This is a genomic window from Neobacillus niacini (assembly GCF_023715785.1).
Lineage (GTDB): Bacteria > Bacillota > Bacilli > Bacillales > Cytobacillaceae > Neobacillus > Neobacillus niacini_E.
In genome coordinates this window covers 115,344-173,014 of the sequence record NZ_JAMBOX010000010.1, presented here as the reverse complement: position 1 = coordinate 173,014, position 57,671 = coordinate 115,344, and the positions used below count along the sequence as shown (strand labels likewise).

56 protein-coding genes and 1 pseudogene (2 of these 57 cut by a window edge) are annotated in these 57,671 nt (G+C 42.7%); 42 read left to right on the top strand and 15 right to left on the bottom strand.

Translation table 11 applies throughout. The features are described from left to right. From nirB to fosM, 10 genes are all read left to right on the top strand, one after another. Positions 1–1,386 carry the 3' portion of a nitrite reductase large subunit NirB gene (gene nirB, locus M3234_RS18160; protein ID WP_262306062.1) on the top strand. Its footprint begins 1,038 nt before the window's first position, so only the last 1,386 of its 2,424 coding nucleotides appear in the window; its start codon lies beyond the left edge, outside the window; its stop codon occupies positions 1,384–1,386. Positions 1,387–1,392: 6 nt separating this feature from the next. Next, entirely contained in the window at positions 1,393–1,713 is a 321-nt protein-coding gene (gene nirD, locus M3234_RS18155; protein WP_262306061.1) for a nitrite reductase small subunit NirD, read from the top strand. Positions 1,714–1,740: 27 nt separating this feature from the next. Then, positions 1,741–3,201, top strand: coding sequence for a uroporphyrinogen-III C-methyltransferase (gene cobA, locus M3234_RS18150; RefSeq protein ID WP_262306060.1), 1,461 nt, complete (start codon positions 1,741–1,743; stop codon positions 3,199–3,201). Next, a complete protein-coding gene (locus tag M3234_RS18145) occupies positions 3,194–3,820 on the top strand; it encodes a precorrin-2 dehydrogenase/sirohydrochlorin ferrochelatase family protein (protein WP_262306059.1) in 627 nt (208 codons plus the stop codon). Before cobA ends, M3234_RS18145 begins: the two co-directional genes overlap by 8 nt. A 187-nt stretch (positions 3,821–4,007) precedes the next feature. Beyond that, positions 4,008–5,600 (top strand): malate synthase A, encoded by a 1,593-nt coding sequence (aceB, locus tag M3234_RS18140; protein ID WP_262306058.1) that lies wholly within the window; start codon positions 4,008–4,010, stop codon positions 5,598–5,600. Between the two features lie 53 nt (positions 5,601–5,653). Further along, positions 5,654–6,937 (top strand): isocitrate lyase, encoded by a 1,284-nt coding sequence (gene aceA / locus M3234_RS18135; RefSeq protein ID WP_262306057.1) that lies wholly within the window; start codon positions 5,654–5,656, stop codon positions 6,935–6,937. Positions 6,938–7,055: 118 nt separating this feature from the next. Beyond that, on the top strand, positions 7,056–7,487 hold the full coding sequence (locus M3234_RS18130) for a YueI family protein (protein WP_262306056.1): 432 nt from the start codon (positions 7,056–7,058) through the stop codon (positions 7,485–7,487). A 105-nt stretch (positions 7,488–7,592) separates the two neighbouring features. After that, the gene (locus tag M3234_RS18125; protein WP_262306055.1) at positions 7,593–8,585 is read left to right on the top strand and encodes a Gfo/Idh/MocA family protein; all 993 of its coding nucleotides are present in this window, start codon (positions 7,593–7,595) and stop codon (positions 8,583–8,585) included. Between the two features lie 41 nt (positions 8,586–8,626). Then, positions 8,627–9,544, top strand: coding sequence for a DUF7916 family protein (locus tag M3234_RS18120; protein WP_262306054.1), 918 nt, complete (start codon positions 8,627–8,629; stop codon positions 9,542–9,544). A gap of 27 nt (positions 9,545–9,571) precedes the next feature. After that, positions 9,572–9,994 (top strand): FosM family fosfomycin resistance protein, encoded by a 423-nt coding sequence (gene fosM / locus M3234_RS18115; RefSeq protein WP_262306053.1) that lies wholly within the window; start codon positions 9,572–9,574, stop codon positions 9,992–9,994. 23 nt (positions 9,995–10,017) lie between these two features. Here fosM and M3234_RS18110 read toward each other — a convergent pair whose 3' ends face one another. After that, positions 10,018–10,467, bottom strand: a complete 450-nt coding sequence (locus M3234_RS18110) for an OsmC family protein (protein ID WP_262306052.1) — start codon at positions 10,465–10,467, stop codon at positions 10,018–10,020. 90 nt (positions 10,468–10,557) lie between these two features. Between M3234_RS18110 and M3234_RS18105 the strand changes: the two genes are divergently transcribed. The 4 genes from M3234_RS18105 to gatB all read left to right on the top strand — a co-directional run bounded on the left by M3234_RS18105 (position 10,558) and on the right by gatB (position 14,414). Next, a complete protein-coding gene (locus tag M3234_RS18105) occupies positions 10,558–11,058 on the top strand; it encodes a VanZ family protein (RefSeq protein ID WP_262306051.1) in 501 nt (166 codons plus the stop codon). Positions 11,059–11,216: 158 nt separating this feature from the next. Then, positions 11,217–11,510, top strand: a complete 294-nt coding sequence (gene gatC, locus M3234_RS18100; protein WP_066319524.1) for an Asp-tRNA(Asn)/Glu-tRNA(Gln) amidotransferase subunit GatC — start codon at positions 11,217–11,219, stop codon at positions 11,508–11,510. A 12-nt stretch (positions 11,511–11,522) separates the two neighbouring features. Next, positions 11,523–12,974, top strand: coding sequence for an Asp-tRNA(Asn)/Glu-tRNA(Gln) amidotransferase subunit GatA (gene gatA, locus M3234_RS18095; protein ID WP_262306050.1), 1,452 nt, complete (start codon positions 11,523–11,525; stop codon positions 12,972–12,974). 12 nt (positions 12,975–12,986) lie between these two features. Continuing rightward, entirely contained in the window at positions 12,987–14,414 is a 1,428-nt protein-coding gene (gene gatB, locus M3234_RS18090) for an Asp-tRNA(Asn)/Glu-tRNA(Gln) amidotransferase subunit GatB (RefSeq protein WP_262306049.1), read from the top strand. Between the two features lie 234 nt (positions 14,415–14,648). Here gatB and M3234_RS18085 read toward each other — a convergent pair whose 3' ends face one another. Next, the gene (locus tag M3234_RS18085) at positions 14,649–15,080 is read right to left on the bottom strand and encodes a VOC family protein (RefSeq protein ID WP_262306048.1); all 432 of its coding nucleotides are present in this window, start codon (positions 15,078–15,080) and stop codon (positions 14,649–14,651) included. A 178-nt stretch (positions 15,081–15,258) separates the two neighbouring features. Between M3234_RS18085 and M3234_RS18080 the strand changes: the two genes are divergently transcribed. Next, positions 15,259–15,783 carry a thioredoxin family protein gene (locus M3234_RS18080; RefSeq protein ID WP_262306095.1) on the top strand — a complete coding sequence of 175 codons (525 nt, stop codon included), beginning with the start codon at positions 15,259–15,261 and terminating at the stop codon, positions 15,781–15,783. On the opposite strand, the gene M3234_RS18075 is transcribed toward M3234_RS18080, so the two are convergent. Together M3234_RS18075 and plsY are read right to left on the bottom strand one after the other, a co-directional pair. Continuing rightward, positions 15,775–16,440 (bottom strand): hypothetical protein, encoded by a 666-nt coding sequence (locus M3234_RS18075; protein ID WP_262306047.1) that lies wholly within the window; start codon positions 16,438–16,440, stop codon positions 15,775–15,777. The two genes, M3234_RS18080 and M3234_RS18075, sit on opposite strands and share 9 nt — an antisense overlap. A gap of 116 nt (positions 16,441–16,556) precedes the next feature. Continuing rightward, on the bottom strand, positions 16,557–17,177 hold the full coding sequence (plsY, locus tag M3234_RS18070; RefSeq protein ID WP_262306046.1) for a glycerol-3-phosphate 1-O-acyltransferase PlsY: 621 nt from the start codon (positions 17,175–17,177) through the stop codon (positions 16,557–16,559). Between the two features lie 98 nt (positions 17,178–17,275). Here plsY and M3234_RS18065 point away from each other — a divergent pair, with 98 nt between their 5' ends. After that, a complete protein-coding gene (locus M3234_RS18065) occupies positions 17,276–18,055 on the top strand; it encodes a class I SAM-dependent methyltransferase (protein ID WP_262306045.1) in 780 nt (259 codons plus the stop codon). A 78-nt stretch (positions 18,056–18,133) separates the two neighbouring features. Here the strand turns inward: M3234_RS18065 and ehuA are convergent, their stop codons facing one another. The 4 genes from ehuA to ehuB form a co-directional block, all read right to left on the bottom strand. After that, positions 18,134–18,961 carry an ectoine/hydroxyectoine ABC transporter ATP-binding protein EhuA gene (gene ehuA / locus M3234_RS18060; protein WP_285858523.1) on the bottom strand — a complete coding sequence of 276 codons (828 nt, stop codon included), beginning with the start codon at positions 18,959–18,961 and terminating at the stop codon, positions 18,134–18,136. 35 nt (positions 18,962–18,996) lie between these two features. After that, a complete protein-coding gene (ehuD, locus tag M3234_RS18055; protein ID WP_262306044.1) occupies positions 18,997–19,707 on the bottom strand; it encodes an ectoine/hydroxyectoine ABC transporter permease subunit EhuD in 711 nt (236 codons plus the stop codon). Continuing rightward, positions 19,704–20,360, bottom strand: a complete 657-nt coding sequence (gene ehuC / locus M3234_RS18050; RefSeq protein ID WP_262306093.1) for an ectoine/hydroxyectoine ABC transporter permease subunit EhuC — start codon at positions 20,358–20,360, stop codon at positions 19,704–19,706. The genes ehuD and ehuC overlap by 4 nt, the downstream gene beginning before the upstream one ends. Positions 20,361–20,449: 89 nt before the next feature. Beyond that, positions 20,450–21,319 carry an ectoine/hydroxyectoine ABC transporter substrate-binding protein EhuB gene (gene ehuB, locus M3234_RS18045; protein ID WP_262306043.1) on the bottom strand — a complete coding sequence of 290 codons (870 nt, stop codon included), beginning with the start codon at positions 21,317–21,319 and terminating at the stop codon, positions 20,450–20,452. Positions 21,320–21,807: 488 nt separating this feature from the next. Between ehuB and M3234_RS18040 the strand changes: the two genes are divergently transcribed. From M3234_RS18040 to M3234_RS18030, 3 genes are all read left to right on the top strand, one after another. After that, positions 21,808–22,749, top strand: a complete 942-nt coding sequence (locus M3234_RS18040) for a diacylglycerol kinase (RefSeq protein WP_262306042.1) — start codon at positions 21,808–21,810, stop codon at positions 22,747–22,749. A gap of 137 nt (positions 22,750–22,886) precedes the next feature. Further along, positions 22,887–23,438 carry a cysteine hydrolase family protein gene (locus M3234_RS18035; RefSeq protein WP_262306041.1) on the top strand — a complete coding sequence of 184 codons (552 nt, stop codon included), beginning with the start codon at positions 22,887–22,889 and terminating at the stop codon, positions 23,436–23,438. Between the two features lie 67 nt (positions 23,439–23,505). Further along, positions 23,506–24,969: a nicotinate phosphoribosyltransferase gene (locus tag M3234_RS18030; RefSeq protein WP_262306040.1), complete on the top strand. Its 1,464-nt coding sequence runs from the start codon at positions 23,506–23,508 to the stop codon at positions 24,967–24,969. A 189-nt stretch (positions 24,970–25,158) separates the two neighbouring features. On the opposite strand, the gene M3234_RS18025 is transcribed toward M3234_RS18030, so the two are convergent. After that, the gene (locus tag M3234_RS18025) at positions 25,159–25,479 is read right to left on the bottom strand and encodes a hypothetical protein (protein ID WP_262306039.1); all 321 of its coding nucleotides are present in this window, start codon (positions 25,477–25,479) and stop codon (positions 25,159–25,161) included. A 172-nt stretch (positions 25,480–25,651) separates the two neighbouring features. On the opposite strand from M3234_RS18025, the gene rlmD reads away from it, so the two are divergent. Further along, positions 25,652–27,019 carry a 23S rRNA (uracil(1939)-C(5))-methyltransferase RlmD gene (gene rlmD, locus M3234_RS18020; RefSeq protein ID WP_262306038.1) on the top strand — a complete coding sequence of 456 codons (1,368 nt, stop codon included), beginning with the start codon at positions 25,652–25,654 and terminating at the stop codon, positions 27,017–27,019. Between the two features lie 281 nt (positions 27,020–27,300). On the opposite strand, the gene M3234_RS18015 is transcribed toward rlmD, so the two are convergent. From M3234_RS18015 to M3234_RS18005, 3 genes are all read right to left on the bottom strand, one after another. Next, positions 27,301–28,206, bottom strand: coding sequence for a TIGR03943 family putative permease subunit (locus M3234_RS18015; RefSeq protein ID WP_262306037.1), 906 nt, complete (start codon positions 28,204–28,206; stop codon positions 27,301–27,303). Between the two features lie 12 nt (positions 28,207–28,218). Further along, positions 28,219–29,217 (bottom strand): permease, encoded by a 999-nt coding sequence (locus M3234_RS18010; RefSeq protein WP_262306036.1) that lies wholly within the window; start codon positions 29,215–29,217, stop codon positions 28,219–28,221. A 112-nt stretch (positions 29,218–29,329) separates the two neighbouring features. Continuing rightward, positions 29,330–30,418, bottom strand: coding sequence for a metal ABC transporter solute-binding protein, Zn/Mn family (locus M3234_RS18005; RefSeq protein ID WP_262306035.1), 1,089 nt, complete (start codon positions 30,416–30,418; stop codon positions 29,330–29,332). 279 nt (positions 30,419–30,697) lie between these two features. Here M3234_RS18005 and M3234_RS18000 point away from each other — a divergent pair, with 279 nt between their 5' ends. From M3234_RS18000 to M3234_RS17985, 5 genes are all read left to right on the top strand, one after another. After that, the gene (locus tag M3234_RS18000; RefSeq protein ID WP_262306034.1) at positions 30,698–31,885 is read left to right on the top strand and encodes a GTP-binding protein; all 1,188 of its coding nucleotides are present in this window, start codon (positions 30,698–30,700) and stop codon (positions 31,883–31,885) included. A gap of 30 nt (positions 31,886–31,915) precedes the next feature. Further along, a complete protein-coding gene (gene rpmG, locus M3234_RS17995) occupies positions 31,916–32,065 on the top strand; it encodes a 50S ribosomal protein L33 (protein WP_088090954.1) in 150 nt (49 codons plus the stop codon). Positions 32,066–32,765: 700 nt separating this feature from the next. Further along, the gene (cysK, locus tag M3234_RS17990) at positions 32,766–33,689 is read left to right on the top strand and encodes a cysteine synthase A (protein ID WP_262306033.1); all 924 of its coding nucleotides are present in this window, start codon (positions 32,766–32,768) and stop codon (positions 33,687–33,689) included. A 182-nt stretch (positions 33,690–33,871) separates the two neighbouring features. Then, complete coding sequence (locus M3234_RS29340) at positions 33,872–34,000, top strand: hypothetical protein (protein ID WP_285858522.1); 129 nt, start codon at positions 33,872–33,874, stop codon at positions 33,998–34,000. A gap of 89 nt (positions 34,001–34,089) precedes the next feature. Next, positions 34,090–36,165 (top strand): sigma-70 family RNA polymerase sigma factor, encoded by a 2,076-nt coding sequence (locus tag M3234_RS17985; RefSeq protein WP_262306032.1) that lies wholly within the window; start codon positions 34,090–34,092, stop codon positions 36,163–36,165. A gap of 195 nt (positions 36,166–36,360) precedes the next feature. On the opposite strand, the gene brnQ is transcribed toward M3234_RS17985, so the two are convergent. Further along, positions 36,361–37,719, bottom strand: a complete 1,359-nt coding sequence (gene brnQ, locus M3234_RS17980; protein WP_262306031.1) for a branched-chain amino acid transport system II carrier protein — start codon at positions 37,717–37,719, stop codon at positions 36,361–36,363. 475 nt (positions 37,720–38,194) lie between these two features. On the opposite strand from brnQ, the gene M3234_RS17975 reads away from it, so the two are divergent. The 11 genes from M3234_RS17975 (at position 38,195) to M3234_RS17925 (ending at position 50,155) form a co-directional block, all read left to right on the top strand. Then, positions 38,195–39,277: an ABC transporter ATP-binding protein gene (locus tag M3234_RS17975; RefSeq protein ID WP_262306030.1), complete on the top strand. Its 1,083-nt coding sequence runs from the start codon at positions 38,195–38,197 to the stop codon at positions 39,275–39,277. 18 nt (positions 39,278–39,295) lie between these two features. Continuing rightward, on the top strand, positions 39,296–40,183 hold the full coding sequence (locus tag M3234_RS17970; protein ID WP_262306029.1) for a carbohydrate ABC transporter permease: 888 nt from the start codon (positions 39,296–39,298) through the stop codon (positions 40,181–40,183). A gap of 15 nt (positions 40,184–40,198) precedes the next feature. Continuing rightward, positions 40,199–41,023, top strand: coding sequence for a carbohydrate ABC transporter permease (locus M3234_RS17965; protein WP_262306028.1), 825 nt, complete (start codon positions 40,199–40,201; stop codon positions 41,021–41,023). Positions 41,024–41,117: 94 nt separating this feature from the next. Next, the gene (locus M3234_RS17960; RefSeq protein ID WP_262306027.1) at positions 41,118–42,434 is read left to right on the top strand and encodes an ABC transporter substrate-binding protein; all 1,317 of its coding nucleotides are present in this window, start codon (positions 41,118–41,120) and stop codon (positions 42,432–42,434) included. 88 nt (positions 42,435–42,522) lie between these two features. Then, complete coding sequence (locus M3234_RS17955; RefSeq protein ID WP_262306026.1) at positions 42,523–43,935, top strand: MBL fold metallo-hydrolase; 1,413 nt, start codon at positions 42,523–42,525, stop codon at positions 43,933–43,935. An 85-nt stretch (positions 43,936–44,020) separates the two neighbouring features. Then, entirely contained in the window at positions 44,021–45,592 is a 1,572-nt protein-coding gene (locus M3234_RS17950; protein WP_262306025.1) for a bifunctional metallophosphatase/5'-nucleotidase, read from the top strand. Between the two features lie 289 nt (positions 45,593–45,881). Then, positions 45,882–46,679 carry a polysaccharide deacetylase family protein gene (locus M3234_RS17945; RefSeq protein ID WP_262306024.1) on the top strand — a complete coding sequence of 266 codons (798 nt, stop codon included), beginning with the start codon at positions 45,882–45,884 and terminating at the stop codon, positions 46,677–46,679. A gap of 166 nt (positions 46,680–46,845) precedes the next feature. Then, complete coding sequence (gene cyoE, locus M3234_RS17940; protein WP_285858521.1) at positions 46,846–47,781, top strand: heme o synthase; 936 nt, start codon at positions 46,846–46,848, stop codon at positions 47,779–47,781. A 270-nt stretch (positions 47,782–48,051) separates the two neighbouring features. After that, positions 48,052–48,561, top strand: a complete 510-nt coding sequence (locus tag M3234_RS17935) for a methylated-DNA--[protein]-cysteine S-methyltransferase (protein WP_262306023.1) — start codon at positions 48,052–48,054, stop codon at positions 48,559–48,561. 62 nt (positions 48,562–48,623) lie between these two features. Beyond that, entirely contained in the window at positions 48,624–49,412 is a 789-nt protein-coding gene (locus tag M3234_RS17930) for an MBL fold metallo-hydrolase (RefSeq protein WP_262306022.1), read from the top strand. Positions 49,413–49,432: 20 nt separating this feature from the next. Continuing rightward, on the top strand, positions 49,433–50,155 hold the full coding sequence (locus tag M3234_RS17925) for a DUF3784 domain-containing protein (protein ID WP_262306021.1): 723 nt from the start codon (positions 49,433–49,435) through the stop codon (positions 50,153–50,155). 29 nt (positions 50,156–50,184) lie between these two features. Here M3234_RS17925 and M3234_RS17920 read toward each other — a convergent pair whose 3' ends face one another. Next, a complete protein-coding gene (locus M3234_RS17920; RefSeq protein ID WP_262306020.1) occupies positions 50,185–51,405 on the bottom strand; it encodes a helix-turn-helix domain-containing protein in 1,221 nt (406 codons plus the stop codon). 165 nt (positions 51,406–51,570) lie between these two features. Here M3234_RS17920 and M3234_RS17915 point away from each other — a divergent pair, with 165 nt between their 5' ends. The 6 genes and pseudogenes from M3234_RS17915 to nagE all read left to right on the top strand — a co-directional run bounded on the left by M3234_RS17915 (position 51,571) and on the right by nagE (position 56,964). Next, positions 51,571–52,872 carry an MFS transporter gene (locus tag M3234_RS17915; protein WP_262306019.1) on the top strand — a complete coding sequence of 434 codons (1,302 nt, stop codon included), beginning with the start codon at positions 51,571–51,573 and terminating at the stop codon, positions 52,870–52,872. A 156-nt stretch (positions 52,873–53,028) separates the two neighbouring features. Then, a complete protein-coding gene (locus M3234_RS17910; RefSeq protein WP_262306018.1) occupies positions 53,029–53,388 on the top strand; it encodes an avidin-fold protein in 360 nt (119 codons plus the stop codon). A 68-nt stretch (positions 53,389–53,456) separates the two neighbouring features. Next, complete coding sequence (locus M3234_RS17905; RefSeq protein ID WP_262306017.1) at positions 53,457–54,419, top strand: LacI family DNA-binding transcriptional regulator; 963 nt, start codon at positions 53,457–53,459, stop codon at positions 54,417–54,419. A gap of 93 nt (positions 54,420–54,512) precedes the next feature. Then, a pseudogene (locus tag M3234_RS17900) lies at positions 54,513–54,656 on the top strand (methyltransferase RsmF C-terminal domain-like protein); the annotation flags it as partial. A gap of 238 nt (positions 54,657–54,894) precedes the next feature. Continuing rightward, on the top strand, positions 54,895–55,377 hold the full coding sequence (locus M3234_RS17895) for a PTS sugar transporter subunit IIA (protein WP_262306016.1): 483 nt from the start codon (positions 54,895–54,897) through the stop codon (positions 55,375–55,377). A gap of 141 nt (positions 55,378–55,518) precedes the next feature. Further along, positions 55,519–56,964 (top strand): N-acetylglucosamine-specific PTS transporter subunit IIBC, encoded by a 1,446-nt coding sequence (gene nagE / locus M3234_RS17890; protein ID WP_262306015.1) that lies wholly within the window; start codon positions 55,519–55,521, stop codon positions 56,962–56,964. A 54-nt stretch (positions 56,965–57,018) separates the two neighbouring features. Here the strand turns inward: nagE and M3234_RS17885 are convergent, their stop codons facing one another. Continuing rightward, a protein-coding gene (locus M3234_RS17885) for a PRD domain-containing protein (protein ID WP_262306014.1) crosses the window boundary here: on the bottom strand, positions 57,019–57,671 show its 3' portion. The gene runs 163 nt beyond the window's last position; the window shows 653 of its 816 coding nt (coding positions 164–816); the start codon falls outside the window, past its right edge; its stop codon occupies positions 57,019–57,021.

Here is a 57,671-nt window from a genome sequence, read left to right as displayed (position 1 = left end):
GACCGTGTTTATAAACGTGTATTAATTAGAAATAACCGGATTGTCGGAATTGTCATGTATGGCGATACAAAGGACAGCACCAAGTTGTTCCGCATGCTGACGAAACAAGAGGATATCAGCGGCATGACCAACGTCTCGATTTTTCAATCGGAATGCACGGGAGAAGCAGGCAGCAGTGATATTGCCTCAATGCCAAATGATGAACTTGTGTGCGGCTGTAACGGCGTAACCAAAGGCGCGATTGTTGACTCCATCAAAGCACAAGGCCTGACAACGCTTGACCAGGTTAGCCATTGTACCAATGCGGGCCGGTCCTGCGGACGCTGTAAACCGATGGTCGCCAGCATCCTTGCCCATACACTGGGCGACGAATTTGACGAAAAAGCAGCTCAAAAAACAAGCATCTGCGGCTGTACAAACCTAAGCCGTGAAGAACTAATCGAAGAAATCAAAACAAAAGGCTTAACGAACGTCAAGGAAGTCATGAACGTTCTGGGCTGGAATATTGAGGAAGGCTGTTCCAAGTGCCGCCCGGCCATCAATTACTACCTAGGCATGATTCACAGGGATGCATATAAGGATGATCGCGATTCCCGCCTTGTGAATGAAAAAATGCATGCCAACATCCAGAAAGACGGAACCTATTCTGTTGTGCCAAGAATGTACGGCGGGGTAACCACGCCGCAGGATTTAATCAAAATTGCCAAAGTGGCTGAGAAATACGATGTTCCATTAGTAAAATTAACAGGCGGTCAGCGAATTGGCTTGTTTGGAATTAAAAAAGAAGACCTCCCAGCTATCTGGGAAGAGCTGGATATGCCATCTGGGTATGCGTACGGAAAAACGCTTCGCACTGTAAAGACGTGTGTCGGCGCTCAATTCTGCCGCTATGGCACTCAGGACTCGATGGCCCTTGGAATCCAGCTGGAAAAGAAATTCGAACGTCTCGATACCCCGCATAAAGTAAAAATGGGTGTTTCCGGATGTCCAAGAAACTGCTCTGAATCAGGCATAAAGGACATCGGCTTTGTCGGCATTGATGGCGGTTGGGAAATTTACGTCGGCGGCAATGGCGGAGTCGATCTCCGCGCCGGTGACCTGCTATGTACCGTCAAGACCGAGGAAGAAGTCATGGAGATGACTGGTGCTTACCTCCAGTACTATCGAGAAACAGCCCATTACTTGGAGCGTACCTCCAAATGGCTGGAACGGGTGGGCCTTGCACATGTACAGGAAGTGCTTGCGAACGAGGAAACGCGTAAAGCATTGAACGAACGCCTAGAACAAACGTTGAAAAAATACATGGAGCCATGGAATGAAGCGATTCAGAACGAGGAAATCCAAGAAAAATATTATAAAAAGCAAATCATTAAGGTCGGGGAGTGAGCCCAGATGCTGCAAACAATAACCAGAATTCCAGTTGCCAATTACTCAAACTTAAAGGAACGGACCGGCTATTCCATCCAAATTGATGACAAGGAAATCGCCTTGTTCAAAACATCCAAGGGCACTGTTTATGCCTTGGAAAACCGCAGTCCGCATCCGAAGGGCGGTGTCCTTTCGGAAGGACTGGTCAGCGGGGATTATGTTTTTTGTCCAGTGTATGACTGGAAAATCTCGCTTGTGGACGGCGAAGTACAGGCCCCCGACTCAGGGCAGGTCAAAATATACAAAATTGAAATAGAAAAGGGTATTGTTTTTGTAGTATTATAGGTTGAAAACAGGGAAGGATGCTGCACGATGGGAACAGGAAAAGTTTTTTTAGTAGGAGCGGGACCAGGGGATGTCGGTTTAATGACGATAAAAGGGCTTGAAGCGATCAAGCGGGCCGAGGTGATTTTATATGACCGGCTTGCCAACCCTAAGCTGCTGGAGTTTGCCCCAAGTGATTGCGAACTGATTTACTGCGGCAAATTGCCTGATCGCCATATTTTACGACAGGAGCATATTAATGACCTGTTGGTGGAAAAAGCCCTGGAGGGAAAAATCGTCGTCCGTCTCAAAGGCGGAGATCCGGGTGTGTTCGGCCGTGTCGGTGAAGAAGCGGCCGCCATCGCCCAGCATGAAATCCCATTTGAAATTGTCCCTGGTGTAACCTCCGGTATTGCGGCTCCGCTTTATGCCGGAATCCCTGTTACCCATCGTGAGCATGCGGAATCATTTGCGGTTGTTACGGCTCATGATAAATCACTGGACGGCAAACCGAAACTTGACTGGGAAGGTCTTGCACGCGGCGTCGATACGATTGCCTTTTACATGGGAGTCGGCAATTTGCCGTTTATTTGCGAAAACCTAATAAAGTTTGGAAAACCGGCATCGACTCCTGCCATTCTCATCCAATGGGGCACATTCGGCCGGCAAAAAACATTGCAGGGTACTCTTGAGGATATTTCAGTTAAAGTGATCGAGGCCAAGTTCAGCAATCCGGCGATTATTTTAGTTGGTGATGTGGTGTCGCTAAGGGGAAAAATCAGCTGGTTTGAGAAAAAGCCGTTATATGGCCGCCAAATCCTGCTTGCCCGAACCGGTGAGTGCGCCAGCGAGTTGGCGAAGGAGTTGGGTGACCAGGGTGCTGATGTCATAGAATTTCCAAAATGGAAGCGGGTCCCTATGCCTGTTAACCAAGAGGTGCTGGCGAAAATTTCCGGCTATCAAAAAATCTTGTTCTCTTCTCCTGAAAATGTGGATGAATTTTTTAAATCCTTGCAGGAAAACGCTGTTGATATTCGGAAAATTACTGCCGACTTATTCGGTGTATCTATCAAAACGATTCGCGCATTGGAAGTACGCGGGTTTGTTCCAAAGCTGATGGATGAGATGTCCGGTACTGGGGACTTCCTGGTTGTCGGAGACAACACCAGCTTGAAGAATAACTATGATAAGGCTGACATTTGGGTGACAAGTGAAAAAATGCTCGATCGGCAATACTTGCCGATTTTTAAAAGGATGCTGGGTGAAGCTGCCGTGAATACAGTGATTTTCCCGTGCCGTGCTTCTGTTGAGCCATTTGTTGAGGCATTGATAGAATGCGGGCTTGCTGCAGATACGTTTTTACAGGGCAAGCAGGTCGTCAGTATGGGCAAACAAACCTTAAGCGCCGTTTTAGACTTGGGACTGCCTTCAACGGGTATGCCGAAAAAAGCCACAAAGGAAGCCCTGGTAGACTATTTGTCTAGGCAGAAAGTGATCGAGAATGAGTAAATTATATCCGATCATGTTGCGGCTTGATGGGAAAAAGGCAGTTGTAGTGGGCGGAGGCCGGGTAGCGGAGCGAAAAGTGACCGGCTTGCTCGGAACCGGTGCTCAAATTAGCGTGATTAGCCCGGAAGTCACCGATGTACTTAGGACACTGGCCATCCATGGAAAAATAAATTGGCACTCTCGTCAATTTGACAAAGCGGACCTTAATGGGGCATATATGATTTTTGCAGCCACAAATGATTCGCAGTTAAACCAACTTGTAAAACAAGCTGCCGCCCCGCATCAGCTTATTGTCATAGCGGATGATCCTGAAGGGTCCGATTTTCATGTTCCAGCCCATGTGCATCGAGGCCGGTTAAGTATCGCTGTTTCAACAGGCGGCGCTAGTCCGATTCTGGCGAAAAAAATACGATGTCAGCTTGAGGAGCAGTTTGACTCCAACTATGAGGAATATCTGGAGTTTCTTTTTTCCAAGCGGCAGTGGATATTGCAGGAAATTAAGGATATATCCTTGAAAAATAAGCTACTAACCGAGCTTGCGGGCCCTCAATTTTTAACAAGCAGGAACAGAGAAGAAGATTTTAAAAAAATATATGAAGAAGCAGCGGATTCCAACTAGATTGGGATCCGTTTTTTATTTTGGTGCGAAATGTCCAGTTTTAGAAACCTTAAGTTCATTACCTTTATAGGATAATTTTCCCTATTTTTAAAAAAATTTCAGAAAAGTAGTTCCATTTTTATGAAGTGTGTTATATAATACAAAACGAGGCAAGTTACTGTATTATAACAAAGGGGTGATCAAGTTCATGTCGACGCAGACGAGGGGTATTGAAGTGGTTGGGGCTGCCAAAGCCCAGTATGATGAGATTTTAACCCCTGAGGCATTGAAATTTATTGAGGAGCTGGAGCAAAATTTCGGTTCGCGAAGGGTGGAACTGTTACAGTCCAGGAAAACACGGCAAAAAGACATTGATAACGGAAAATTGCCGGATTTTCTTCCAGAGACAAAGCACATCCGTAATGGCGACTGGACGATTGCGCCGCTGCCGCAGGATCTTTTGGACCGCCGGGTGGAAATTACCGGACCGACAGACCGGAAGATGGTCATTAATGCCTTGAATTCAGGGGCTAAATTGTTCATGGCTGATTTTGAAGATGCCACTTCACCGACATGGGAAAATATCGTCGCGGGACAAATCAACCTAAGAGATGCAGTAAAACGGACGATTTCCTTTGAAAATCACAATGAAAAAAGATATGAGCTAAACGAGAAAACGGCAGTACTAATGGTGAGACCGCGTGGGCTCCATTTGGAGGAAAAACACATCTTATTGGAGGGAAAGCCGGTTTCCGGAAGTTTTGTAGATTTCGGACTCTACTTTTTCCATAACGCAAAAGAATTGCTGGCCCGCGGCTCAGGTCCCTATTTTTATCTGCCGAAGCTTGAGAGTCATTTGGAAGCCCGCCTGTGGAATGATGTGTTTGTGTTTGCACAAGAGAAGCTTGGGGTCAAGCAGGGGACCATCAAAGCAACGGTGTTAATTGAAACCATTATGGCAGCGTTTGAAATGAATGAAATTCTATACGAACTCAAGGAACACTCCGCCGGCTTGAACTGTGGCCGCTGGGATTATATTTTCAGCTTTTTGAAAAAGCTGCGCAATCAGCCGGATGTGATTCTGCCGGATCGCTCGCAGGTAACGATGACGGTACCGTTTATGCGCTCTTATTCGCTTCTGACGATTCAGACCTGCCACCGCCGAAAGGCACCGGCAATGGGCGGGATGGCCGCGCAGATTCCGATTAAACATAACCCGCAAGCCAATGAAGAGGCGTTTGCCAAGGTTCGTGCTGACAAGGAGCGCGAGGCTCGTGACGGCCATGACGGGACATGGGTTGCCCACCCGGGACTGGTTCCGGTAGTGATGGAAGTGTTCGACCGCGAAATGCCGACACCAAACCAAATCCATACAGCCAAACAGCAGAAAATTACCATAACAGCAAAGGACCTACTTGAGGTACCAAGCGGCACAATTACAGAAGAAGGTGTTCGCACCAACATAAATGTTGGGATTCAATATGTCGCTTCCTGGTTATCTGGACGTGGAGCCGCGCCGATTCACAACCTGATGGAGGACGCCGCAACGGCAGAAATTTCACGGGCCCAGCTCTGGCAATGGATTCGTCATGAGAAAGGGATACTGAAAGACGGCCGAAAGGTGACTGCGGAATTGTACCAACAATTAAAGGCAGAAGAGTTAGACAAGATTAAGCGGGAAATTGGGGAACAAGCCTATGCAAATGGCCGGTTTGATGAAGCGGTTAAACTATTTGATGACCTGATTTTAAATCATGAGTTTAAAGACTTCTTGACTCTGCCTGGTTATGAACTTTTGTAGTAAGTAATTATTTAAATAAAAATTTTAATAGAATAATAGGGAGGATTTTTAAAATGACTGATGCAAGAGTAGCTCAATTACACGAAAACTGGGAAATGGATGCGCGCTGGAAGGGGATTACCCGACCTTATACCGCCGAAGATGTGATTAAACTTCGCGGTTCAATCGATATTGAACATACATTAGCAAAGAAAGGCTCCGAAAAGCTTTGGAAGCTATTGAACGAAGAAGATTATATCAACGCCCTTGGTGCCTTGACTGGTAACCAGGCGGTCCAGCAGGTGAAAGCTGGTTTAAAAGCCATTTACTTAAGCGGCTGGCAGGTAGCCGCAGACGCCAACCTCTCGGGCCATATGTACCCGGACCAAAGCTTGTATCCTGCTAACAGCGTTCCGGCTGTTGTTAAAAGAATTAACCAGGCATTACAGCGTGCTGACCAAATCACTCATTCCGAAGGCGACAACTCGATTGACTGGTTTGCGCCAATCGTTGCTGACGCCGAAGCAGGATTTGGCGGCCAGTTAAACTGCTTTGAATTAATGAAGGGCATGATTGAAGCAGGTGCTTCAGGCGTTCACTTTGAAGACCAGCTATCTTCCGAGAAAAAATGCGGCCACCTGGGCGGTAAAGTGTTGCTCCCAACGCAAACCGCGGTCCGCAACCTGATTGCCGCACGCTTAGCAGCGGATGTCATGGGCGTTCCTACTGTGCTAGTTGCCCGTACTGATGCTAATGCTGCTGATTTAATCACCAGCGATATCGATGAGAACGATGCACCATTTATTACCGGTGAACGCACAACAGAAGGATTCTTCCGCACAAAAGCCGGGATTGACCAGGCAATTGCCCGCGGTTTGGCCTATGCTCCATATGCCGATCTAATCTGGTGCGAAACTTCCGAGCCAAACATTGAGGAAGCCCGCCTTTTTGCGGAAGCGATTCATGAGAAGTTCCCTGGTAAGCTGCTTGCCTATAACTGCTCGCCATCGTTCAACTGGAAGAAGAAGCTTGATGATGAAACCATCGCGAAGTTCCAGCAAGAGCTTGGCAAAATGGGCTACAAGTTCCAATTTGTCACACTTGCCGGCTTCCATGCATTAAACCACAGCATGTTCGAGCTTGCCCGCGGCTACAAGGAGCGCGGTATGGCTGCATACTCCGAGCTTCAGCAAGCTGAGTTTGACAGTGAGCAATATGGCTACACGGCCACCCGTCACCAGCGTGAAGTTGGTACAGGTTACTTTGACCAAGTATCAATGGTCATCTCTGGCGGAACATCTTCGACTACAGCATTGAAAGGCTCGACAGAAGAAGAGCAATTCACTGGTGCAAAATAATAAATGGTTGGCTCGAAATCCTTCTCTCCCCCCGGAGAGGGGGATTTTTTTTGCCTGTAACCCTTTTTATGATATTGTCATACTTAATAATGAGCCTTTTTGGATGGAGTTGATTTTTTTGAAAAAGCCTAACGTTGACGAGGTCTTGCAGCAGGGTATCTACGGACCTTTGGTGACAAAGCCCGAGGAGCGGAGAAAATACTTAGGGACCTTAAGGGAACGAATTATCGTGGCGCTAACAAAAAGTCAGGTGGCTGAAGCAAAGCCTTACCCGCAACTGGGCCAATTTATGAAGCAGCACCCACAGTCCCATCTTTTTCTAAACGGAAACATGAACTACGAAGACTTATCCAAATATGTAAAAATGGCGACAAAAAACAAAATCGGCCATACGATTGTCACCAACAAGGAGCACGACACCGACATCGGCCTGGTACTGGCAATGGACCATGCCATTGATAAAGAAGAAATTTTTATAACTAAAAAGGCTGCATACACCAGCGAGGTTAAAAAGGGAAAAGGCTTTTTTGCGAAGTTATTCAACAGGTAAATCAAAGGAGGAGCTTTAAAGAGCTCCTTTTGCGTTTGTGGACTTTTCTGAGTAAATGTTATCATTATGATTAGAAAAAGACGATAAATGGAGGGGGAAAGCAAAATGAAATTTGACAAAGTGCGCTGGGGCATTATTGGCTGTGGCGATGTTACGGAAGTAAAAAGCGGCCCGGCATTTCAAAAGGTGGAAAACTCGGAGCTTGTTGCCGTTATGCGAAGAACGGGGGAACTCGCCAAGGATTACGCCGAGCGGCATGGGGTGCCCAAATGGTACGATAACGGCGACGCACTCATAAACGATCCTGAAGTCGATGTTGTCTATATTGCCACCCCACCTGGATCCCATAAAGAATATACGATTAAAGCGGCGAAAGCGGGAAAGCCTGTTTATGTAGAGAAGCCAATGGCACTAAACGCCGAAGAATGCCAGGAAATGATTACCGCCTGCAAGGCTGCCGGGGTTCCCTTATTCGTTGCCTATTATCGCAGGGCCCAGCCAAAATTTTTAAAAATAAAGGAACTGTTGGAAAGTAACGTGATCGGTGATGTGCGCTTCGCTTCCACTACACAGTACCAAAAACCCTCTGAAGATGTGAAGGATCCGAGTCATCTCCCTTGGCGGGTACAGCCGGATTTAGCAGGCGGCGGACTATTTTTTGATTTAGCCAGCCATACGCTTGATATGCTGGACTACTTGCTTGGACCCGTCAAAGAGGTGCAGGGCTTTGCAACTAACCAGGGGGACTATTATCACGCAGAAGATATCGTGACTGGTACATATTTGTTTGAATCCGGTGTGCATGGGGTTGGCAATTGGTGTTTTACTGCTTTTGAAAACGTCGATCTCAATGAAATCGTCGGAACGAAAGGTAAAATTTCATTTTCAACCTTTGGCAACGACCCGGTGAGTTTGAAAACAGCAAACGGAACGGAACAATGGAGCTTTGAACCGCCAAAGCACGTCCATCAGCCGCTTGTCGAAAGAATCGTTTCCGAATTGACCGGAATTGGCGGCGAATGCCCAAGCACCGGCATCACCGGGGCAAGGACAAATTGGGTGATGGGGGAAATGGTAAAGAATTATTATAAAGTATAAAATCCAGGAACAATCTTAACGATGAAAGGGATGAATACCTGTTGAAAAGAATTTTAGATTGCACCGCATCAGATTTTCAAAAAATGAATGGTCAGGACTTAAAACAATCCATTAAAGCATCCGAAGGAAGAACGATTTTATCGGAGACAATGACTGCAGTAGCCCCATTATATCCGAGTGTTACCAATGCGGAGCTCGCCGCTGCCTTCGGTGCCGATTTATTATTACTAAACCTATTTGATGTCTTTAACCCATCGATTGAAGGATATAAATGCAAGGAAAATGAATTAGTCGTTGAAAAAATAAAGGAATTAACCGGACGCCCTGTAGGTGTAAATTTGGAGCCGGTTGACCTTAATGCCGATAAAATTGAAAAGCTCGACACGCTTTCAAAAGGCAGAATTGCTTCAGAAGAAACATTAAGAGAGGCAAAAAAATTAGGCTTCGACTTTGTCTGTTTAACTGGGAATCCAAAGACTGGCGTAACCAACGATGAAACGATTGGGGCGATTAAGAAGGCACGTGAGGTTTTTGGTGATGAGGGGTTAATCATTGCAGGAAAAATGCATGGTGCAGGGGTCGCAAATGAAACAGGCAGCGGCATTGTTTCAGAAGAGTCAATTACAAACTTTATTGAAGCGGGTGCAGATATCATTCTGATGCCAGCCCCAGGCACCGTACCAGGAATTACGTTGGCGACCAGTGAGAAGTTTGTTCGATTGGTTCATTCTAAAGGGGCATTGGCGATGCTTACGATCGGCACAAGTCAAGAGGGGGCAGATGAGGCGACAATCCGTCAAATTGCCCTAAATAGCAAAATGGCCGGAGCCGATATCTATCATATTGGTGACACTGGTTTCTACGGAATTGCAGTGCCTGAAAACATCATGACCTATTCCATTGCCGTTAGAGGGAGACGTCATACTTATGTAAGAATGGCATCCTCAGTAAAACGCTAAGAGAGTTTAAAAAATAGGAGTAAGAACATGCCAATAAAGGGGATCAACCATCTATTATTTTCGGTTTCAAATTTGGAGCAATCGATAGAATTCTATCAGAAGGTCTTTGATGCAAAGCTGCTGGTGAAGGGGCGCACTACTGCCTACTTTGATGTAGATGGATTATGGCTTGCGTTGAACGAGGAAAAGGGTATTCCTAGAAATGAAATCCGCGAATCGTATACGCATATTGCTTTTTCTATAGACGTGGCAGATTTTCAAAAAATACACGATAAACTGGAACAATTGCAGGTAAATATCCTACCAGGACGTGAGAGAGATGAGCGGGATAAAAAATCAATCTACTTCACGGACCCGGATGGACATAAGTTTGAGTTCCATACCGGTACATTGCAGGACAGACTGGATTACTATAAACAAGAAAAAGCGCATATGGAGTTTTTTAATTGAAATAGGGGCCTCATGAGCCCCTTTTAATTTGCCAATTCCACTGTTGCCTCCAGAGCAATTTCCACATTTCCATGCACTGCCCTGCTGATCATGCAGGAGGTTTCCGCCTTTTTGGCCAGTTTATGAGCCATTTCGATGTCTTTTTCGGATGCACTAGCGGTTAAGACAATTTGCGGACGATGAATGATTTTCTTATAAGTGATAACTCCTTTCGTCACATCAACAAATCCCTCAGATTCCATCGTTAAACTTACCTTTTTAAGCCCGCGGCGTTCCATCATTGCTGCGAGTGTAATGATATAACAGGTTGCTGCTGCACCAAGCAGCATTTCATCGGGATTTGTGCCGACACCCGGGCCATCCATTTCCGGCGGGATGGATACCTTCGTTTTCAGATTCCCAGCCTCAATTTCCCCTACATCATTGCGCAGCCCCGGCCAGTTTGCTTTTAAATAAAATCGATGTTCTGCCATTGGTAGTTCCTCCAGTAACTTTTTAGTTTTTTACCCGTATTTTTGGAAAATATGGTATGGTAGGTTTATAATTTTTTTGGAGTAAAATACATGAAAATAATAAAAAAAATATTGTTACTTATCATTCTTTGTTTTTATTTGGCAATCCTTACGAAGCTTATTCTTTTTAAATATATTCCTCTATCAGAAATTGTACATCATTTTAATTTCAGCAATCAGCCATATTTTTGGCGTTCCAATAATTTTGTTCCGTTTAAAACGATTAATTTTTATCTGTTTTTGGCCGATATCAATTTTGATATTCGTGTGAAGAACCTAGCGGGCAATGTAATCGGCTTTATCCCGTTTGGCTTTATTTTACCAATGCTGGCAAAACGGTTTCAAAAATTGGGCACCGTAGTCCTTTCGACATTTTGTTTAAGCCTGACCTATGAAGTCCTTCAGCTGGCGTTTGAATTTGGCAGCTTTGATGTCGATGATTTGATTTTGAACACGGTTGGCGGCTTCTTGGGCTATATTCCTTTTAAAATCCTGCAGCTGATGACAGGACCGAAAAAGAAACCGCGAAGAAAAAGAAAATTGGTCAGTTGATTAAAGGGGCCGCTGACAATTGATCATATGTGGTCTTTCTTTTTAAAAATTTAAACCATCCCTTTCTTGTCCATACTGTTAAGGGAAATCATTGCTCTAAAGCGTGAAAGTTTGATATTATCAATATTAAAATGAGATTGGAAACGGAGGGAAACGAGATGTCACGGATTTCAACGGATCAGGTCAAGCATGTGGCCAATTTGGCAAGGCTTGCCCTTACGGAAGAAGAGGCGGAAAAGATGACAAAGCAGCTTGATGCGATTATCACATTCGCCGAGCAGTTAAATGAGCTGGATACGGAAAATGTGGAACCTACATACCATGTACTGGATATGAAAAACGTGTTGCGCGAGGATACGCCACAGCCGGGATTACCGCGTGAAGAAGTTTTGAAAAATGCGCCAGAGCATCAGGACGGGCAATTTAAAGTGCCTTCAATCTTGGGGGAATAGGAGGATAGAATAGTGAGTTTATTTGATCATAAAGTTTCAGAACTTCATGAGCTTTTACATAAAAAAGAACTAAAAGTCTCTGACTTAGTCGAGGAATCGTATAAAAGAATCTCCGAGGTTGATGACAAGGTCCAGGCTTTTTTGACATTGGATGAAGACCGGGCACGTGGGGCCGCAAAGTCGCTTGATGAAAACCAGGATTCCACCAAAGGCTTACTGTATGGGATGCCAATCGGGATAAAGGACAATATCGTCACAAAGGGCCTTAGGACAACCTGTGCCAGCAAGATTCTCGAAAACTTTGACCCAATTTATGATGCCACTGTCGTACAGAAGCTGCAGCAGGCCGAAACCGTGACAATCGGAAAACTAAACATGGACGAGTTTGCGATGGGTTCTTCCAACGAAAACTCCCGCTTCCAGAAAACGCGTAACCCTTGGAACCTGGAGAGAGTGCCAGGAGGTTCGTCAGGCGGCTCGGCTGCATCGGTTGCAGCTGGCGAAGTGCTGTTTTCCCTCGGTTCTGACACAGGAGGATCAATTCGCCAACCGGCTGCGTTTTGCGGTGTCGTGGGAATGAAACCAACCTATGGACGTGTTTCCCGTTTCGGTCTTGTGGCATTTGCTTCGTCGCTCGATCAAATCGGACCGATTACCAGAACAGTTGAGGACAACGCGTACCTGCTGCAGGCTATATCTGGCATAGATGCAATGGATTCAACTTCCGCTAATGTTGAGGTGCCGAACTTTGCCGCAGCTTTGACAGGTGATGTGAAGGGTTTAAAAATAGCGGTTCCAAAAGAGTATCTAGGTGAAGGGGTACAAGAATCGGTTCGTGAGTCTGTCCTGAATGCCCTAAAAGTCCTTGAAGCACAAGGCGCCGTTTGGGAAGAGGTATCCCTGCCGCACTCTAAGTATGCTCTGGCGGCTTATTATTTGATTTCTTCGTCTGAAGCATCAGCCAACCTGGCCCGCTTTGACGGAGTCCGCTATGGCTATCGGACCCCGAATGCGGAAAACTTGTTAGATTTATATAAAAAGACCCGTGCGGAAGGCTTCGGTGATGAAGTCAAGCGCCGGATTATGCTTGGAACGTTTGCATTAAGCTCTGGTTATTATGATGCCTACTATAAAAAGGCGCAAAAGGTCCGGACGCTAATCAAGCAAGACTTTGAGCAGGTTTTTGAAAAATATGATGTGATCATTGGGCCGACCACGCCGACACCGGCCTTTAAAATCGGTGAAAACATCGCTGACCCGTTAACCATGTATGTCAACGATATTTTAACGATACCAGTAAACCTTGCCGGAGTCCCGGGAATTTCTGTTCCATGCGGGTTTGACAACGGATTGCCGCTTGGGCTGCAAATCATCGGCAAGCATTTTGATGAAGCGACCGTTTACCGGGTGGCGCACGCATTTGAGCAAGCAACTGACTACCATAAACAGAAGCCGGAACTGTAGGGGGTGAAGAGAATGGATTTTGAAACAGTGATTGGACTTGAAGTCCACGTAGAATTAAAAACAGATTCAAAAATTTTCTCGGCAAGCCCAAACCATTTTGGCGCTGAGCCGAATACAAATACGTCAGTCATTGACCTTGGCTATCCTGGGGTACTGCCTGTGTTAAATAAGAAAGCCGTTGAATTCGGAATGAAGGCGGCAATGGCGTTAAATTGCCAGGTTGCTACTCATACGAAATTTGACCGGAAGAACTATTTTTATCCGGACAACCCGAAGGCCTACCAAATCTCGCAGTTCGACCAGCCAATCGGCGAGCATGGCTGGATTGACATCGAAGTGGATGGCTACACAAAAAGGATTGGGATTACAAGGATTCATTTGGAAGAGGATGCCGGCAAGCTGAACCATGAAAAGGGCTATTCATTAGTAGACATTAACCGGCAGGGAACACCGCTTGTGGAAATCGTTTCCGAACCGGACATCCGCACACCTAATGAAGCTTACGCATATTTGGAAAAATTAAAATCCATCATTCAATATACTGGTGTTTCCGATTGTAAAATGGAAGAAGGCTCGCTACGCTGCGACGCTAATATCTCGATTCGCCCTGTTGGACAAGAGGAATTCGGAACAAAGACCGAATTGAAGAACCTAAATTCATTCAACTTTGTTCGTAAAGGCCTCGAGTTTGAGGAAAAGCGCCAGCGTGAGGTTGTCTCTGCCGGCGGAAAAATTGAGCAGGAAACACGCCGATTTGATGAAGCAACCGGAACGACGATTCTGATGCGTGTGAAAGAGGGTTCCGATGATTACCGTTACTTCCCGGAACCGGACTTGGTTGAACTCTACATTGATGAAGACTGGAAAGCGCGGATTCGTGCGGAAATCCCTGAGCTCCCGGATGAGCGACAAAAACGGTATATCGAGGAACTGGGACTCCCTGTTTACGATGCCAAGGTACTGACAGTAACAAAAGAAATGGCTGACTTCTTTGAAGCCACTGTTAATAATGGGGCTGACGCTAAATTGGCCTCCAACTGGATCATGGTCGAGGTGTCGGGCTACTTGAATGCAGAAGGAAAAGAGCTGCATCAGGTTCCATTAACACCGGAAAGCCTTGCGGGAATGATTAAACTCATCCAAAATGGCACGATTTCTTCAAAAATTGCCAAGACGGTGTTTAAAGAGTTAATCGAAAACGGCGGAGACCCTGAACAAATCGTTAAGGAAAAAGGACTTGTGCAAATCTCTGATGAAGGCGCGCTTCTGAAGATTATTTCTGAAGTGTTGGACAACAACCCGAAATCCATCGAGGACTACAAGGGTGGTAAGGCGAAAGCAACCGGATTCCTTGTCGGCCAAATCATGAAGGCTACAAAGGGACAGGCAAACCCTCAGTTGGTCAATCAGCTATTGCAACAGGAACTACAAAAACGTTAAACAAAAGCCGGCAGACTCTCTCCTGCCGGCTTTTTTTGCGAAAAAAATGTCGATGCAAACTTCGACAACAACAACGAAATTTCCCGGGAAAATTTCCTTTATTGAAAAGGGTTAGAGGCTGATTCATCCAAACGTTTGGTTGATAAGGGAATTTCCGAATTTCTGTCGAAGTATGGAAAAACGGGCAAGATAACCTTAGATTCGGGAAATTATTTCAATTTCAAGTAACTGATTTTAAAAAGAAATCATTGCCCCGCGCTCATCAAAGACGGAGCTTGGATTCCAGGCAACTTCCCAAAGGTTGTGTTCGGGGTCGGCAAAATAGGCTGTGCGACCGCCCCAAAAAGCATCACTTGGCTCACGTAAAATTTTCCCGCCAGCCTCCCGGATTTTTTCAATTGTATCGTCAACTTGTTCGGGTTTGTCTACATTGATGGCGAAAGTAACAGGCCGATATCTTTCAGGTGATGGGGAGAATTCTATACCGGCATCCTTTGCCAGCTCAGCGACAGGAAATAAGGATAGCAGGACACCTGCCGTTTTAAAAACAGCGTAATTGTCTGAACTGAATTCTGTTTGTTCCCAGCCAAGTGATTGATAAAAGGCCCGGAGTGCAGGCAGATTGTATGCGCCAATGGTAAGAAGACTAACTCTTTGTTGAACCATTATATATCCCTCCAAAAATTAGTTGTGTAACCTTTTCTACAAATAAATATAAATCTCCTTCTTTGCGGTAGCCTAGGAAGGCAGTTCATTTGTATCACCTAAGCAAATTGTCTATGATAAAAAGTAAATGAAAGGGGTGCTTAGGGTGAAGGATTTAAATGGATGGTTTGAAAAAGGTATGACGGCCGATGACTACATTAATGCCATGACGAGAAATAAAGATGGAATGGTATCGATTTATGAGAAGTTCTCATTATCCGAGGAGGACCGCACCAAGCTGGAGGCCTTAAAATCTAAGAATTTGCGAGCCATTGTCCTGACTGAGGACTGGTGCGGTGATGCTATGCTGAACAATCCGATTCTGATGACGATTGCTGAAGTGGCAGGCATCGAGATACGGATGCTGCTCCGTGACCAAAATCTTGAACTGATGGATGGATACTTGACGAACGGAACATCGAGGGCGATCCCAATTTATATTTTTATCGATCAGGAAGGAAACGAAGTGGCCGTATGGGGCCCGCGCGCACCGGAAGTCCAGGCGCGGGTTGACAAAGGGCGTGCCACCTTGCCTGATAAGGACGCCCCGGATTTCCAGGAGAAGCAGCTTGCCCTGTACAAGAGCTTTAACGAAACGTACCAAACCGATTCCGCGATTTGGCAAGCAGTTGCAAACAGCATTATTTCAGCACTTTTAAAATAAGGACCGATAAACGACCGAAGCCATGGGGAATCCGATGTCCCGGTCGATAAGAAAGTTGGCAAAACGACCGAAGCCAAGGAAAATAGGATGTCCCGGTCGATAAGAGCGGTCCAAAACGACCGAAGCCAAGGAAAATCCGACGTCTCGGTCGATAAGAGAGTTCCAAAACGACCGAAGCCAAGGAAAATTGGACGTCCCGGTCGATAAGAGCGGTCCAAAACGACCCAAGCCAAGAAAAATTGGACGTCCCGGTCGATAAGAGAGGTCCAAAACGACCGAAGCCAAGGAAAATCCGACGTCCCGGTCGATAAGAGCGTTCCAAAACGACCGAAGCCAAGAAAAATTGGACGTCCCGGTCGATAAGAGAGTTCCAAAACGACCGAAGCCAAGGAAAATTGGACGTCCCGGTCGATAAGAGAGGTCCAAAACGACCGAAGCCAAGGAAAATCCGATGTCCCGGTCGATAAGAGCGTTCCAAAACGACCGAAGCCAAGGAAAATTGGACGTCCCGGTCGATAAGAGAGGTCCAAAACGACCGAAGCCAAGGAAAATCCGATGTCCCGGTCGATAAGAGCGGTCCAAAACGACCGAAAACAAGGAAAATCCGACGTCCCGGTCAATAAGAGAGGTCCAAAACGCCAAAACGACCGAAGCCATGGAAAGCCCAACGTTCCGGTTGATAAGAGGGCCTGCCAGTTAACTTCAGCTACTTAAAATGACATAATAAAAAGGGGCACCAGGCTGAAAAAAGTCTCAGCTAGGTGCCCCTTGTTTTACATTTTAATATTTTTCGGTGGAATCCGGTCATTGATTAAGTTTTTGTCATTGATTTTAGGCTCAATTCCAAGGATGAAGTTTCTGATATTTGAGCGGTGCAGAAAGATTAATAACAAAAGGAATAATAAAAAGATAAGTTCAAAATGAAGCTTTTCAATAAAGTAATCATATACCAGCAGGCTCAGACCAACAGAAATGGATCCGAAGAATACATATTTAGTTAAAAAAATGACTAAGAAGAATGAGGCATAGGCAATAACAAGCAACGGGAAGTTGGAAACCAGCAGTGCCCCGGCAGTAGTCGCAATCGCTTTGCCGCCTCGGAATCCGGCGAAAATCGGAAAACAATGGCCGATTACGGCAACAAGACCGAAGTATAATGGTTCGGCATCAAGCTGAAAAAGCAGAGGCAGTGACGCTGCCAGCGCCCCTTTTGCAAGGTCAAACAGCAGGACGATGATGGCCGACTTTTTTCCTAACACTCGGAGCGTGTTGGTGGCTCCGGGGTTTTTGCTGCCGTGGTCACGAATATCTACCCCGAAGAATACCCTGCCCACAATCAAAGCTGTCGGGAAACTTCCAATAAGATAGGAAGCAAGGAGCAGCAACCAAAACATAAGAATCATTCCCTTGAAAAATATTTTTCTTTTATTCTACCATATTTAAATGGTATTATTTTGTTAAAATTTACAATGAATCGGAAAGAGGCGCCAATATGAAAAAAGTAGACTTTGGCCAAGTTTCTAATAGTTATGCCCGGGCAAGGGAAGATATTCCCACCTCATTAATGGATAGCCTGCTTATCAGAAATATAAATTTTGAAGGAAAAAAGGTTGCCGATATTGGGGCGGGTACAGGTGCATTGACTCGAAAAATCGCCATGCGAAAAGGCGATGTCATCGGGATTGAACCTTCTCATGAATTGCTAGAACAGGCGAAAGCATTGAATGTAACCAAAAACTATACGATCCCATACCGGCTAGGAACGGCAGAAACCACCGGTTTGGAAGATTCCCAGTATGATCTAGTCACGGTCATGCGGGCCTGGCACTGGTTTGACCGCGAGCAGGCTATCACTGAAATTAAAAGAATCCTAAAACCTAAGGGGATGCTGCTCGTAATCGACTCGGGTTTTTTAACCGGGCCAACGGTTGTTCAAAAAACTTTTGGCGTGCTATCCAAATTTGCAGCCGGCGGGTTGAAACCGGCAGGGTCTAAGGCAGATGCCAAGCAACGGATAAATGGCTTCCCTGTCGAGTGGTTTGAGGAATGGCAGAGCTGCGGACTCGAACTTCGGGATTTTTATAAGCTTGATTATACCGTCAGTTTTACCAAGCAGTCTTGGGTAGACCGGATCGAATCGGTGTCGTGGCTTGCAGGACTCGAGGAGCTGGTACGGAAACAGGCGCTTAAGGACCTGTACGATTCCCTGCCGGATGAAGAACCCTTTGTGATCCCGCATGATTGCAATGTATGCATTTTAAGATTACCATAAAAAAATGACGATAAAGGGCTCAAGCCTTTTATCGTCCATTTTGGTTATGATGCCGCTTAGGCGCTGCTTTTTTATAGATTAAGATTTTAAGAATCTCCTTAAAAACGACTTTAATCGAGGACTCTTGGGATTTTCAAAAATATCCTTTGGTTTTCCTTCTTCTTCTATTTGTCCATCGTGAAGGAAAACAACCCGGTCAGCCACATCACGTGCAAAGTCCATTTCGTGGGTAACTAATATCATCGCCATATCCGTTTCCTTTGCCAAATCCTTAATGACCTGGAGGACCTCGTCAACTAGTTCAGGGTCAAGGGCGGAAGTAACCTCATCAAAAAGCATGATCCTTGGCTGCATAACAACAGCTCTGGCAATGGCAACCCGCTGCTTTTGCCCGCCGGAAAGCTGGGCAGGGTAGGCATCCAATTTGTCACCCAAGCCGACTTTTTGAAGCATATCAACAGCTCTTTGATGTGCTTCTTCCTTTGAAAGCCCTAATACGTGTATAGGGGCTTCTGTAACATTACGCAATATTGTCATGTGGGGAAAGAGGTTGAAGTGCTGGAACACCATTCCGATATTCTGGCGCATCTCTCGTAAATGTTTTTCATTGGCTGGAATTAATCCACCACTCACCTCTTTGTGCCATAAATATTTTCCTTCTACTTTTATATGTCCTGAAGAAGGTTTTTCCAACGTCATTAGCATTCGGATCATTGTCGTTTTCCCCGATCCGCTGGGCCCGATTAACGCTAACTTTTCACCGGGGGAGATGTTCAGGTCTACTCCCTTTAGCACTTGGACATCATCATAATTTTTTTTGACATTCTCAAAGGCCGCGATTGGATTTTTCTTTTGTTTTAATGGGAACAATCTGGTCCCCTCTAGTTTTTTTTCAGGTATACTCATCATCTCTTCCTTTCTATGTGATAAATACAGCGGAGTTACGCCCCGGACTTTAAGTGAAATTGATTGGTTAAACGGCGATTTTTCTTGCCGGTAAATGCCTGGTTGGATTTTTGCTCAAGTCTATTGATCAATAGTGCTGAGGGGTAACTCAGCAATAAGAATAAAAGGCCAACAATTGTAATTGGTTCAAGATATTTAAAGTGGGTCGAACCGATTAACTGTGCCTTTTGTAAAAACTCCCCGACACCAATTGCCATCAGAATCGGAGTTTCTTTAAATAATACAATCAAGTAATTCCCCAGCATGGGGATAACAGGAGGAATGGCCTGCGGTAAGATGATACGGAACCACGTTTGTGTTTTACTGAAGTTCATCGCTTTGGCAGCTTCCCATTGGCCTTTTGGTATGGCTTCGATTCCTGAACGATAGACTTCAGATACGTAGGTACTATAGTGAATTCCCAGTGTAACAATACCTGCTGTATATTTATTGATGGAAATGCCAATTGCAGGAAGGGCAAAGTAAACAAAAAATAACTGAACCAATGGGGGAGTGCTTCTTACAAATTCAATAAATGCGTAAACGAGCAGCGATAATGGTTTAAAACTTGATCTTCTTGCAAAAGTCAGAACAAGTCCAAGAATTAAAGCAACGATAAAAGAGCCGAATGTAATCGCAATGACCAGCCATATGGCACCCAGTATTTCAGGGAACACTTCAATGGCAAAATTCCAATCCCAACTCATGCGTTCGCCACTCCCTTCGCAGAACGTTTTTCCAGTTTTCTAGCCAGGATAATCAGCGGTAGCGCCACAAGGAAATAAGCGAATAATAAGGTGACAAAAACAGGCATTGTATAGCTAATGTTAGAATTCTGAATGATTAATCCCTTATAGGTCATGTCGGTCAATGTGATTAAGGAAACAAGCGAGGTTCCTTTTAACAATTCAATCGAAATATTCCCGAATCCCGGGAGCATCATCCGAAAAGCCTGCGGAAGAATAACCAGTCTCATCCGCTGAAAGTTGGTCATATTTAGCGCAATCGAGGCTTCAGTCTGTCCCTTTGGAATCGCGATAATCGCCCCGCGGACAATTTCAGACCCGTAGGCGCCATAATTCAGCCCCAATGCAACGACGCTGGCTAGAAAAGCGGAAAATTGGATGCCGAAGGCCGGCAGGGCAAAGAAAATCCAAAATAATTGCACCAGTAATGATGTCCCTCTGAAAAGCTCTACATAAACCGCTGTAACCCTGCGGATAACAGCGAATCTCGAAACACGCCCCAGGCCTGCGATAAACGCAACGGCAAACGCCAGAACAGCGGATGCGAGCAATATTTCAATCGTCACGAGTGCACCTGGCAGTATTTTTAAAAAGATATCGATATATTTACTAATATTTCATCACTCCGTTATGCTAGTAGTTAAGTTTTACAGACAGAAGGCGCTAAGTGAAGCGCCCCCCTTACAGCTGGAAAAGGCTTTGGCTATTTGCAAAGTTCTGCTGCTGTTGTGTCTCCAGGCAGTTCTGTCTCCGTAAATCCAAACTCACCCAGGATTTCCAAGAGTTCCCCTGATTCCTTCATTTTCGCCAGTTCCTCGTTATAGGCTTTTAATATTTCATCATCGCCAGGTTTAAAGGCGGCGGCACCGTAGCCGCGGACGCTTTTCCCTTCGACAACAGGTTGAGTGAAGTCTTCCACGACCTCAATATTTTTTGCATTGGCTGTTTCAAGTGCGGCGTTTAGTGTCGGTCCTGTCATCGTGATGGCATCTACGCGATTGGACTCCAATGAGGTAATATTTGATGGGATATCGGTGACGAATTCCATCTGGCTTTCCTTTACTCCGGCTGCTTTAAGGTAATCAATTTCAATTGCACCATTCATGACCGCAACCTTGATCTCGGGATTAGCCGCAATGTCTTCATAACTGTGAATATTTTGGGGATTCCCTTTTCTAACCGCAAGTGCTTCTCCTATAGAATAATCAGGTTCGGCGAATGCAACCTGTTCACAGCGTGTTGGTGTTATGTACATGCCTGCCGTAATAACATCAAATTTCCCAGCTTTTAGCCCTGGGATCAGTGAGCTAAATTTCGTTAATTTCCCTTCCATTTCTTCAATACCCATCTTCTTGAAGATGGCGCGGGCAACCTCTACAGCTTCCCCAGTCAATTTCCCGTTTTCATCTTCGTAGGCATATGGTTTTTCGCCGGCGAAACCCACCACGATTTTGCCATCCTTTTTGACTTTTTCAAGGGTAGAAATTTTTTCATTACCCGAAGTGGTTACTGAGCAGGCAGCCAATAATAACATCAACAAGCTAAGCAAAAAGATCGTTTTTATTTTTCTCATCATCATCCTCCTTGAATTTTTTTATTAATAGCCTTTTAGAATCAAGATATGGAAGGGAACTGGATAGAAAGGGTTTGGTTCCCATTTTACGGGGTAATTATTTATCGGACAAATCTGATATTTTGGAATTATTTTGGCTGAGAAGGTCTCCCAGTGGACCTAGGTTAATGAGCCTTGGGATCCTTAAAAATCCACTCATATGCTCCTAATTGCTCCAGATTCCTCAGAGAAGACCGATAAATGTCGTCTCGGATAGGAGCAGCAAAACCATATCTGCAGGAGATTCCCATCCATTAGACGTCCGCTTCCTTCATCGCGTATTTTTCTTCCCATATTTTTTGCAAAATAATAAAACAGAGGTATTATAGAAGATGGACGTTTATATAAGAAGATCGTCCATTTAACATAATTGTAAGCTGTTAGGATAATTGGTAGAATATAGAAGTGGTATCGTGTAAATTGATGATTTTGATAATAGGATGATGTGAATGAAAAGAGCAAGACTGATTTATAATCCTACCTCGGGCCGCGAGTTAATTAAGCGTCACCTGCCAGATATTTTGGGAAAATTGGAGTTGGCTGGATATGAGGCATCCTGCCATGCAACCACAGGTGCAGGAGATGCCACCAAAGCCGCACGGATAGCGGTTGAACGCCAATATGATGTGGTAATTGCTGCCGGAGGAGACGGGACGATCAATGAAGTGGTCAATGGCCTTGCTGAGCAGGAGTTTCGTCCGAAGTTGGGGATCATTCCTGCGGGCACAACCAATGACTTTGCCCGCGCCTTGCATATACCAAGAGATATTGGGGCAGCTGTTGACATCATTACAAAAGGCGAACTCATTCCTGTTGATATTGGGCGCATCAATGATAAATATTTTATTAATATTGCTGGCGGCGGCAGAATAACCGAATTGACTTATGAGGTTCCGAGCAAGTTGAAGACGATGCTCGGGCAGTTGGCGTATTATTTAAAAGGTGTGGAAATGCTTCCTTCCTTTAAGGCTTCTGAGCTTAGGATTGAGTATGACGGGAAGCTGTTTGAAGGCGAGGCGATGATGTTCCTTGTCGGACTGACCAATTCCATTGGCGGTTTCGAAAAATTGGCACCGGATTCTTCGATAAACGATGGACTGTTTTCTTTGTTAATTTTGAAAAAAGTAAATCTTGCTGAATTTATCCGGGTTGCCACATTGGCTGTTCGTGGGGAGCATATCAATGACCCTAACGTGATTTACACGAAAGCAAATCGAATTAAGGTTCATTCCGAAGAGAAGGTTCAGTTGAACCTGGACGGGGAATTTGGCGGCCTGCTGCCAGCCGAGTTTGCCAATCTTTATCGTCACTTGGAAGTGTTCGTACGGCTCGATGATATCCGGGAAAACGACCGGCCGACTGACTGGGTGTCAGGACAGAGATACAGCTAAGAATGGGTTCGCTCCTGCTAGAGGGGCGGGCCTTTTTGTGGTTTTTAAAATGTGGAAAATGTTTCGGCTGGTTGGAAAACTGTGTATAATGAATTAAAGACAGCAGTAAAGACACTTAAAAAGGAGCGATGGGGGCAATGAGTAAAAAAGCGTTGATTAATGTGGATTACACGCATGATTTCGTGCATGATGCTGGGGCGTTAACTTGCGGAAAGCCGGGCCAGGAAATTGAAGGAAAAATAACCTCGCTAACAAAGGAATTTATTGATAACGGCCATTATGTCGTATTTGCTATCGATGTCCATGATAAAGGGGACGAATACCATCCTGAAACGAAGCTGTTCCCGCCACACAACCTCCGCGGTACAGCCGGCCGGGACTTATACGGTTCGCTTCAAGAGGTTTACGAAACCAATAAACTTAAAGAAAATGTCCACTATATGGATAAAACAAGATACTCAGCGTTTGCAGGTACTGACCTTGAAATCAAGCTGCGCGAGCGCGGAATCACCGAGGTTCACCTAGTCGGCGTTTGTACCGATATTTGCGTCCTCCACACCGCAGTGGATGCCTATAACAAAGGCTTCAAGATTGTTGTTTACAAAGATGGTGTTGCCTCTTTCAATCCCGCTGGACACGAATGGGCACTTGGACACTTTGAACAATCTCTTGGGGCTACAGTGGTTTAAAAGTCTTTTTAATGGTATTATTGGTAATAATGTTTGAAAGCTGTAATAGTCCCTTTGGAGGTAGATTATGAAACACATTTACCATGATGATAGCTTGACTCTGCATACGGATCTTTACCAGATTAATATGGCAGAGACGTATTGGAGGGATGGTATCCATAATAAACGTGCGGTCTTTGACTTGTTTTTCCGCAAGCTTCCGTTTGGAAATGGCTATGCCGTTTTTGCCGGTTTGGAAAAAGTCATTCAATATATTCAGGGCTTCCGCTTCACTGAGGATGACCTCGAGTATTTGAAAAATGAAGTTGGCTACCAGGAGGATTTTTTAGACTATCTTAAAAACATGCGTTTCACTGGAGCCATTCGGTCGGTAAAAGAAGGCGAGCTTGTCTTTGCAGGTGAGCCGATGCTGAGGGTTGATGCTCCCCTGGCAGAAGCACAGTTGATTGAGACAGCCTTGCTCAACATTGTGAACTATCAAACATTAATTGCAACAAAGGCATCCCGCATCAAGCAGGTTGTAGGCAGTGAAGTCGCGATGGAATTTGGAACAAGACGGGCGCAGGAAATGGATGCAGCCATTTGGGGAACCCGTGCCGCTTATCTTGCCGGCTTTGAAGCCACCAGTAATGTAAGGGCGGGAAAAATGTTCGGTATTCCTGTCGCGGGCACGCATGCCCATGCCATGGTTCAAGCCTATAAAGATGAATACACTGCTTTCCATAAGTACGCCGAAACACATAAAGATTGTGTATTCCTTGTCGACACGTATGATACGCTTCGCCTTGGTGTGCCTAATGCCATCAAAGTGGCTAAGGAGCTTGGCGATAAAATTAATTTTATCGGGATTCGTCTCGATAGCGGCGACCTTGCCTATCTATCAAAAGAAGCACGGAGAATGCTGGATGAAGCTGGTTTTAAGAATGCAAAAATATTTGCCTCCAGTGACTTGGATGAATATACGATTATTAACTTAAAGGCCCAAGGGGCAAAAATCGACAGCTGGGGTATCGGAACGAAGCTGATTACCGCCTACGACCAGGCCGCCCTTGGTGCTGTTTATAAAATAGTGGCGATTGAAAACGAAGCCGGACAAATGGAGGATACGATTAAAATTTCCTCAAATCCGGAAAAAGTGACAACTCCGGGTGCCAAGAAAATGTACCGGATCATTAATAATACGAATCACCATGCCGAAGGTGATTATATCGCGATGGAGGCTGAGAAGATTCCGGAGAAGAAGCTCCGGATGTTCCATCCGACCCACACCTATTTAAACAAGGTGGTCACGAACTTTACGGCAAAAGAGCTTCATGAAGAAATTTTTGTGAACGGCGAGCTTGTCTATGAAATTCCTTGCCTGGAGGAATCTCGCGAATACTTAAAGCAGAATCTTGACGCGCTTTGGGACGAGTACAAGCGGATCATGAATCCTGAGCACTACCCTGTGGACCTGAGCCAAAAGTGCTGGGATAACAAGATGAAGAATATTGAGGAAGTCAAAGAGAAAGTGGAAGCAATGAAAGAATAAAAGGAGTCCCGTGGCTGGTGGTTTACCAGTTACGGACTCCTTTTCTTGTTATTTTTGCTTAAAGAAATCGATAAAGGCATGGTAAATTTCGATTCCCTGATAGGTAAGCATCCCTGCTGCCGATATTGAAAACAAACCAATCATAATAAAACGAAGCCACATATTATGTTCCTCCCTTATTTTTTGTGGTTAGACTGCGGGAGGAAAAATCACATAATTGGATTGATGGAAAACCGGTGTAAGAAAGTTGCGGTTCCTTGTCGTGTTTTGTGAAAAATACCGTGGAGGGTTTGTTGCTGCAGTAAGGGCAATACTAAGGATCAGAAACTGCGGCAGGCCGGGTGCTTTTTTCTTATCATCATCCGATTGCTTCTTTGCCTGCGAATCATCAAGGAAGATAATTGCTTTGGTTACAAGGTGTTTTTGAGGAGGTCCCTGTGTAAAATGTGAAAAGGTAAAAGCAAGGAAGATGAGAAGCAAGGAGATGGAATGTGGCTTAATCATTTTCACCAAGGGTTCACTCCTTCCAATGAGATTGTTTTAATCATATACACTTTCATTATATTTGAAAACCAAAATATTCTGACATTTTTCGCAAAAAAAAGGCATCTGCCCTGATTTCGCAATCCGTCCTGCTTTGTGTTACAATCTTGCTAGTTAAAACGAGAAAAGGAAGAAAATAATGAGCAGAACATTGCCGGTAACGAGAAATGATTACATAGATGCGGTTTTTGAAGATTTGACCCATGATGGGGCTGGAGTGGCAAAGGTTGATGGCTATCCCATCTTCGTCCCCAATGGATTGCCGGGAGAAAAGGCAAAGGTCAAGGTCATTAAGGTTAATAAAAGCTACGGAGTCGGACGCCTAGTTGAGCTGTACAAACGAAGCCCTTTCCGTGTCGATATTCCTTCCAGTGAAAAACATAAATATGGAGGCTGCCAGCTAGAGCACATCAGCTATGAGGGCCAGCTGAAATACAAGGAGAATCAGGTACGCCAAGTGCTTGCACGAATTGGGAAGCTAGAGGAGGTAGTCGTGCATCCGATTATGGGGATGGATGCGCCGTTCCATTACCGAAACAAAGCGCAAGTCCCTGTTGGTGAAAAGGATGGCAAACTGATTGCCGGATTCTTTAAACCAAGAACCCATGAAATTGTCGATACTGATGAAAGCCTGATTCAACTGCCTGAAGTGAATCAGGCGATACAGGCTGTAAAGGAAATATGCAATGAACTCAAGATTCCCGCTTACCATGAAGAATCTCATAAAGGCGTTTTACGGCATATTATGGCTCGCTTCGGAAAACAGACCGGTGAACTGATGGTCGTAATCATCACGAAAACATCAGAGATTCCTCAAAAAAATAGGCTGGTGGAGGAAATTGCAGCCCGCCTGCCAAAGGTTAAATCAATCGTACACAACGTCAATTCGAAGCGGACCAATGTCATTCTTGGCGAAAAAACGACTGTCCTATGGGGCAGTGAAGTCATTTATGATTATATTGGCGACGTGAAGTTCGCCATATCAACACGATCCTTTTACCAGGTTAATCCGGTTCAAACGAAAGTGCTTTATGAAAAGGCGTTAGAGTATGCGGATTTAAAAGGGGAGGAAAACGTCATCGATGCCTATTGCGGCATTGGGACAATTTCATTATTTTTGGCGCAGAAGGCGAAAAAAGTGTTCGGAGTGGAAGTGGTATCAGATGCAATCGAGGACGCCAGAAGAAATGCGGCCCTAAACGCAATGAACAATGTGGAATTTGCTGTTGGCGAAGCCGAGGCAGTTATTCCAAAATGGTATAAGCAGGGCAATGCGGCCGATGTATTGGTCGTGGACCCGCCACGCAAGGGCTGTGACGAAGCCCTGCTGCAAACCATCATTGAGATGAAGCCGAAAAAGGTCGTCTATGTCTCCTGCAACCCTGCCACCTTGGCGCGTGACCTCAGAATCCTGGAAGACGGAGGTTACAAGACATTGGAAGTCCAGCCGGTTGACATGTTCCCAATGACGACACACGTGGAGTGCGTCGTGCAACTTAAATTATAATGTAACCGAACTTTAAACACTTCCGATTTATAAAAAACCTTTCTCACCGTCATAAAAGAGTGTTCCAAATGCATGAGAAAAAGCGGAGAAAAAACGAGATAAATCACCCGAAATCCTGACCGAAGGTCCCCAGGTAAAGTTCCTGAAGACCTTCGGTTTTTCACGTTGCAAAAGGGAGGTGATTGGCGCTCATGAAAGCATCCCTCTATCTCTTAGGCGCTGAACCAAAAAGAAATCCTCTTGTATCATCAAATTTTGGACAGAATAGCTTAGGAGTACCATTATAAAATTCTTATACTAATAGGATAGAGATAGGGTTGTTTAGGTTGGCTAATTTCCTTCCAGTTGGTAATTTTAATAACAGGAAGTTCTGTTCCATTAAAAGTTGTGGTATCCAAAAATCCTTTTGCTTCAATCCATGTATCTTGTGAAAGTGCAGAAGCCTCCGGGATTTCAGATAAAAAACCAATAATTCCGGCATCTGCTACACAATGGGTGATTAAAAATCGCGCGATCACAAGCTGGTCTGGTTCAAGCCCGTCTTCTTTATAGACAAATCCTTTTAATTGAATTTCTCTTCCTTTGAATTTTTGGACGTCCAAATGGATTTCATCATAGTAAGTTGAATAAACATCATCATTCAACTCAATAGTTGTACTCTCTATTAAGTTCTGTTTTAATTGCTCATATTCTTCCTTTGTTATCTCCTTGGAACTTCCGATTTCTTCAGGATTCACAGCTGAAAATTCCTGGATATTAGTCTCTTTCTTTTCCTCGTTTGAGATCCTTTGATTTGTTAAAACTGCCATACCTCCTTTTTTATCCATAATGGAGGCATCAAGCACCTTGGCGGGAAGGAGGAACCCGGTAGCTAACGGAAAAACAATGACTAGATAAGCGATTAGTTTTTTTGTGTTAAATGGCGAATCGCCATGGTCGTGGCTGCAGTCATGGGCATCCTGATGACAATTGTTATGGTGAAGGTGATCTTGTTCCCTAGCGGTCCAGATTCTTGTGACTTGGATAATAAACAAAACTAAAAATAATACGGAAGCAGATTGGCTTAATCCTTCGTATTTAGGATTAATGAACTTAGTCATTTCACCTGAAAAATGGAGTTTAAAAAGCATGACGGAAAAAGCGAGCAAAATAAACGCTCTAATCGCTTGTTGAACATGGAATATCACGTTTCCCCCCCCTTATATAAAGCCCTGCACAAGCATAATTGTAATAAAGACAGTAGAAATGATGAACGCCAAAACGCTAATTACGAACTTTATACGGAATACGCTTAGCATCATAAGCGTATTTTTTAAATCCATCATCGGGCCGAAAATTAAGAAACTTAATATCGCAGAAGTAGGGAAAAGACTGCTGAAGGAAGCACCGATAAAGGCATCGGCCTCTGAACATAGAGATAAAACATAGGCTAAGCCCATCATAATCGCAACGGAGGACACCGTCCCGCTTCCGGCTTCCAACAGAGCTTTCGCCGGCAGATAGGTTTGTACAAATGCCGCTAAAAAAGCACCGATGATCAAATATTTTCCCATATCAAAAAACTCATCAATGGAATGAATCAGCATGTCCCAAAATCTCTTTGAAAAAGCTTCCTTTTTAGAAAGTGAGTGAGAATGGATTGTGCCGGTGGTCTTTTTTAGTTGATGTCCCTTAAAAAACAAACTGACAAGAAATGCTGTCACGATTGCTATAAAAAAACCTAAACTCATCCGCAAACTGGCAATTTTAATATCGTTTCCAAAAGCCATATAGGTAGACGCAATGACAATGGGATTAATAAGCGGGCCAGTCAACATAAATCCGATAGCAGCATAAATGGGCACCCCTTTTCCAACAAGCCGGCGGACGATGGGGACAATCCCGCATTCACAGGCAGGGAAAAGGGCGCCAATCACACAACTCATCATGATAGCCAAATACCGATTTTTCGGGATCCAACGCCTTATATGCTCTTCTGTTACAAATACTTGGATGACGCCAGCGATAAGAACGCCGATTAAAACAAAAGGGAGAGCTTCTATTAAAATACTTAGAAAGATCGTGTTGAGATTCAGCAAGGATGGAGAAAGCTTGAAGGGCATTTGAAAGCGGGTGCTTAAGGTTAGTAGCATGAGTGCAAAGCCAATGATGACCATTCCCGTAAAGTCTATGACATGGTTGCGAAGAATTCGATTCATAAAAACCTCCCAAAAATAGATTTATCCATATTAATCTATTATCACTTTTGATAGATTATGAATGAATAAAGATGCAATCCCTGTCATGCTGTGGCAGGGATTGCTACCTTTCCTACTCATTTAAAGCGGTCTTAAGCGTTTCTACATTCTTGCGCATGATGCTGAAGTAGTCATCATTTTGTTTAATATTATCTTCTGTTATAGCCTCAAGATTATGAAGGGTAAGGGACTTTGCACCTAATTCCTGTTGAATGATTTTTGCTACCTTTGGTGTGACATTCTGCTCAAAGATGACATAATGGATGTTATGCTCCGTTGATTCTTGAATGATGGCCTGCAATTGTTTCTGGGTTGGCTCTTGAGTAGGGGATAAACCTGCAATAGCAATCTGTTCAATCCCATACCGCTTTTCCCAATATCCATAGGCAGCATGTGCCACTAATAGATATTTCGTTTTTGAGCTCTCAATCGTCGTCTTTAATTCTTGATCTAGCTTTTCTAGCTCGTCTTTTAGCTGATTAAAGTTGGTTTCAAATTCTGCCTTGTGCTCCGGCATCAATTCACTTAACGAGATTTTAATATTATTGGCTAGGTCAATAGCAAGGATTGGATCTAACCAAACATGGGGATCGACATCTCCATGATGATGTTCATCCTCGTGATGTTCGCTAGACTCACTGTTTTCACTAAGGTGTTCCTCAGCATGTCCATGTTCATCCTCGTGGTGTTCACTATCAGAATGACCGTCTTCGCCATCATGATGATGTTCATCAGAATGGCCATCTTCGCCATCATGATGATGTTCATCGGAATGGCTAGATTCTATCAGTTCAAGTCCTTCGCCGGCTTTTAAAATTTGTACATCTTCTTTTGTTAATACTTCAGATGCCTTTTCTGCAAATCCTTCAATCCCAACACCTGTATAGATAAATAAATCGGAGTTTGCTAGATTGATCATGTCTTTTGTGGAAGGTTCGTACGAATGGGCATCCACATTCGGAGGGTAAATGCTTTTCACATCGACAAACTCGCCGCCAATTTTTTTAGTAAAATCCTCAAGTGGATAAATAGTGGTATAGACGGTTAATTTGTCTTTATCCTTTTTATCTTCATTTTTACTTACAGTTTCGCTGTTTCCACAACCGGATACTATAAGACTTAACGCGAAAACAGAAGCGGAAACGAATCGATTAATCTTCATTTTTTTATCTTCTCCAATCTAATTTAAATCGTAACCATTACGCTTTATACTCTATAATATTTTTATGAACTTGTAAATGAAAATATGATTCTTTTATTTCAACTAACGTTTTCTAAGTAAGAAAAAAAGTTCCATAAAAACTTGCAATCCATGTCAATCTTTTATAAGATACTAATCGTAACTATTACGATTTAAAAGAGAATTTACTTAAGTCAAGAGAATTAGGGTATGTATATCACGCAAATCGAAATGATTTTGATTTAAAAACGAGGTGAAGATATGACGAAAAAAATACCGGTTACAGTGCTCAGCGGTTATTTGGGTTCCGGGAAAACAACTTTATTAAACCATGTATTAACAAATCGCGAGAATAAAAAGATTGCCGTCATTGTCAATGATATGAGTGAAGTGAATATTGATGCTGCAATGATTAAACAGGGAGGATTTTCACGAACCGATGAAAAATTGGTCGAGATGCAAAATGGCTGTATTTGCTGTACGTTAAGAGAGGATTTAATGATTGAGGTTGAAAGGCTTGCTCAAGCAGGAGATATTGATTACATTCTAATCGAATCGTCGGGTATTTCTGAGCCAATTCCTGTTGCGCAAACCTTTACATATGTTGATGAAAATCTGGGAATAAACTTATCCGATTTTTGCAGGCTGGATACGATGGTAACGGTAGTCGATGCGTATCGGTTTTGGCATGATTTTTCATCAGGTGAAAGTCTTCTTGATCGAAAGCAAGGAGCAGATGAATCAGACACACGTGAAGTCGTCGAATTATTAATTGATCAAATTGAGTTTGCGAATGTGTTGGTCGTAAACAAGATTGATTTAGTGGAGAAAGAGAGTATAGGTAAGCTAAAAGCGATTTTGCAAAAGCTGAATCCGGAGGCAAGAATTATTGAAAGTTCCTACTCAAAAGTATCACTAGACGAATTTTTGAATACCAATTTATTTGTTTTTGAAGAAGCCAGTCAAGGGGCAGGGTGGATCAAGGAATTAACGGAGGAGCATACGCCTGAAACAGAGGAATATGGTATTTCATCCTTTGTCTATCGTAGAAGGAAACCATTTCACCCTGAAAGATGGATGCAGTGGTTAGAGGATTGGCCAGTGGACGTCGTTCGGGCGAAAGGCTTTTTTTGGCTGCCAACTCGTAATGATTTGACTGGATTGTTGTCACAGGCAGGACCATCAATTATGCTGCAGGGGGCAGGAGAATGGCTGGCGGCCTACCCTGAGTATGAAAAGAAGCAAATTCTGTTGGAAGAACCAGAGCTTTTGGAAAATTGGGATGAAGAGTTTGGTGATCGAATGATAGAGCTCGTTTTTATCGGTGTTAATATGAACCGAGATGAAATTGAGTCTTCATTAGATCAATGCTTATTAACAGAAGAAGAGATGAAAATGGACTGGGAAGCCTTTAACGATCCTCTTCCAGCGTTTACAGTTTCCGCATAAATAAATCAATCAACCCAGGAGGAACTAAAAATGAGAGTAAAAATCACGTTAGCATGTACAGAAACAGGGGACCGTAATTACATTACAACTAAAAATAAGCGAAACAACCCAGACCGGATTGAACTGATGAAATACTCCCCGCGTTTAAAGAGACGTACCTTACATCGTGAAACAAAATAATCATCGATAGAAGGAACCCTTAAGCTCATCTTAAGGGTCTCCTTTTTAATAAGGGAATATCTGAGTGGATTCCATCGTATGATTCAGAATTTATTATTGCTGTTTGAAAAGCACCAGAACAAGAACAAGAGCAACATGATTGAGTTTTATAAAGCAAATACATAAAGACAGAGGTTCTCACCAGCATCTCATGTGTTGTCACATACACTCGGAGTGTGTCGTGCAACTTAAATTATAATAGGCAGTTTCCCCTCAAATTTGGTCGTTGATTTTTTACAATTTTTCTTTATTTACCGATTTTGAAAATGGCCAAACATTCAAACCAGCCGACATGCATGAAGGTACAGTGAACGAAATGTTAGGTCAATTAATTTTATGGGCAACTACCCTTAAAACAGTTCGCTAATAAAATATGTATTTTCTGGATACTACCGAGTTACATACACTTGATGCAGTGTGTCCCAGATGGTTTTGGGGTGTAACCAATAAATCCAAATGAAGGGCTTAGTGAATATGCTAAGCCCTTCCCTTGTGCAAAAAACAAGGTTGATTCTTTGAGCAAAGTATAATAGTATAATCATAACCAACTAAACTTATTGGAATTGGAATATTGATAGATATTGACATTTTTTAAAAAAGCTTGGGGAAGCTAACTTGACACCAATCATCAAACATTTGGAAAAATTGAAGGTGAAGTAAATTGAAACTTTATGATTCGGTTCTTGACTTAATTGGAAATACTCCAATCGTGAAATTAAACAAATTACCAGACCCATCTGGTGCAAAGGTATATATAAAATTGGAATCCTTTAACCCAGGGGGCAGTGTAAAAGACCGCGCCTCCATTAGTATGATTGACCGTGCAGAGAAAGAGGGCAAACTGATTCCGGGAATAAGCACGGTCATTGAGCCGACTTCCGGAAATACTGGGATTGGGATTGCTATGGTATGTGCAGTCAAAGGGTATCGCTGCATCATTACAATGCCTGATAATGCAACGGCTGAGCGTGTGAAAATTTTAAAAGCATATGGCGCTGAAGTCCACCTCACTCCAGCGAATAGAAGAATGCAAGGGGCAATTGATAAAGCGAACCAATTGGCTGAATCCATTTCAGATAGCTTTATTCCAATGCAATTTGAGAATAGTGCAAATGCTGATGCACACCGTGAAACAACTGCAGTTGAAATTTTAGAGGCATTCGGGGGAAAATTGGACGCACTTGTGTTGACAGCAGGAACAGGAGGAACGGTGACAGGGGTTGGGGAAGAGCTAAAAAAGCAGATTCCAGACTTGAAAATTTATGTCGTGGAACCGTTTGGATCCCCTGTTTTATCAGGAGGGGAGCCCGGACCTCATAAAATCCCAGGTACAGGTCCGGGTTTTATTCCAAAAATTTTAAATCGCTCCATCTATGATGAAATTTTGCTCATAAAGGATGAAGATGCCCAAAAGACAGCACGCCGGTTGGCGGCAGAAGAAGGAATCTTCGTAGGTGCGTCTGGAGCATCCTCCACCTATTTTGCTGTCGAGATAGCAAAAAACTTGCCTTCAACAGGTCGAGTCCTTTGTTTGGCTCCTGACACAGGGGAACGGTATCTATCTTCCGACTTGTTTCCAGAATGATTTTTACAAAAAGTTCCCCCTAGAAAAAGATAAGAACCAGTACCCCATATATAAAAAGACATCCGTCCAGTGCAGGGGGATGTCTTTTTTGCATGTTCTTGTAATCGCTTTCCTTTTATGTTATGAGTGGAGAATGTAAAAAACTAACAATCTATTTAATGTTTTGAGAGGGGTAATAAAGAATGAAAAACAAATTGAAAGAAAAAATGTTAAACGGCGAGAAAACGTTAGGTACTTTCCATGAAATTGGAAGTGCTACAGCGGTTGAAGCTTTGGGCTATGCGGGATTTGATTATGCAAATTCAAAATAAAATACCCGCTTTTGAACCACTTATTGTCAACCACTTCCTCTCACTATATTATTGGTATAAAGAGAATGTTAGAGGGGGACAAATTATTTATGATCCCAGCAAAAATAGATCCCATTTCAATCACAACGATAAGAGAAAAAGGCATGGAATCCATCATCGACTGGTTCGGTCACCACAAAGAGTCGTTCTATGCTTTGGGTTGGTCCTATTTTAGGAGCCAGCGGCAAATGGAAGAGCTTTTTTACCAGACCATTTTAAAAGTCTACAAGGAGTTTCCCCGATTTAAAAATGTAACAACATTCGAAACGTGGGTAACGTCAATTTTTATAAATACCTGCCATGAGCTTCATGAGGATAGAAGTTTACAAGCTTCAGAGGAAAGCGAACAACATAAGGATTTATTTAAAGCATTCGATCAATTGAAAAAACATGAGAAGGAAGCAATGGCCCTTACATATATAAAAGGATTATCTCGGGAGGATGCGGCGCAGCTTCTTCGAGTTTCAGCGGAAGAGATGAAAGTGCATATGTTTTCTGGAATCCAGACACTTAGAAAAGAAATGGGGTATAGACCAACTCTTAATGGGTGTAGTGAGTATCATAACGATTACTTCGATTACTTAGAAGGAACCTTAGAGAGATCAAAAAAGGTTGCATTAGAGATACATATTTATCATTGCCAACACTGTCAGGAGGATTTGGCTTCCTTACAGGAGATCATGTTAACCCTGTCAAGTGTTACAGAAAAGATGGCGGATTTCCATGTGCCATCCGATTTCATGGGTAACGTCAAAGCTAGGCTGGCAGAAAAGGAAAGGCAGAGACAACTGAAGTTCAAGAAACGTAAACGAATGGGGTTTGTTTTAGCAGGTGTTATTGCATTATTAATAGGTATAGAAGTTATTGCAGGGACCTTTTCCAACCTCTACTATACATGGACAGAAGAAGATCAGGAATTGCGCGCCTTTTTGCAACAGGACCTCGGTGAGAGACTGGACCTGGTAGCGGAAAGCGATGGGGTGAAAATTAAAATTAAGAGCGCCGTTGCTGATCATGTTCAGACGCTTGTTTTTTATGAAATAGAAGATACAGCAACAGACAATCAATACGTCATGCATTATAATGATGGAGTTTTTGTGGAGAACGAGCATGAAATCATGAGCCGTGAAATGTTTCCAAGGTACTATCCTCTAGACCTTGAATCGGATGTAAATAAGGACAAAAAGAATGTGTATCAAGGAAAGATGAGTTTGCTGCCACTTACATCGGATAAAGGGACAATCAAACTCCAGATCACAAAGCTGCAGAAATTGATTCGTAATTCCTCTGATTCGAATGGCATTAATCCTTACGAGAACATCGACTTTAAAACGGGAGAGTGGAATTTTGAGATTCCTGTAACTAAGCAGCCCGCTATCGAATATGCATTGGATGAAGAAGCAGAAATCGAGGGGATTCCCGTTCGATTTAATAAACTAATCCTTGCTCCGACGGCGACGATTCTGCAATTTGGCATTAATCATGAACAGCCGGAAAAGCGGATTGATGTTATTAACTTTGACAATCTGGAAGTGAACAACAAAATAGTGAAAGCAGATCGGTATGGCAGCTTGTTCATGAATCCAGAGCTAGACATGAATTGGATTGCTTTTCAAGCATACTTTGATCCGCTTTATGGGGAAAAACCAAAACAGGTCAACATTCAATTAAAATCTGCTCAATTAACAGTGGAAGACAGAAAAACCGTCGAATTGGATGCCTCTAAGGACTATCCTCAAACCTTAGAATATGCGGGCAGTACCATCACCCTTGAAAAGGTGGAAATTGGCCAGCCTGCCAATATTGTCATAAGCGATCGTGAAGTTGAGAATCGAGCATTTGAGTTACTAAACTTCAATATCTTGGGTGAGGATGAGAACGAAAATAGTTCAATGGAGATGGAGCAAGAAGGTGTCCTCGTGGATAAAAGCGGAAAAAAATACGATATTAATGAGAGACATTTTCCATTTGAAGAAATCGAGCAGCCCCGCTATTTCTTTACAGTTCAGAACATCCGAATGCACAGTAATAACCCTGGAGAGGATGTAATTCCAAAATGGCTGGAGATTTATGGCTATAATACGACGAAATATTTGGATGATGTTGTGAAGATTTCGGTGGAATAATAGGATAAGGAAAAAGCTCTCGGCAAGCCTGTTAAATACTTCAGTTATGACCGTCCCCATTTAATGGGTATGATGTTGCCTTGAATACGTAAAAAGGTCTAACCTCTGGCAGAAAAGTTTCAGAGAGTAGACCTTTTTTATTTTTAAAATATAAAGTATTGTTATTTTTATCGATTCCGTTCCCTACGATGCCTTTTACCTTAAGGGAATTCGTAAAAATTTCAACATCCCGATGATGGCTGTACTAATGGCAATTGCCATTAGTGCCGGAAGCAACCAGCCAAGACCCTGGTCATAAAGCGGCAGTACCCGTTCATAGAAAGAAACAATCGGTGTGAGCCATTGGAAATAGTCCAAGCCGAGCTGCTGGCAAAGGAGCTTAAAACCATCGATGACGCTGACCAAAAAGGTGATGGCGGTTCCGATAGCATAAACGAATGGCGTCAGCCTAAAGGCCTTTGATAAAAATGTCAGCATCATGAGTACAATGGCCAGCGGGTACAGGAGCATCAGTACCGGAATCGAAAAATTAATGATGTTCGATAATCCAAAGTTGGCAATGATAAATGAAACCAATGAAAAGAAGATAACCCACATTGTATAACTAATTTTTGGAACAAGAGTATGAAAATACTCCCCACACGACGTAATCAGGCCGATGCTTGTTGTCAGGCAGGCAAGTATAATAATGATGGATAGCATGATGGTTCCAGCTGTTCCAAAATAAAACGATGCGGTCTCTCCTAGCACAGGGCCGCCTGTTTCGAAAAGTCCAAACCTTCCCGTACTCGATGCTCCCAGATAGGCAACACCGACATACATGATTCCAAGGAAGATAATCGCCACGAATCCGGATTTTGCTGAGGCAGATAGGATTCCCCGGGTAGAGGCTATTCCCATCTCGCGTATTGCATGAATGACGATGATGCCAAAAACAAGCGATGCCAGTGCGTCCATGGTATTGTAGCCCTCCATAAAGCCCTTCACAAACGCTCCATTTGCATAAGCCTCTTGCGGTGCAACAATCGGACCCAATGGTTTGACAATAACCATCACCAGTAATACAAAAATCAAGATGATGATGGCGGGTGAGAGAACTTTTCCGATTCGGTCAACTAGTTTGGCCGGATTCAAGGAAAACCACATGGTTACAGCAAAGAATAGGAAAGAAAAGATCGGTAGTCCGATTTGTCCTCCAACTTCGCTCAAAAATGGTGCAATTCCGATATCATAGGCAACTGCACCAGTCCGTGGGGCTGCAAAAAAAGGCCCGATTGTTAAATAAAGAAGGGAGGTAAAGACAACTCCATAAATCGGATGTACCCGGCTAGCCAACTCCTGAAGGTTGCTGGTTCCGGAAACGCCCATTGCCAAAATTCCCAAAAAGGGCAGGCCGATTCCAGTGATCAAAAATCCTGCCACAGCAATCCAAACATTTGAACCGGCATTTTGGCCGAGTGAGGCAGGGAAGATGAGATTTCCAGCGCCAAAAAACAATGCAAATAACATAACCCCGATGATAAAGTATTTTGAAAATGGCAATTTATTTTCCATTAAGGTATTTCTCCTTTAGCTTTTCCTGTTAGTAGAAACTAATTTTACTATTCTTAAAATTAAAACGCAACCTATTTCTTCATTATTTAGATTATTTAGAAATGACAAGCAAGATAGACAGATACTGAATTTACTGCGTAATTTACATAAATCTGATTGGAAGAATTAACGTGTGAAATATTTTACTAAAATAATAATTTCTCTGAACGGAAATAGATGGAATATTTAATTGACCGGGGACCTGCAACTCTATCGCAAGATCATATGAAAGAATCTCTATATAAAAAAGGTCAGTCTACCGTCGCTTTTACGCAACGGGAGACTGACCTTAAATGTGTATTTTTTAAAAAGGGTATAAATATAAGATTATATAATAACATGTCCATGGATAAAAAACAATATCAAATTCACGTAGGCTTTATAAACATTGAGTAATATAGGGAAGTAAACATTACGGAATAGAGGAGGCCTTCCGTTGAAAATTCAGCTAAAGGATATCACCATGAGATTTGATCACACTACGGCAGTTGATCATTTAAATGTAACAATTGAAGAAGGTAAGCTGGTATCTTTGTTAGGTCCAAGCGGCTGCGGGAAAAGTACCACTTTATATATGTTAGCAGGTCTTTATCGGCCTTCTGAAGGTGAATTATATTTTGGAGAACGTTTAGTAAATAAAATTGAACCAGAAAACCGTGAAATCGGAATGGTATTTCAGAATTATGCCTTATATCCACACTTAACGGTTCTTAAGAATATCATGTTTCCATTAAAAATGGCCAAAGTACCGAAAAAGGAAGCAGAAGCAAGAGCAAAGGAAATGGCGGCACTTGTGCAAATTGACCACTTATTAGATCGCAAGCCAAGTCAATTATCAGGCGGTCAGCAGCAGCGTGTGGCCATTGCAAGAGCATTAGTCAAAAAGCCGAAACTACTCTTACTAGATGAACCTTTATCTAATTTAGATGCACGGCTGCGTCTCGAAATGAGGGAAGAAATTAGACGCATTCAGCAAGAAGTGGGAATTACCACTATTTTTGTTACGCATGATCAGGAAGAAGCCATGAGCATTTCCGACCACGTTTTGTTGATGAAGGATGGAAGAATGCAGCAATACAGTGCTCCGCAAGATATGTATGACTATCCAAAAAATAAATTTGTGGCTCAATTTTTAGGGAATCCACCAATTAATATTTTTCCTGCTAAACTTTCTGATGATTTGCAAACCATTGTGCTGCAAGATACTCGTGAGACGTTGCAGTTGGAAGCACCTATTAGTGATCCCGCTGCCATGAATGGTGATTATGAACTTGGTATAAGGCCAGAGGATTTTTACATCGAAACCGATTCAGTAAAAGCGGGGCTTAAGGTTGAAACGATAAGGGTTGAGCGGATCGGCAGAGATAATTTATTGAATGCAAAATTAGGACAAATTAACTTGCGTGCCATCATCTCCCCAGATGTGAAGATCAATAAAGGCGACATGATCACATTGGGGATTCGCCCAGGACGTGCTCGTTTGTTTGATAGCAGCAGCGGTCATAACTTGCTGCACTAAGGATAGGAGGTTCTGATTGTGAATGACAAACCCACTTTGAATAAAACTTTGAAGGCGGTGCTTTACCTTCTTCCTGCTTTGGTCATTATTGTTACTTTTAGTATTTACCCAATTGTTAAGTCGTTTTTTATGAGCTTTTATACGGATTATGACTATTTTAAAGATCTTGTTTATGCAAGAGGTCTGGATAACTATAAAGTGATTTTTGAAGATCCTGAATTTTGGAAATCGCTAGGAAATACCTTGCTGTTTGTTGTCGGTGTAGTTCCGCTTTCTATTATTATTTCACTTGTCATTGCTACTTTATTAAATCAAAAAATAAAATTCCGGGGGTTGTTCCGAACGATTTACTTTCTCCCGTTTGTTACATCGGTTGTAGCGGTATCGATTGTGTGGCGGTGGATTTTCCATAGTCAGTATGGTGTGTTGAATTATTTCCTTGGCTTATTTGGAATCTCGCCGATAAATTGGTTAACAGACCCAACATGGGCAATGCCATCCCTTGTGATTCTAGCGATCTGGAAAGGCCTTGGTTACAATATCATTATTTTTCTGGCAGGCTTACAAAATATTAATCAACAATACTATTTAGCGGCCAAAATTGATGGAGCAGGTGCTTGGGAACGATTTAAGAATATTACTGTTCCACTGTTATCACCGACGACATTTTTTATCTCGATCGTGTCGATTATTAATTCCTTTAAAGTTTTTGATGAAGTGTATGCACTCTTTGGGGGGCAGCCGGGACCTGCAGGCAGTGCAGAGACGATTGTTTATTATATCTATAATAAATTTTACGGTGAATGGGATTTTGGAGTTGCCTCTGCAGCAGCTTATGTCTTATTCTTGGTGATCTTTATTTTCACGCTCATTCAGCTTTATTTTGGTAAGAAAGTGAATTATTAGAAGGGAGGAATCACGTTGCAAAAAGAAGCACTTTCTAAAGGGTTTATTTATCTATTGTTGATACTTGGGAGTATATTAATGCTTTTGCCTTTTGTTTGGATGATTAGTACTTCATTGAAATTACCAAACGAAGTGATGATTATGCCTCCAAAGTGGATTCCTTCTGACATTCAATGGAGCAATTATATAGAAGCTTGGTTCTCGGCACCCTTTGCGATTTATTCGGTTAATAGTGTGATTGTCCTAATCTCAAGTACAATAGGTGAGCTAATTACTACCATTCTCGCGGCCTATGCTTTTTCAAGAATTAACTTTTATGGACGTGAGCTGATCTTCTCCGTTCTGCTTGGAACGATGATGGTTCCGGGCGAGGTGTTATTGATTCCTAATTTTGTCACATTATCAAACTTAGGATGGATAGATCACTATCAGGCATTAATTGTTCCATGGCTAGCAAGTATTTTTTCCATTTTTTTGCTGCGTCAATTTTTCTTTTCCATTCCAAAGGAGCTTTCCTTTGCTGCAAAAATCGATGGCTGCAGTGACTTTCGGTTCCTATGGTCTGTCATGGTGCCGCTTGCCAAGCCAGCATTGATAACCATTGCTATCTTAAAGGCGATTGGCAGCTGGAATGCTTTCTTGTGGCCGTTAATCGTAACTAGTTCTGAAGAAATGCGCACACTCCCGGTAGGGTTAATTTCCTTTAGTACAGATGCCGGTACGCGATATGAATTATTAATGGCAGCATCCTCTATGATTATTCTGCCGATGATTATTTTATTTATTGTTTTACAAAAATACATCATCGAAGGGGTAGCAAGAGCTGGGATTAAGGGTTGATTCAAAGGGCGATAAGGGAGGTGATGGGCGCTAACTTATTCTGCTTGAAATTATTTACTTTTATTATATTTTTAAAATTTGGAGGAAAGACACTGTGAAAAAAATCATCAATCTTCTTTTTGTTTGTTTGTTAGCGATTAGTCTTGCTGCTTGTGGAACATCTGGCAAAACAGCCGATCCTGAAAAGAAAACTACGGCAGAGATTCCAACGAAAATTGATAAGCCTGTTACCATTGAATTCTGGCATGCCATGACTGGCGGCTTAGAGAAAACGTTACAGACAATGACAGAGGAATTTAATGATTCACAATCTAACATCACTGTTAAACTTGTAAACCAAGGGACTTATGATGATTTAAACAAAAAGTTAATGGCTGCAGCCAAATCACATACATCACCTGCCATGGCACAAGCCTATGGAGATTGGATGCAGGATTATATCAATAATGAATTAATTACTGATTTAACACCTTATATTCAAAATAAAACAGTGGGCTGGTCAGAGGCTGAGCTCAATGATATTGTTAAAGTTTTCCGTGAAGAAAATACGTGGAACAATAAATTCTATGGTGTTCCATTTAATAAGAGTACAGAAATCCTTTTCTATAATACAGATATGTTCAAAGAAAATAATCTAACTGTTCCAACTACATGGGATGAGCTTGAAAAAGCAGCACAAACATTAACAAAGGGAAATGTAGTAGGGATGGGCTTTGAAAATGCAATTGGCCTCAATTTCCCAACTTGGGTTCAGCAAGCAGGCGGAAAATTTGTCGATGTTGACAGCCAAAAGGTCACTTTCGATACTGCAGAAGGGAAGAAGGCTCTTACTTTCTTAAACGATATGATCAATAATAAGAAGATTGCTAGATTAGCTGGCGAAGATAAATATATGTCTGATCCATTCACTCGTGGCGATGTGGGCATGTATATCGGATCTTCAGCAGGAATTTCATTTGTGAGCTCATCAGCACAAGGTAAAATTAATTGGGCAACTGCTCCGCTGCCAGGTGATAAGGTAGCATCTACACAATTTCAGGGTACAAATTTAGTGGTTTTTGATTCAGCAGAAGATCAACAAAAGCTTGCATCATGGGAATTTATGAAATTCCTTTCCAGCAAGGAACAAACAATTTTTTGGGCTAAAAACACTGGCTATGTTCCAGTACGGGAATCGGCTCTAAAAGATCCTGAATGGCTAAAATATATTGAAGAGAATCCAAATTATGCAGCAGCAGAAGAACAATTTGATGCTGGGTACCATTTCCCTCATCTTAACGGTGCGTTTGCAATGAAATCAGCATTCTCTACAGAAATTCAAGCCGTATTGGTTGGGCAAAAATCTGTTGAACAAGGACTCAAAGATGCTCAAAAGAATTCTCAAGATGCTTTGGACAAGGCAAAAAAATAAGAAATGAAATCCAGAAAAATGAAGAAACGGGGGCCAGTCAATGGTTCCCTTCTTCATTTCAAATAAAAATGTATGAGGTGCCAAAAAGATGGTAAAAGAATTTCAACATACAAATATTCGATTTTGGGGCGGCTTACGAACAATCGGCGGCACAGTGGTAACGCTGGAATACAAAGATTCACGAGTTATTTTTGATTTTGGGATGACGTATAATCCTGCAACGAATATTTTTGATGGTCAGATTAAAAGGCGTTTGCATGGAATGGTGCGGGACCATCTCAGATTAAAGTTGATTCCTCCTATTGATGGCTTGTATACAGCCGAGAGCCTGGGTGAATCTAACCGAGAGATTATTCCTGCTGAAGCATACCAGCAAAATACAGCCGTCATCATTTCTCATTTACACCTTGATCATATAGGGGCAATGGGATTAATTGCTCCATCGATTCCAGTGTACTTATCAAAAGAGAGCCATGAACTTTATCATGCATTAGAAGTAATTGGGCATGGTGTTCCAGGGGAACGTGACTACCAAATCTGTGAGTATGGTGTACCTTTCACTGCAGGAGAAATAAAAATTACTCCCATTCAGGTTGATCACGATATCCCAGGAGCGTGTGCGTACCATATTCAAACGCCAGATGGTTCCATTGTTTACACAGGGGATCTTAGGATGCATGGGAAACACCCAGAACGAATCGAACATTTTATTAATGAAACGAACAAGCTGGGCCTAGATGCTCTTATTATGGAAGGGACAACATTGAGCAGTGTAGAAGACTTGCGAGAAGCTATTGTAGGGAATCCGATCGTTCCCGAAGGAATGACAACAGAAGGAACTATTCCTGAAAAAATGGCTGACAAATTAAAAGCAGCAAAAGGACTGGGAATCTTTAATATTTATCATACGAATATGGATCGAGTAACAGGAATAATTAAAGCGGCACAAGATTCTTTAAGAAAAGCTGTTTTTGAACCTGAGACTGCTTATTTGTTAGATAAGTTAACAGATGAACATGATTTCCTTGTTTATACATCGGCTGAAACGAAGTTTGAAGAACAATCAGGGACGCTGCCAGGGTGGAAATCGGACTTGTTAAAGCGGCATGAAACAATCGGTGCAGAAAAAATCAATTCGAATCCAGGAAAATACTTTTTGCAAAATACGTATCAAAATATTCTTGAGTTATTTGATTTACATGTTCAAGAAGGGATTTATATCCATTCCAACGGTGTACCGTTGGGATCATTTGACCCAGCATTTGAAAATCTGAAAAAAATTCTGAATAAGTTGGATGTTGACTATGATTATATTGGCGCATCGGGCCATGCCATTCCTCGGCATTTGAAATATATAGTAGATCGTATTGATCCGAAATTCTTACTGCCATTACACAGCTACAGTCCAGAAAGATTAAAACCAAAGTCTGGCATTCAATTGTTAGCAGACTATGGTGTTGACTATGTATTAAAAGATCATCAACTATTCCCTAATAACTAAAAATCTTATTTGCTTTAGAGAATTTCATTGTTGAATTCTCTATCTTTTTATTGTCAGTGGTTTTAACAGAGAAAGGAACTAATGAATGGAACAAATGGAACTTATTATTCTTGAAACAAGCGATGTTCACGGCAGTATATTCCCGATAAATTATGGGACCAATCAATACGCTGATGTCGGTTTAGCTAAAGTAGCTTCTTTAATTAAAGAAGAGAGAGCGAATAATGAACATGTTTTATTGGTTGACAATGGGGATCTTATTCAAGGAACACCATTATCCTATCACTATGCTAAAATTAACAGTCATCGCCCGAATCCTATGATTGTTGCGGCCAATGAAATGAAGTATGATGCAGCTGTTTTTGGCAATCATGAATTCAACTATGGGCAAAACCTCTTAGCTTCAGCTGTAAAGGAATCTAGCTTCCCTTGGCTTTCTGCCAATATCGTGAATGGAGAAACGGGTGAACCTTTCTTTGGCAAACCTTATATTGTCAAGCATGCAGGAGATGTAAAGGTAGGCATTCTTGGCTTGACAACCTCTTATATACCAAATTGGGAACAGCCTCAGCATATTGAAGGAATGAGATTTAACGATCCTGTTCTAGCTGCAAAGAAGTGGGTCGGGATTTTAAAGGAACAAGAAAAGGCTGATATCGTTGTGATTTCCTACCATGGAGGCTTTGAACGTGATTTAGAAACAGGCGAGCCAACAGAAACACTGACCGGTGAAAACCAAGGATATCAACTGTGTTTGGAAGTAGAAGGGATTGATGTGCTTTTAACCGGACATCAACATCGGCAAATTGCCGGAAAAACGATAAATGGTGTGATTGTGGTTCAACCTGGCAAAAATGGGGTTGTACTCGGAAAGGTATCCTTACAGTTAGAAAAAGGAGAAAAAGGCTGGCATTGTGTACAAAAGTCTTCCGAATTGCTTTCCGTAACGGATGTGGAAGAAGATGTTCGATTATTGGAAAAGGTGGAAATTTACGAAGCAGATACACAAGAATGGCTAGATCAACCGCTTGGAAAAATTGAAGGAGATATGCTTGTTAGGGATCCAATCGGGATTAGATTAGAGGATCATGCTCTAACAGAATTTATCAATCAGGTTCAAATGAAGGCAGCAGGTACAAATATTTCGAATACATCTTTATTCGATTATCATTCGCCGGGAATTCCAGAGAATGTGTCAATGAGGGATATTGTTTTAAACTACGTTTACCCTAATACATTAAAGGTCATTCGAATCACGGGACGAGATATGAAAGAAGCGCTGGAGCAATCCGCCGCTTATTTCGATCACTATGACGGAGGGGAAATTAAAATAAACCCGGCATTTTTAATACCGAAACCCCAGCATTACAATTATGATATATGGGAAGGAATTCAATATCTGATTGATATCTCAAAGCCCATCGGTGCAAGAATTGTCAAACTGGAATACAAAGGTAAACAGGTAGAACCCGGGGAAGAATATGATGTAGTGATGAATAACTATCGTGCCGGCGGAGGCGGAAATTATTTCATGTACAAAAATAAACCCGTCATGAAAGATATTTCAATCGATGTATCAGAAATCATAGCAAACTATATCCTAGAAAATAATGTGGTAAAAGCAACAGTTAATCAAAATTGGAAGGTTATTTATTAATAATTGGTTGATGAAAAAAGAGCCTTTTACTCGAATCAAGTAGTTCAGATTTGAAGTAGAAAAGGTTAAATTGCAACTAAAGAACCAAGACAAGTAAAGCATCGGAAAAGGGCGTGGAAATTATGTATAACATGGTTAGTGAAGCGGTAGCGGAGAGAAGGCAGGATTTCAGGAAAAAACGGTAGTGATAAATGGGTCGGTCCTGTTATGGGGCCGGCCTTATTATTTTGAATAAAGAAAAATTTTTTATGAAAAATAACAAGTATTGGATTGATAAGGAGATGTATTGATGACAAGAAAATTACTGATGTGGCTAACGGTGTTAATCCACATGCTGTCATTGGGAAGTATGTCCGTCTACGCTCAGACAAAAAATCCTCCTAATATGGAAGGGGGAGCAGAAAATAAGGAGCGTGTGCGGCACCCAGTGTCATTTATTATTTTGCAGCAGCGATACCCGGAAACGGTTGTGACAAGAGGCCCACAAACTGCAAATAAAGTGGCGTTAACATTTGATGACGGCCCGGACCCCCGGTTTACGCCGCAAATTTTGGATATTTTAAAAGAGCAAAATGTGAAAGCGACTTTTTTCTTGATGGGAGCAAGGGCTAAAGCCTATCCGGAGATTGTGAAACGAATCCAAGATGAAGGTCACATTATTGGGAACCATACATATTGGCATCCAAATCTGGTAAAACAAGGGGACATCGCGACGCTAGAAAGAGAGGTGACCCAAACCGAAAATCAGTTGGCCAGTCAAATTGGCTACCGTACCAAACTGTTTCGCGCGCCATACGGCTTTTTGAACAATGAGTTGGTTGAAAAGCTGAAATCGATGAATTATACGGTGGTTGCCTGGTCGGTAGATTCTCTCGATTGGTACGAGTCGCCTCCTGAGCAAATTGCCTATAATGTCATCAGCAACATCCATCCTGGTGCGATTATTCTGATGCATGACGGGGCCCAGTGGAATGAAGACCGGACAAATACCATCAAATCGTTACGGCAGATTATCCCTGAGTTGAAGAAACAGGGGATTACGTTTGAAACCGTGCCGGGGTTGTTGGATATCCCGTACAAAAAATAAGTCCCAATTATTATATGGGAAAATTTTTGGTGTATCTAATCTATAATGAGCCGTTCGAGGCTCATTTTTTTTGGCGATTTTTACAATAGGGGTATAGTAAAAAGTATGTTAATATAAAATCAAAGAAATTAATTATCCAAACCATTTTATGGGGGAGGTTAGAACTTTGAGTCAAAATGGAATACTTACCGCTCAAAACGGCAAAGACACTCCTATTGCACATTCGCGATCTAGTTTAGTCGCTGACATAAGATCCCTTTTTAAAGGTCCTGTATTAATTGCCAATGTATTGCCCGTCTTTACGGGGTTTTGGTTGGCGCTTTACTTTACCAATAGTTCCTTTATGGATTATTGGGATGTTTTTCTGTTGACAATAATCGGAAGTACTTTGGTGATGGGCGGAGCGCTTGTTATTAATAACTGGTATGATGTCGACATCGATACCGTAATGGATCGGACGAAGAATCGGCCAACTGTTACCGGTCATTTTTCTTTAAAATCAGTATTAACTTTAGGAATTGTCCTGACTGTACTTGGTTTTGTACTGTTGCTATTTACGAGACTGGAGGCTGTCGGATACGCCTTTATTGGCTGGTTTACTTATGTCATCTTGTACACAATGTGGTCTAAACGAAAATACACACTGAATACTGTCATTGGTGCTGTTTCCGGCGCTGTCACACCAATGATTGGGTGGACCGCGATTGAGTCTGGTTTTCATATCGTTCCAATCATTCTCTTTTTGATTATCTTTGTTTTTCAGATGCCTCATACATTTGCGATTGCAATGAAAAAGTGCGAAGAATACCGCGCTGCCAAGGTGGCAATGCTGCCGGTAGTGCATGGGTTTGAAATGACAAAGAGACAAATGGTCGTTTATATTGCCTGCCTGTTGCCGCTGCCATTTTACTTGGGATCACTCGGCACTGCTTTTGTTGTCATTGCCACCCTAATGAACTTAGGATGGTTAATAATAGGGATCAGCGGATTTTTTATGAAAAACGACCTTAAATGGGCACAAATCAATTTTCTTTACTCGGTCAATTATGTTTCAATTTTATTCGTATTAATGATTTTGGTTACATTGCCAGTATTCAAGTGAAAACTTTATAAATTTATTAGGACTGTCCCTTAAAGGTGAAGGATAGTCTTTTTTTTGTTCACAGATTTGTCATTATTTCTGTGCGGAAAAATTCCTTATTTCAAAATAATTATTAACAACGTGAAAAAGGTAATAACACTGTTAAACGGTTTACAATTATTTTGTCGACCCCTCGGATTACAATTGAAGAATCGCCGTACCGGTCCTGACGCCGGGCGGCTATTTTTGTATAATGAAAGAAAACATGGTTATTTATTGGAGGAAAAGAGTATGAATGCACAGCCGGTTTATTGGTCGTTGTTGAAGCATAAAGATTGGCAGTTATATCTCGCTGCAACTGAGAAAGGCCTTTGTTTCGTTGGGTCGCAAGGACAGGCGTTTGAAGAGGTGGCTGCCTGGGTGGAAAAGCGGATGCCTAAAAGTCGGCTGATAGAGGACGCTGAAAAACTAAGACCATATGCTGAAGAATTAATACAGTATCTTGAAGGGGAGCGGACAAGCTTTACGATTCCGTCCGATTACCGTGGAACAGAATTTCAGCGTTCCGTTTGGGAGGCGCTTTGTGAAATCCCGTTTGGAGAGACGAGGACTTATTCCGATATTGCCGCCAAGATTAATCGGCCTGCAGCGGTGCGTGCGGTCGGTGCAGCCATCGGTGCCAATCCGGTGATGATTACCGTCCCATGCCACCGGGTGTTAGGGAAAAATGGGGCCCTGACCGGCTTCCGGGGTGGGTTAGAGATGAAATCCCGGCTGTTAGAGTTAGAGCGGAAGGCTTAAAAGGCAGTACGAGCAAGAAAATGGTCCCGGTGGTAAAATATAGGAGGGGGTGGAGGGAAGCGATGATTGATGTGTATTCAAAGGGCAAAGTTACGTGTATTGAAGGGATAACTCAAGGGGCTGTAGGAAGGGTTTTTACGTTTTTGATAGATGGGTTGCTGGTTGATACGGGTCCCCAATGTATCGAAGAGGATCTAATTTCTTTTTACAAAGAACATACTTTTGATTTAGTCGCTTTAACACATAGCCACGAGGACCATTCCGGGACTGCTCCGTGGATTCAGGAAAATCTTGATATACCAATCTATGTCCATCCGAAAGGAATCGATATTTGTAAGCAGGACTGGCCTTATCCGAAGTATCGGCAGGTGACCTGGGGCAAACGGAGGAAATTTACCGCTCAGCCGTTGGGGGAGACGATTCAATCTCGCCATTATGAATGGAAAGTCATTTATACCCCTGGACATGCCGTGGATCATGTTTCTTTTCTCAATGAGGAAACAGGCATCCTGTTTTCTGGTGATTTATTTGTCGCACCGAAAACAAAGGTGATTATGGATAGCGAATCAATCCCTGTCATTATGGATTCGATCCGAACTTTGCTGACTTATGATTTCGGGTCGATGTATTGCTGCCATGCTGGCTATATAGAGAATGGGAAAGGGATGCTGAAACAAAAGCTGGAAAATCTCGAGAACCTCTGCGAGGAAGTGGCACATTTATATCGTGAAGGGTTATCAATCTCTGAAATTAACCAAAAGCTGTTTCCGAAAAAGTATCCAATTATTACTGTCTCAGGAGGAGAATGGGACTCGCTCCATGTTGTCTCATCGATCGTAAAAGGGCTTTAAGGTAAAGGGGGTGTTGTTTGATGACACTTTTATTGGTCCAGCTGGGCATGATTCTGATGTTTTTGCTCCTGGGTTGGGCAATGTTGCAAAGAGAAGCATATTGGCTGATATCCGGGTTTTCGACCCGGCCAAAGGAAGAACAGGAGGAGCTGATTGCTAACGGGTTCCCGCAACGGACGGGGAAATTGATGATTGCCACGGCAGTTGGCATGGTGCTATTAATGCCTTTATACTGGACATCATTTGCATACACGTTTGAGGTTCAATTTGGATTTATGATGGTTTTCCTAATGGGCGGGCTTATTTATCTATCAAAATATGAGGTGCCTAAAAAACGAAAGCGGAGCTATATCATTTCGACTTCACTGTTTGTTGTTGTCATTGGTGCGCTTGGTGTTCTTGAATATATCGCCTATCAGGACTATGAACTAATCGCACGTGGGCAGTCCTTTGAAATTACCGGTGTATATGGCGATGAATGGCCGTACCAAGAGGTGACAAAGGTGGAGCTGCTTGATGAAATGCCGGAGGTTACCTTGAAGCAGGACGGATTTGGCATGTCCACGATTGCCAAGGGACGCTTCAAGGTAAAAGACTACGGCAGCTGTTTGTTATTTATCAGAAAAGAGACTTCTCCTATCCTCTATATAGAAATGGGCAAGAAAAAAATCTTTATCAATGCCAAAACGTCAGAACAAACATTGGAATGGTATGAGGAATTGAAGACTAAAACAGAGGATTGAATACTGTAAAAGCCGCCATGGATAGGCGGCTAATTTTCTGTTATTTTTTTATAGGTATCCATAGCGAAATCTTTATGGGGAGTCGGAAGCAACGATTCAAAATTTTCCACGGCTGTTTTAGCCCATTTTTCAGACTCTTCCCTGTTCCCTAACTCAAAATGGCACCTGGCCTTGTACGAATCCAAGACATAAAATAGGGAAAGATCAAATGGGTGATGCGCATACTCCGGTATTTCTACTTTTTCAAAACAAGCAAGGGCATCGGAATACTGCCCGAGGCCATATAGGGCCTTGCCTTTTTCAATCAAGAACCAGTCTTCGAAAAGCTCCTCCATTTTTGGATGTGCAAAAATTTGGTCAATGATTTCCAGAGCTTTATGATAATCGTGCTTGTCCCCGATTAGTGCCATGACCTGAAAGAGTTGATAAAAAAGCTTTGTTTGCAAATCATCGGCAAATTCCCCGTATTGCTTTAATTTCATAATATAATGCTCTTTTTTTGTGTCATCGGGTACCATTTCTGCCTGCGCAGCCGCCAGCCGGTATAGATCATCGATCCGGTAAAAAATTCGATGTTCCTTGGAAAAATGAATAGCACCTTCCATAACTCGTGTGGCTGATTCGGAATCACCAACCGCAAAATGCAACACCGCCTCATGATAATCCAAATCGAGCCGGGTGATCGGGTCGATGTAAGCATGGTTCTTTTCCAGTTCAGTCCTCTCGTGAAGCAGAATGGTTAACGAGGATTGATAATCATGTTCGATAAATTTCACCAAAGCACGGAAGATACCAACACTTGCCCGTTTTGCTGTCAAGTTCATCTCATCGTACATTTTGGCGGCACGGTCAAAATAGTGATCCCACCCGGATATTTTTTCACGGTAAAGGCAGCGGGCGTATATGTCCAATAACCTGGCGGCTTCATATCCTTGTGTAAGCTTTTCAATATAGGGCTCAATCAGGGCAATCAGCGGTTGATACTTTTCGCTCCCATTTACATCCTCAGAGTTAAATAGCTTTTCAGCTTGTTCTAGTATTGCTCTTAATTCCAGGGTACTTACCTCGTCGAGCAGCTCGGAAATTTCGACTTGCAGCTGTTTGGCGATATAGGCGAGGCTTTCCATGGAAGGCTTGGCCTTATTATTTTCAATCAGACTGAGCATCCCCTTTGTCAGTTCCTCACCCGCGAGCGCCTCGAGCGTCATTTTCTTCTGTTTCCTTATTTTGCGTATTCGTTCACCTAACATTGATCTTGTCACTCCTCGAAGGGCAGGGGTGCTAAATCCCCGCATATAAAAAACTTATCTTACTATATGTTTAATTATATTAAACTTTTGCTTGAAATGGAAGATGTTGCATGTTATGATTTGTTTAATTAAATTAAACTTTCGTGAAAAAGGCAGGGGATTTTCATGGATGCGGGCTTGAAGTTGAAAAAAGCGACGTATCATTTATGGACGTTTACCATCAGTAAGTTGATTTCATCGTTTGGTGCGCAAGTTTATACGTTTGCGATTAGTTTTTATATTTTACAGGCAACGGGGTCAGCAACAAGCTTTGCGACAAACCTTATTTGTAACCTCCTGCCGCGGACGCTGGCGGCTCCGTTCGCGGGATATTTGGTGGACAGATATTCGAGAAAACGGATTATTATCGTCGCTCAGATTGCGACAACCTTGGCAATAGGAGGATTATTGGCCGTCAGTTTAACCTCCGGTTTGTCGTTGACCGCGATTTATGCCACTTCCTGCATATTGTCGTTAACCTCAATGTTTTCAGGTGTTACATTTACTTCGTCAGTAACAGGGCTCGTTGATGAAGCGAGAGTGCAGCGGGCGATGTCTTTAAATCAAATGTCGATTTCCTTTGCATCGATTGCCAGCCCGGCAGTTGGCGGCCTGTTATATGGCGCCGTTTCGATGCCAATCTTCTTGATGACGTATATGATTGCTTCCGTTATTGCGGTTTTGCTCGAATCGACGATGAATTTTAATCTTTATGCCAATCGAAAGGAAACCGCTGAAGGGGAGCCAAAAGAATCGATGTGGCAAAGCATGAAGGCAGGGGTAAGTTATTTGAAACTGCAGCCGCTGTTGATGGTGATTATTTGGGTTTCACTACTGATCAATTTCCTGTTCGGGGCATTCGAAGTCGGCTATTCCTTCGTCCTGATTGAAAAATTAAAAATGGCCTCGCAGCATTTCGGGTTTACCCAAGGGGCGTTTGCTGTTGGGATGCTGCTGTTTTCAATCTATTTTTCGATAAGAAAGGAAGTGCAATTTCCGCTGGTCGTTTCCAAGCGTGGAATCATCGGTATGGGTGTAATCATGGGGATGATGGCCTTGCCGCTGCTGATAAAACTGTCATATAACGGTGCCTTTGGCTACTATACGCTGGCGATGTTTGTATTTGGGGCCTTAGTGATTATTGTAAATACACCGATTCAAGTCATGATGCAAAAGCAAATTGCTGATGATTATAAAGGCCGGGTGTTTTCGATTGTAGAAACGATGGCGATGGCCTTGATGCCACTGGGAATGGTTCTCTATGGTTTCTTGTATGATATATTCCCTGCCCAATGGATTTTAATTTCATCTGCCGCTCTATTGGTTGGCGTAGTGTTAGTCATGGTAAGACCATCTGTAATCAAGAATGCACACCCTGAACTGGGGGAAGGTAAAGCATTAAAAACGGAAGCGAGTGTCGTTTCCTAAAAAAATTATTTTAAATATACGTCAAGGCTCGATGATGTCGAGGATATTCTTAAGGCGGACCTGCATAAGGTGCTGTCTTTTTTTATTTTCTTGTTGATATGAAACGCATTTCATCATTTACACTTTATGTAAATCAAAGGGGGGAGGACGAAGAGGGTGAACTTTCATAATAAGGTGTTTCAATGCAAGAGTATTGACAATCATCGGGATGTTACGAATGAAACGATGTTTTTTTACAAACAGAATGGTTCGATTGTTCAAGCCAAGTATTACGGCGGCAAGGTAACGTATGGGGAGTTAATCGGTCTTGTTAATAATCAAGGAATCCTTCACGTGTCATTTAATCATACCAATCATGATTCCCAATTTGTCGGCGGGGTTGGCACTTTTACACTGGAGACGGGAAAGGGGAAGCCATGGATTCTTTACGGAAAATGGACATGGGCAGACGGTTCCAACTGTGAAGAAAAGCTGATCATGGAGGAAATAAACGAGACGGTGTTTCATGCTTCATAGTCCTTTTCTAGCAAATTTTTAAAAAATGGTTTAGTATTTCTTTAATAATAGGCTGAAAAGGTGTTCATATGACAAACATTAAGGATCTTGCCAAAATGGCCGGGGTGTCGGTAACGACCGTATCGCGGGTTTTAAACAACCATCCATATGTGAAAGAAGAGAAGAGGCAGGCAGTCCTAAAGGCCATTGAGGAAAGTAATTACCAACAAAATATTAATGCGGTTCATCTTAGCAAAGGGAAAACCTTCCTTGTTGGGGTGGTATTGCCTGTTTCGGACCATCCGTATTTTGCGGCACTTGTCACCGGAATTGCCAGTGAGTCGTTTAAAAATCAATACAACCTGGTCTTAATCCAGACGAACTATGAACGGAACAGGGAACTGGCAGCGTTGCAAATGCTCAAACAAAAACAAATTGATGGCCTTATCATCTGTTCGCGAAATTGTGATTGGGCCACCATTGAAGCGTATATTCCCTATGGCCCGATTGTTTTATGTGAGGATCCAAACGGAAAGAACGTTTCCGCCACGTTTATCGACCATTATAAAAGCTTCATGAAGGCATTAGATTATTTATATCGGAAAGGCCACCGGAAAATCGGATATTGCATCGGCCGCCGAACCGGAACGAATAGCAAATTTCGTGAGCAGGCGTATCGAGATTTTTTGAAAAAATATAACCTGCCATTTAACCCAGATTATGTCTTCGAGCGCTGCCTGTATTTAGAGGATGGCGACCGTGTGATCAGGAGCATCAGCCAAATGTCAGATCCGCCAAGTGCCCTGCTTGTGACCAGTGACCAGGTGGCGGCGGGAATTTTTACCCGGGCCCGACAGGAAAATATTTCAATTCCGGATGACTTGGCCTTGGTCGGCTTTGACAATGAGCCAATTGCGAAAATGATGAATATTACCACGATGGAAATCCCCCTAGTTGATGTAGGGAGAAAACTGTTCCTGCAAGCTATTAATGAAAGTGAAATTACCTATCAAGAAATTGATGTTCAATTAATTGAACGAAAAACTGTATGAAGGCGGCCAATTGCGAGGTCAGCCTTTTTATTTTTCAAAAATTATTTTACAATGTTTTATTGGGAAATCTGGGTTTAACTAGAGGTGATGAGCCTAAAGGGGGAGACAGTAGAGGCGGAAGGGCCAAAGGGCTGGACTTTAGTACAGGTAGATGGATATTCTATTGGCTGGGGCAAGCTTTCCGACCGTCTTTTGAAAAACCATTACCCAAAGGGTTTAAGATGGACCGGTATCTAGGAGTGTTGATCGAATGTTATCGTTTACAAAGGGGTTTGCATATGGTACCATAAAGTTAATCAAATATCGATCACATGTTACTGATACGATCAGGCATGGTGGTAAAGTAGAAGGATTTCTCTATCCTTTTATGATACCCCCATGCCTTTTTTGATTGTAAAAATGGATTTTTAAAATCCAATCATTAGGCAAATAGTAATATTATAGCCTTTCATTACATAGTAAGGGAGTAATCATCATGTTTAACTTTTTTAAAAAGGCAAAAGAATTGGAACTCTACACACCGGTTAACGGTAAAATCATTCCGCTTTCAGAAGTTCCCGATCCAGTTTTCAATCAAAAAATGCTCGGTGAAGGGGCAGCAGTCATTCCATCCGGCGGTGACATTCATTCGCCGGTTGACGGTAAAATTATTCAGGTTGCACCAACGAAGCATGCGATTGGCATTTTGGCTGAGGACGGCTCGGAGATACTCATTCATGTTGGGCTGGAAACGGTGGGGTTAAAAGGGGAAGGCTTTAACCCGCTTGTAGGTGAAGGAGATAAAGTCACTGCCGGCCAGCCGCTAATGGAGGTTGATTGGGACTATATCGGCCAGCATGCTTCAAGTACCGTCACGCCAATCGTCATCACCAACAGCCATGACAGCAAAAAGCAATATGAAGTCACTGGAGAAACCGAAGGAGTTGCCGGAAAGACCGTGATTCTCACTATTAAGTAAGAGGCATTAGAACTAAATGCCCGGCATGAAACTGCTGGGCTAGGCAAACTTTAAGGAGGTGATGTTTTTCAAGCAACAACTGTAACTCCCATTAAGTTAGGTATTATTTTTTATCATTATTTATTTTTAGGGGGGAATAAAATGAGAAAGTATTTTCAAAAACTAGGTAGTTCACTGATGCTGCCTGTGGCAGTTCTGCCGGCAGCCGCTATTTTGATGGGTATAGGTTATTGGATCGACCCGGAAGGTTGGGGGGGCGGAAGTGCAATTGCTGCCTTCTTAATTAAAGCAGGATCTTCCATTATTGATAATATCCCCATACTTTTCGCTGTTGGGGTTGGCTTGGGCATGTCGAAGCAAAAAGACGGTTCTGCTGCGCTAAGCGGGCTTGTTGCCTATCTTGTCGTTACGACTTTACTGAAAACAGATTCAGTTGCCATGCTTCAAGGTATTGATGCAGCTAAGGTAGACCCGGCGTTTGCTAAAATAGGAAATGCCTTTGTCGGGATTATCTCCGGTATTGTTGCTTCTATGATGTACAATCGTTTCAGTCATGTGAAACTTCCAGATGCATTCGCATTCTTCAGCGGAAAGCGCTTAGTCCCTATTATGACAGCGGTTTCGATGTTAGTGGTTTCCTTAGCATTACTATTTATTTGGCCGCCGATTTATTCTATACTGGTGTCCTTTGGTGAGGGAATTGCAAAATTAGGAGCTATTGGTGCAGGATTATATGGTTTCTTTAACCGTTTGTTAATTCCAACTGGACTACACCATGCGTTGAACTCTGTATTCTGGTTTGATGTGGCCGGTATTAATGACATTGGTAATTTCTTGGCAGGTAAAGGTCCGAAGGGTGTTACGGGAATGTACCAGGCCGGCTTCTTCCCAATCATGATGTTCGGTCTCCCAGCAGCTGGACTTGCAATGTATCATACAGCCAAAACGAAGAGGAAAAAAGAGGTTGCTTCCTTAATGTTAGCAGCAGGCTTTGCTGCATTTTTCACCGGAGTTACGGAACCGATTGAATTTGCCTTTATGTTCCTTGCTCCAGCGCTTTATTTTGTTCATGCTATATTAACAGGACTTTCCTTAACCATCGCTGCACTTTTCCATTGGACAGCAGGATTTGCATTTAGTGCCGGTTTTATTGATTTCTTCCTGAGCTTAAGAAATCCAATCGCGAACCAGCCATATATGCTGATTGTTCAAGGTCTAGTGTTTGCGGTTATATATTACTTCTTGTTCCGCTTCATCATCGTTAAGTTTAATTTAGCTACTCCTGGACGTGAAGAAGATGACGATGAGGCTGCACCAGCTGGCGCTGCAACCGGTAACAATAAATTTGCTTCCATGGCATCCACCATTTATGATGGACTGGGCGGTGGAGCAAACGTGACCTCGATTGATAACTGTGTCACTCGCCTTAGAATCGAAGTCAAAGACATGAAAGCTGTCGACCAGAAGAAAATTAAATCGACTGGCGTACCGGGAATCAACGTTGTTGGTCCTCAAAGCATTCAAGTCATTGTTGGGACTAATGTTCAGTTCGTTGCGGATGAAATGGCAAAAATTCATAAGAAGTAAATTCTATAAAAAAACAAACGCTTGGACTGTCAAAATTTCGGTCCAAGCGTTTTATTATTTTCGTAGCCTTTCGATATGAAGAGTGAGGTAGCCCAGTTCATGTTCAGGAAGGTTGATGCCGTAATTTTGCGTTAGCTCTGCAGCAACTTTTTTTGCACAGGCGAAAGCCTGCGTGTATTTTACTTTAATCATTCTCAGCATCTCATCATCCATGGAATGTCCCTCTGCCGTGACGATTCGGGAAATCGTGAAGCGAAGATGTGTAATCAGGCGCTGATAAGACAGGTCATCCTCATCCAATTGAATGTTGAGGAAATCTCGGATTGTCTGAACCATGCTGCCAAGGATGGCTGTTTGCCGGAGTGTTTGCTTCATATCGCCGCCCTGCAGCTTGGCGGTATGGAGGTGCAGGGCAATATAGGCGGCCTCATCAACCGGCATTTTTATGTTGGTCTTTTCTTCTATATGCTTAATGGCCCACAGGCCGATATCAAATTCCTTTTTGTAAAGGAGTTTAATTTCTTGAAACAGTTTATTTTTGATATGGATCCCATCATGTACCCGTTCGATTGCAAACGACAAGTGATCGGTAAGAGTGATATGAATATGGTCATTTAACTTTGTTCCCAGCATCTTTTCGGCATAGCTGATAATTTCTTCAGAAAGGGCAAAATGCTCCTCCGGTATTTGCAAGAGCAGCTGATGGA

What these genes read in the sequence shown, in the direction of transcription:
- nagE (WP_262306015.1), top strand. Translation starts at nt 55,519, where the DNA reads ATGAGAAAGTATTTTCAAAAACTAGGTAGTTCACTGATGCTGCCTGTG.
- M3234_RS18110 (WP_262306052.1), bottom strand. Translation starts at nt 10,467, where the DNA reads ATGGCAGAACATCGATTTTATTTAAAAGCAAACTGGCCGGGGCTGCGC.
- gatC (WP_066319524.1), top strand. Translation starts at nt 11,217, where the DNA reads ATGTCACGGATTTCAACGGATCAGGTCAAGCATGTGGCCAATTTGGCA.
- M3234_RS18085 (WP_262306048.1), bottom strand. Translation starts at nt 15,080, where the DNA reads ATGGTTCAACAAAGAGTTAGTCTTCTTACCATTGGCGCATACAATCTG.
- ehuB (WP_262306043.1), bottom strand. Translation starts at nt 21,319, where the DNA reads ATGAGAAAAATAAAAACGATCTTTTTGCTTAGCTTGTTGATGTTATTA.
- cobA (WP_262306060.1), top strand. Translation starts at nt 1,741, where the DNA reads ATGGGAACAGGAAAAGTTTTTTTAGTAGGAGCGGGACCAGGGGATGTC.
- M3234_RS17985 (WP_262306032.1), top strand. Translation starts at nt 34,090, where the DNA reads ATGATCCCAGCAAAAATAGATCCCATTTCAATCACAACGATAAGAGAA.
- M3234_RS17945 (WP_262306024.1), top strand. Translation starts at nt 45,882, where the DNA reads ATGACAAGAAAATTACTGATGTGGCTAACGGTGTTAATCCACATGCTG.
- rlmD (WP_262306038.1), top strand. Translation starts at nt 25,652, where the DNA reads ATGAGCAGAACATTGCCGGTAACGAGAAATGATTACATAGATGCGGTT.
- M3234_RS17935 (WP_262306023.1), top strand. Translation starts at nt 48,052, where the DNA reads ATGAATGCACAGCCGGTTTATTGGTCGTTGTTGAAGCATAAAGATTGG.
- M3234_RS18065 (WP_262306045.1), top strand. Translation starts at nt 17,276, where the DNA reads ATGAAAAAAGTAGACTTTGGCCAAGTTTCTAATAGTTATGCCCGGGCA.
- M3234_RS17950 (WP_262306025.1), top strand. Translation starts at nt 44,021, where the DNA reads ATGGAACAAATGGAACTTATTATTCTTGAAACAAGCGATGTTCACGGC.
- fosM (WP_262306053.1), top strand. Translation starts at nt 9,572, where the DNA reads ATGCCAATAAAGGGGATCAACCATCTATTATTTTCGGTTTCAAATTTG.
- rpmG (WP_088090954.1), top strand. Translation starts at nt 31,916, where the DNA reads ATGAGAGTAAAAATCACGTTAGCATGTACAGAAACAGGGGACCGTAAT.
- aceA (WP_262306057.1), top strand. Translation starts at nt 5,654, where the DNA reads ATGACTGATGCAAGAGTAGCTCAATTACACGAAAACTGGGAAATGGAT.
- plsY (WP_262306046.1), bottom strand. Translation starts at nt 17,177, where the DNA reads ATGTTTTGGTTGCTGCTCCTTGCTTCCTATCTTATTGGAAGTTTCCCG.
- aceB (WP_262306058.1), top strand. Translation starts at nt 4,008, where the DNA reads ATGTCGACGCAGACGAGGGGTATTGAAGTGGTTGGGGCTGCCAAAGCC.
- nirD (WP_262306061.1), top strand. Translation starts at nt 1,393, where the DNA reads ATGCTGCAAACAATAACCAGAATTCCAGTTGCCAATTACTCAAACTTA.
- brnQ (WP_262306031.1), bottom strand. Translation starts at nt 37,719, where the DNA reads ATGGAAAATAAATTGCCATTTTCAAAATACTTTATCATCGGGGTTATG.
- M3234_RS18030 (WP_262306040.1), top strand. Translation starts at nt 23,506, where the DNA reads ATGAAACACATTTACCATGATGATAGCTTGACTCTGCATACGGATCTT.
- M3234_RS18075 (WP_262306047.1), bottom strand. Translation starts at nt 16,440, where the DNA reads ATGGCTTCGGTCGTTTTGGCGTTTTGGACCTCTCTTATTGACCGGGAC.
- M3234_RS17920 (WP_262306020.1), bottom strand. Translation starts at nt 51,405, where the DNA reads ATGTTAGGTGAACGAATACGCAAAATAAGGAAACAGAAGAAAATGACG.
- M3234_RS18040 (WP_262306042.1), top strand. Translation starts at nt 21,808, where the DNA reads ATGAAAAGAGCAAGACTGATTTATAATCCTACCTCGGGCCGCGAGTTA.
- M3234_RS18125 (WP_262306055.1), top strand. Translation starts at nt 7,593, where the DNA reads ATGAAATTTGACAAAGTGCGCTGGGGCATTATTGGCTGTGGCGATGTT.
- M3234_RS17895 (WP_262306016.1), top strand. Translation starts at nt 54,895, where the DNA reads ATGTTTAACTTTTTTAAAAAGGCAAAAGAATTGGAACTCTACACACCG.
- M3234_RS18105 (WP_262306051.1), top strand. Translation starts at nt 10,558, where the DNA reads ATGAAAATAATAAAAAAAATATTGTTACTTATCATTCTTTGTTTTTAT.
- M3234_RS18010 (WP_262306036.1), bottom strand. Translation starts at nt 29,217, where the DNA reads ATGAATCGAATTCTTCGCAACCATGTCATAGACTTTACGGGAATGGTC.
- M3234_RS29340 (WP_285858522.1), top strand. Translation starts at nt 33,872, where the DNA reads ATGAAAAACAAATTGAAAGAAAAAATGTTAAACGGCGAGAAAACGTTA.
- ehuA (WP_285858523.1), bottom strand. Translation starts at nt 18,961, where the DNA reads ATGAGTATACCTGAAAAAAAACTAGAGGGGACCAGATTGTTCCCATTA.
- ehuD (WP_262306044.1), bottom strand. Translation starts at nt 19,707, where the DNA reads ATGAGTTGGGATTGGAATTTTGCCATTGAAGTGTTCCCTGAAATACTG.
- M3234_RS17955 (WP_262306026.1), top strand. Translation starts at nt 42,523, where the DNA reads ATGGTAAAAGAATTTCAACATACAAATATTCGATTTTGGGGCGGCTTA.
- M3234_RS18035 (WP_262306041.1), top strand. Translation starts at nt 22,887, where the DNA reads ATGAGTAAAAAAGCGTTGATTAATGTGGATTACACGCATGATTTCGTG.
- M3234_RS18080 (WP_262306095.1), top strand. Translation starts at nt 15,259, where the DNA reads ATGACGGCCGATGACTACATTAATGCCATGACGAGAAATAAAGATGGA.
- M3234_RS17905 (WP_262306017.1), top strand. Translation starts at nt 53,457, where the DNA reads ATGACAAACATTAAGGATCTTGCCAAAATGGCCGGGGTGTCGGTAACG.
- M3234_RS17915 (WP_262306019.1), top strand. Translation starts at nt 51,571, where the DNA reads ATGGATGCGGGCTTGAAGTTGAAAAAAGCGACGTATCATTTATGGACG.
- gatB (WP_262306049.1), top strand. Translation starts at nt 12,987, where the DNA reads ATGGATTTTGAAACAGTGATTGGACTTGAAGTCCACGTAGAATTAAAA.
- M3234_RS17930 (WP_262306022.1), top strand. Translation starts at nt 48,624, where the DNA reads ATGATTGATGTGTATTCAAAGGGCAAAGTTACGTGTATTGAAGGGATA.
- M3234_RS18000 (WP_262306034.1), top strand. Translation starts at nt 30,698, where the DNA reads ATGACGAAAAAAATACCGGTTACAGTGCTCAGCGGTTATTTGGGTTCC.
- M3234_RS18145 (WP_262306059.1), top strand. Translation starts at nt 3,194, where the DNA reads ATGAGTAAATTATATCCGATCATGTTGCGGCTTGATGGGAAAAAGGCA.
- M3234_RS18005 (WP_262306035.1), bottom strand. Translation starts at nt 30,418, where the DNA reads ATGAAGATTAATCGATTCGTTTCCGCTTCTGTTTTCGCGTTAAGTCTT.
- M3234_RS17925 (WP_262306021.1), top strand. Translation starts at nt 49,433, where the DNA reads ATGACACTTTTATTGGTCCAGCTGGGCATGATTCTGATGTTTTTGCTC.